This is a genomic window from Brevibacillus sp. AF8 (assembly GCF_021270385.1).
Classification (GTDB): Bacteria; Bacillota; Bacilli; order Brevibacillales; family Brevibacillaceae; genus Brevibacillus.
Window position 1 is genome coordinate 57,672 of the sequence record NZ_JAGQDN010000011.1, and the last position, 57,671, is coordinate 115,342.

A 57,671-nucleotide genomic window follows, 5' to 3' on the forward strand; every position below is an offset into this window, starting at 1 on the left:
ACCCTTGGTCCATATCTGGGAAAAAACCTGCTCCGAGAGAGGGAACTAACATCAATGAGCCAATCAACATGGCAAAAGCAGATCCGATCACCGTTTTCCGATGACCCAATGCCCATTTGAGCAACCTTTGATAACCCTTCTCCACTTTATGGAATCCGATATTAAACCAGATTATTGGATTGAAGCCGCGATAGTTTTCGTGATTCGTATGCTCCGGTACCGTTTTTAACATCCGAGCACTCATCATCGGAACCAGCAAGAAAGTGAAAACAAGTGCTGCGATGTGTGAGAAAACGACCGTCAACGCTAACGGTGCGAAAAGCTCAGCAACAATCCCCTCTGTCAGCGCAATCGGTAAGAATACGCAAATTTGTGCCAATGCGGATGCCATTACCGCGGTTCCTACCTCTTTGGAACCGACCAATGCCGCTTCCATCATGCCCTTACCTTGTTCCCGCTGACGGAAAATGTTCTCCAGCATAACAACCGCGAAGTCCACTAATGATCCCAATCCGAGCGTGAGACCTGCCAAGGAAATCAAGTTGATTGTTTGACCTGTCATATACATCAAGAGGAAGGTTGATATGATCGATACAGGCAGGACAATGACCGCAATGAGCATAGACGACAGACTGCCCAAGAAGAAGAACAGCATGAGTACGCCAATGGCACCACCTGCAAGAGCATGTACTATCGTGTTGTCAACGGAACTCTGGATATAGGTAGAGGTATCGAGAACGATGCTTGTTTCTACATTTGCTGGAAGCGTGCTATTAATCTTCTCCAGCTCAGCCTTTACGTCTTTTGCGATTTTGATCGTATTACCGCCTGTGCCTTTCATCACGGAAATTCCCAAGCTTGGCTTTCCATCAATGTAGCTCAGATTGGTTACTTCTTTGATGGTGTCTGTTACGTTGGCAATATCACTCAATCGGATGAAGCTCCCACCGACAGAGATCGGCGTGAGTGCAATGGTGTCCACATTGGTGAATTCTCCTTGCACGCGAATACTGGTTTTTGCGTCACCTTCCCGAATCGCACCAGCTGATCCGGATACATTGCTGTTTTCAAGTGCTGCCTTTATTTGATCCAATGTCAATCCATAGGCGGCTAGTTTGGCTGGGTCCACGATGATATCGACAATTCGCTCTTGCCCACCGGTGACAGTGACAGAAGCAACACCGTTAATTCGTTCCAAGCGGGCCTTAATTACATCATCCGCGATTTTTTTCAGTTTGTTGACATCTTGATCGCCAGTTACAGCCAGATCAATGATCGGCTGGCTTGTCGGATCAAATTTCAAAACCCTTGGTGAACCAGCTGATTCAGGCAAGCTCCCTCGGACCAAATCTACTTTATCTCGCATATTCAGTGTCGCTTGATCCATGTCGGTTCCCCACTTGAAATGGAGGATGACCGAGGAGGAGCCGTTCACAGAGGTTGATGTGACCTTGTCTAAATTCGGAACCGTGCCTAATGCATTTTCGATCGGTTTGGTAACGAGCTTTTCTACCTCGGCTGGAGCCGCCCCCTCAACAGAGGTAACAACTACGGCGACCGGTGAAGTCAGTGATGGCATCAATTCAATAGCCAAGCGAGGAAAGGTAACCAAACCAAAAATGAAGATGGCTATGGATATCATAATCATCGTGACCGGACGTTTAATGGACAGTTCGGATATATTCAAAATTTTCTCACCTCTTCTTTTGTAGGGAGCTCAGCGTATCAGCTCAGTATTTCTTTCTCCAAAATAAGCTCGCGCAAGGAATGCAGGGAAGCAGGTGTGCAAGCACTTCCTTCTTGACACGTCCAATTCGCTGGTACACGCTCCGTCAATGCTGCCCACACAATTCTCCGATCCGATTTATCACGAAATCTGCGCACCAAGTTCATCTGTTCCAACCGACTGATTAAGCCTGAGGTCGTACTATAGGAAAGATCAATCGCCTTGCTGATTTCTCCCATTGTTTTCGGGCTGATCGCGATTTGCTCCAGAATGAGAACTTGTTGCCAAGTGATATCACTTGAATCCAATGCTTGCATGGAAAGAGTGGAAAATACGGTGCTCGTTTCACGTAGAATCTTCGCTAACTGAAACAGTTCGTTCATAAAAGCCTCCTACCCATTGTCTATTTTTCGGACTATCGTTTGGGGTGTTCCCCTCCACAGATCAAATTGTACTTATACGATTCGTCCCCGAAGTCTATCGGGCAGTCAAATTGTGGAATTTGATTTTATCTATCCAGAGATAGAAGACCGTACACCCGGAGATAGACGACAGCGCATGCTAAAATGAAACTATAATGGGTACGTATTCCAAGAAAGGAGGTTGTCTTCTTGAACGCTTCAACTGCATCTTTACGCTCCCGTTTCCTGCTCATTTGTTTTTTTGTATTGATCTCATTTTTTCTCATTCCAACAGCTTACATCCATGAACCCCCCATTCCATTTATCATCTCTCTGATCATCATCTTCTGCTTCTTGCTGATGTTTCTGAGACCCAAAAAGAATTGGAAACCACTTCAAAAAGACATCGCCATTATCGTTCTTGGTACTGTGTCATTTATAAAAGTTCTATATGTAGGAGAAGAGATCGGTCTATCCTTGCCATTGGTAGCTTTTATTGGTTATCACATTCTTGAACGCCGCGGATTGTACTATGCGATTTTTTTTGGCACATGCTCTTTTTCTTACATGTACTTTTATAAAGGCAATATTTTTGAGGAAGTAATCGGCTATGTCGTGGCCTATATCGGATGGTATATCGGCGCACGAGGATTATCTCTTCAAAATCAAGCAAAGGAATCGAGTCAACAGCATCTAAAACAATTGCAAGAGGCGCATGTTGAACTCCAGGAAGCTCATTCTGAACTTCAAGAGGCCTCTGTGAATACACTTCGTGCCGCTGTCCTCGAAGAGAGGACCAGAATCGCCCGCGATGTTCACGACGCCTTGGGGCACAGTCTCACATCGTTAATCGTTCAATTGAATGCTTTGAAATACATGCTGCAAGGAGGACCGAGTGACGCACAGGAGGCTGTCCGAGACATGCTTACGGTATCCAAGCAAAGCCTCGATGATATACGCTCGTCTGTACATACATTGGCTGCAGACAAATCTTCTCTGGGAATCACACCGCTGCGCATACTCTTATCACGAGCCCAACAGCATACCGACATCAAAATGCAGCTGATCAGTCCCAATCCAGACATTCCTCTCTCTCAGCAGATGACCATTACGCTTTACCGGATTCTCCAAGAAGCGATTACCAATTCCATACGACATTCTGATGCAACAGAAATTTTCATCACGATTGAAAAAAAGCAAAACTATCTATTCCTGGCTATTTGGGACAATGGGAATATGACGAATCATCATCAAATCAAGCTGGGCGCAGGTTTAACAGGTATCGCAGAACAAACCAAGCAACTAAACGGGGACCTTTCCTATTCCATTCGAGAGCCCCACGGCTTTCAAATTGACATCAGCTTTCCGCTTTGAAAAGCAAATAGCGGTATATAAGGAGGAATGCCAGCGTGGAAAATCAAAACAAAAAAGAGACCATTCGTGTGGTCCTGGTCGATGACCAAACGATGATCCGTCAAGGATTGGGATATGTCATCAGTATGCAAAAGGATATGGAAGTAAGCGGGGAGGCTTCCAATGGGGAAGAAGCCGTGAAGATCGTAGGAGAAATCATTCCTGATGTAGTCTTAATGGATGTACAAATGCCGAATATGTCAGGAATCGATGCAACACGAGAAATCACTCGACTCCATCCTTCGATAAAAGTTTTAATCCTCACAACATTTGACACGTACGATTACATCGTAGACGGTATTCGTGCTGGTGCTGTCGGCTATATGCTAAAGGATTCCGATTCACAGGATATGTTGGACCTCATTCGCAGGGCCCATCAGGGAGAGGCACTGTTTTACACGGCTACAGCTGCCAAGGCTCTAGCGGAGGTTCTACAGTTTCAACAAAAGAATCACGAACCTGACTCTGATGCTGACTGTGACTCTGCGCTTCCACCCCTTGTCATGCTTGATCAGTTGACTGATCGAGAGCGGGACGTACTTGAGCAGCTATCCTACGGCAAACGCAACGATCAAATTGCGCAGCACTTACTCATCTCAGGGGGAACCGTCAAGACGCATATCCATCGGATCTTGCAAAAAATGGGCGTAGAAGATCGTACACAAGCAGTTGCCAAGGCGATCCGGTATAAAATCGTGAAATAGAGAAGGAAACAAAAAAAGCCCAAGCATGTAAAGCATGCTTGAGCGTTGATACTGATTGGAATAGACTGCAGCTATTCCATACTCTGTACCTTTCCGATCTCCACTTCCAACAGCGGCAATACTCTTCCTGGGAACACGGTAGACGCGATTTCTCCTACTCGCTTTGCCCCTCTCGACAAGTAAAACGGTTCTGCGTACGGGTCGCTGTGGATGGTGATGACTGGGATACCCAGCTTTTGTGCCACCTCCACCATATGCTGCCACAGAGCCTTTCCATAACCTTTTCCTACTGCCTCCGGTTCCAGGAACAAAAAGCCTAATAGCCAGTGCTCCTGCTCTGCATCCTTTTCCAAACTCATGAAGCCTTTGATGCTGCCCTCATCCTCTAACACATATACTTCCTGTGTCTCGATATAGGCAGATGATAGCGTCAGATCTTCGCGACAGGCCTCCATGAATTCATCACTGTATCCCCAATAAGCTTTGGAGCGATAGGCTAGCTTGCTCAGTTCGCTTGCTTCTTGTCCTTTACCTCTGCGGATGTTCATCTGAATTCAGGCCCTCCTTTGCTACGATCTCTGCTAACCGTTGTTTGATACCCCCTGTACAAACGCCACCATGATAGGCAATCACCGTCTCTATATCAAACTCGAGCAGTTTGCGGATCGATTGCAGTGCCGTCGTTTGATCTGGTGTGAATTCGGGATTGAAAGGCATCAGTACCCCATCTTGTGCTGTGAGGGCGTCTCCAGAAATCAGCGTCTTGCTCGGAATATGATACAAAGAGATGTGATCGGGGGAATGACCGGGCGTATAAATCACCTGTATACCGCCACAGTATGGGAGAACATCGCCATCCTGTACGGCATGATCGACTTCTACCGGAGGAGCCAGTACCCCACTTTTGATCAGGGGTGTTTCTCCAGCCAGATACGGAATCGCTACCTCGTGAGCAATCACCTGTACGCTTCCTTCCGCTGCTGCTACGATTTCTGGCAAGCTGCCGATATGATCCCGGTCTTGATGGGTAATGATGATTTTCGTCAACTTTTCAAAGGGAATCGCTTCTTGCTCCAGTACGTTCTGAATCAGTTGCAATTGTCCGGAGATGCCTGTATCCACAAGAATGGCTTCATTCTCATCCCATAGCACTGCGGTGTGGACGACGAATGGATTGCCTCCTGCGTTCATCTCCAGTTTGATCGTTTTGATTCCTTCTGTTTGGGTCAAATCGGACACCTCCAGTATTTGCTTGAATCTGAATCGTATGAATGATTCCCTAAAAGCAGGGGTGAATCCTCCCCTCCCCGATTGTCAGTCCACAAAAAATGGCCTTCAACTTGGAGAGGCCCTGCAAAAAAACGAGCCTGTAGAATCGCTTCTAAGGCTCGTTTCGCGTTTAAGGAGAGGTATTCCTATCCTCTCTTACTTTGCTTCCTTCTGACGATAAACTTCCTTCCCTTCAACCAAGGTCAGCACGACTTTCGCATCCTTGATTTGAGTGGCTGGAATTTTAAACAAATTTTTATCGAGCACGATGAGATCTGCCTTCTTGCCGACTTCGATCGAGCCTGTGATGTCATCCACGTGGTTGGCGTAAGCACCATCAATCGTGAAGCTGGCGATCATTTCTGCAAGCGTCGCACGCTCGTCTGGGTTGGCAATTTTGCTCGGATCGGTTACACCTTCCTCGACCCGGGTAATGCCTTGTTGAATGCCATGCAGTGGATTGAATTCCGGCGTTACGATGTAGTCAGAAGAAGAAGCTACATGCACCCCTTTTTTCAGGAAGCTCTTCATCGGGTATTCTTTTTCTGCGCGTTCGTGACCCAAGTACGGTACTTCGATCTCATCGTAGTAGCCCTCTTCCTGCATAAACCAGAATGGCTGCACGATTCCGACTGCACCCAGCTTTTTGAAGCGCTCGATGTCTGACTCATTGACCAGTTGCAAGTGAACGAGCGAGTGGCGAGCATCGTGCTTGCCATTTTGTTTTTCAGCGAGCTCCATACCGTCCAGTGCAATGCGGGTAGAAGCATCCCCGATAGAATGGATGTGCAATTGGAAGCCTGCCTTGTCTACTGCGGCAGCGGTTTGATTGTAAACCTCTGGCTTCCAGATTAATTCTCCGTTTGTTTCCTTATGGACATACGGCTTTTCCAAGTAAGCTGTGGCGCCTTCTACGACTCCATCCAAAAAGATTTTGACGGCGTTGACCTGGAATAGCGGATTTTGATTTTGATTACGCTCACGGATTTTTACGAATTCTGCGATCTGCTCAGGTCCTTTTTCCGGATTCGCTGTCAACGCATTGCGGAAGCGGATGGTCAGCTTGTCCTCTTTCGCGAGCTCCTCGTACGCTTCCAATACGTTCGGATAGCGTAGCATATCCGGGTCGCGCACTGTCGTTACACCGCGTTCAACTGCTTTTTCCTGGTAGGCTTCTATCCCGGACTTGTATTGCTGGACGGTGTATCCGCCGATTTTTGACAGCACCAGATTCATTGCGCTTTCACGCAACGTTCCAGATGGTTCACCTGTTTTCGGATCGCGCTCGATAATGCCACCCTCAGGGTTTGGTGTGTCCTTCTTGATTCCGGCCAGCTTCAATGCTGCCGAGTTCACCCACAAAGAATGTCCATCATCGGAGGTCAACGCGATTGGAGTCGTTGGCACGATTTTATCCAAAACTTCCTTGCGCGGACCAATACCAGGCACTACCGGATTGCTCCAGCCGCGTCCTTGCAATGCTGGTTCATTTGGATGCTCTTTGACGAATTTCTCGATGGTCGCAACGTATTCCTCGACAGAGCCTCCGTTAAATAAATCAATGGAGTAAATGAGTCCCGTCGTTTTGCTTGCATGCGTATGACTGTCAATAAAGCCCGGCAATACCATTTGGCCTTTCAGATCGATTACTTTCGTATCCTTGCCAATGTGTGCTTTCGCATATTCATCTGCGCCGACAAAGACAATTTTATCACCGCGAATAGCCACGGCCTCCGCCCAGCTGTTCTTATTGTCCACTGTGTAAACCGCGCCGTTCGTTAACACGACATCTGCTGGCTGTTTTGTCTCTTGGGCGGCAAAAGCCGACATCGGGCTCATCAGCGCTGTGGCGAGCAAGGCGCTGGTTAATTTTTTTCCAAACACGTTAAGATCCCACCTATCTATTTATCTAAGATGAAAAGAATGCCAAAACCGATTGTAGCATCGCAACTCTGAAAATTCCATGAAATCCGGTCGAAAAATAGTATTATTTCCCGATTTATGACGAAATTGATCACATAATGACCACTTGAATTGGTCAAATTGGTAAAAGGTTAATTTGACTCTCCTTCATGAATCGATGTATACTCATAAATGTTTTAGGGGGTAAACATTTAACACCGTATATAATTAAGCAATGAAAACAGGAGAGGGTACGATGCAAAGCCAAGTCAATTTTGAAGAACTTTATATACAACTCCAGCGAAAGGTTTCGGCTGAGTCACACAAGCGTTTGGACCCACTCGTATCAGGATCACAAGCGATGCTTTTGCGAATCCTAGATATGAGCGGCCCGCAGAAGGCATCTTCTATTGCAGAACGAATGAATATTACCCCCGGAGCCGTTACGAGTCTCGCTGATAAATTGATTGCTTGCGGCTATGCCACCCGAAATCGTGACAGTACGGATCGCCGCGTCGTCCAACTGGACATAACCGATGAAGGAAGAGAAATCCTGCGGAAATATAAAATCATCGTGAGAAATACCATTGAACAGTTTTTTGCAGGCGTGTCTGATGAAGACAAACAACACTTAGTCCGCATCTATCACCAGGTTCTGAAGAATATAGATCAACAAAGAGAGGAGAATCAAGATTGCAACAGCTGACAGAGAAAAAGAAAGTGACGATTATGATCGCGATTATTACAGCCATGTTTTTTGCCGCGATCAACCAGACCATTATTGGTGTTGCCATGCCGCGTATTATCTCGAAGCTCGGTGGCATGGATTACTATTCGTGGGCGATTACGATTTATTTGCTGACCTCAACCGTCGCTTCTGTGCTGGTTGGGAAGCTCTCCGATATATACGGAAGAAAACCGTTTATTTTGACGGGTATCGCGTTGTTTAGTATCGGAGCCTTGTTGTCCGGGTTTTCTACCGATATTTTTCAACTGATTACGTATCGTGGCATTCAAGGGGCGGGTGCAGGGATCATCATGTCCACTGCTTTTACCGCCATGGGTGATTTGTACGAACCCCGCGAGCGTGCCAAATGGGGCGGAATCATGAGTGCCGTCTTCGGTGTATCCAGTGTGCTTGGTCCTCTGATGGGCGGCTATATCGTCGACCATCTCGACTGGCACTGGGTGTTCTGGATCTTCTTGCCGATTGGCGTGATTGCCTTTCTGTTGATCATGATTCATTTCCCAAGAGTACCGAAGCAAGAAGGAGAGTCTGTCGACTACTTCGGCTCGCTGTTCTTGACGCTCACCATCGTACCGATGCTGCTCGCCTTCTCATGGGCAGGTAATGGACCGGGCAAACACGCCTGGGGCTCGTGGCAAATTATTGGTTTGTTTGCCGCCACAATCATTGCGTTGATCGTGTTTATTATGATTGAGAGGAAAGTAAAGACTCCTGTTCTTCCGCTGGGCTTGTTCAAAAACAGTATTTTTACTGTCTCCAATCTAGTCGGATTCTTCCTCAACGCGGGGATGATGGGCGCTATCATTTATGTGCCATTCTTTGTCCAAGGGGTCAAAGGCATCTCGCCGACGATGGCTGGTTATGTGGCGATGCCGATGTCGATTGCCATGCTCGCGACCTCTGCAATCGCCGGACAAATCATGACCAAGACGGGAAAATATAAAAAGATGGCGCTGGGTGGACTTCTCGTCATGACCTTGGGCATGGTGCTGATGTATTTCATGTCGCCAACCACACCGATTTACTTGCTCGTGATCTACATGATCATTCTCGGTTTGGGGATCGGGATTGCGATGCCAGTCTTCTCTTTGACGGTGCAAAATGCAGTCGCACCGCAGCAATTGGGTGTCGCCACAGCAACGTCGCAGCTTTTCCGTAACCTCGGTGGGACCATTGGAATTGCTGTCATGGGAACCGTCATGAGTGCCAGCATGTCTGCGAAAATGACGCAACTGTCGGGAGCCATGGGTCAGGTGAACAATCCCGCAGCAGCTGATCCTGCCCTGGCAGAGAAGCTGTCGCTCTTTACGAATCCGCAAAATTTGTTGGATCAGCCGAAAATTGAAGCCACGCTGGCTAGTCTGCCACCGGATTTGCAGCCGCTGTTTACTCACATGCTGGATATGATCCGGGAAGCGATGAGCTATGGAATTACGACTACGTTTTTGACTGGGGCGATTGTAGCAGGAATCGCGGTCATCATCGCGCTGTTCCTGAAGGAAATTCCACTGCGTAGTGGGAAGATGGGACAGAAGCCGGAGGGCGAAGCAGGAAAGGCTTAATAGGAAAAGGAAGAGGGCACTTGTCCTCTTCCTTTTTTTCATGGGGTTAATCTGCAAGAATGTCTGGCTGCTCGACGGTCGACACCCTACAGCTCTGCTCTTCCCGTTCGGATCGCATAGGCGTAGTCTCTGCGTCCGTTTTCCTCTGCTTTTCTGGCTGCCTGCTCGAAATCATACGGAACCAATACATGCTCAACCAACCACGAGCCGCCTTGTTTTTTTACCGTGACGTACTTGGCATGGGGTGTCTTCGATTCCATTGAATGCGGGTACGGCGCTTCCTCAAAATACGCTGGCAGCCCTACGCTCCCCGGATTTACCACGAGCTTGCCATCTGGCAGCCATACGGATTTGGGCACATGTGAGTGTCCGCAAAAAATGACCTGTTGCTGAATGCCAGTAAGCTCGATCATTAAGGAATTTGCGCTTTTGTCTTCGATTCCATATGGAGCGACACTCTCCAATAAGTACACATCATCGGCAAAAGGTGTGCCGTGGCAAAACAAGAGATCATCCAACGTCCACTGCTTTTCGAATGCCCCGATCCAACTAAGCATTTCTTGTGTCAGCAGTGGCTTCACGTATTCGAACGTGATGGACTCCATTTGCTCTTCCAGTAAATATCTGTCACAATTACCCATGATGTGGGTAATAGAAGATCGCTCCATTAAGAGCTTTGCCGTTTTGATCGGATCAAGCGGTCCAAACAACGTATCGCCCAGGTTCACGATGGTTTGAATACCGCGGGAATCAATGTCGTGCAGCACGGCCTCCAATGCATAAGCGTTGCTGTGTATGTCGGAGATCACCGCGATGGAATGGTTGTTTTGGCTCAAGGTCATATACTCCTTTACGAAATTCGAAGCATCTATGCTTATAGTATTACTGCAAAATTATGTACATTTCCTGCTCCATTTAAGTTTTCGCGGCTTACGTGACAGATAAAGAGGATGCCCTTCTATCAAACGAAGAGAGGCATCCTCTTCCTATGCCATTTTGAAAAAATCATGAAAAAAGTTTGAGAGGGGTCCCCTCTCCTCATCGTCTATAGTAGTGAACAGCAAAACGGTTTTGTCCGTTTTGTTTGACAACAATCGAGAAACGTTGAGACGTTTTTCACAAAAAGGAAAGCTGCGCAGCACCTTTTTGCAAGGAGGTAACAAACATGCAGGACGATCGAGAGGTCATTGCGGAGGTTCTTCAAGGAAATAAAGAGGCTTATGCTCTGATCGTCAATAAATACAAGGGAAAAATCGCTTCGATTCTCCAGCGTACGCTCCACCATTCTCATGATGCCGAAGACATGGTGCAGGAGGTTTTTATCAAGGCGTACTACAGTCTGCCAGACTATAAACCCCAGTACTCCTTTTCTGCCTGGCTGTATCGAATCGCAATTAATCGCGGGATTGACGAGCTGCGGAAGCGAAAACGGATGCCTTCCGTAACGGAGATAGATGTCGAGGTCAAAGACGAATGTCCGATCCCGGAGGAAGATTATCTGGAAAAAGAACAGAGTCATTCTTTGCGACAGCAGATGATGACACTGGACAAAAACCACAGGATGCTTCTCGATTTACATTATCTCCAGCACCTAAGCTACCGAGAGATCGGCAACAAACTATCTTTGTCCGTAGATACTGTCAGAATGCGCCTCTCCTATGCCAGGAAAAAGCTGCGAGACCAGCTAAGCAAGCCGGAGAAAAAAGGGGGTACCCCGCTTTGAACTGCCTTACGCAAAGACAGCTGATCGCCTACATGGAAGATCGTTTATCACCAGTGAACAAACAAAATATCGAAAGTCATCTCGATCATTGCACACACTGCCAGCACCGGCTGGAGCAATGGATCGATGAGCTGCACCAAACAGAAGAAACGATATGGGAAGATTCTCTCTCAGCAAATATGGATCAAAAAATTATTCAGATGCTCTCGCCTCATCCCGTGAGAGTATTGAACCCTGCTACCCCTTCACACCAACCACCTGCGTGGAAAAAAAGGAGTATCACGATCATGAAAAGAATGACAATTGCCGCCGCTGCATTAACCATCATCGTAACGGGAGGAATGCTCGTCTCCCCGACCTTTGCCAGTTATGTCCATGCTGCTTTTACGAACAGCCCAATAGGCAAGGCTGATCCTGTAGCACCTGTAAGCAATAGCTTTTTGCAAGAATTAGCGGACAAAGGAATTGCTCAAGCAGCCAAGAATGGATTCGCGCAGTCCGTTGATGTTAGCACGACCGATCAAGGCCTCACTTTTGCCGTGCATGAAGTGATGGCTGACCCGCTGCGGATTAGCATAGCAGCTTCTTTAAAAGACAAGAACGGAAAGGCATTAGACAGCTTTATGTCGGAAATGGTGAGTAGATCTACCAAAGAGCCACTTATCATCATCAAAGACAAACAAGGAAACATCCTTACACCCTCTAAGGAAAAAAATGCTCAATACCCCAATAAACAATGGGATCATTCCATGTTTGTCGATAATGGTGTTATGATCTTGGATCGCGAGCTACGAAGCTATTTTGATGATCTAAACAAGGTGCCTGACGAGCTGATCGTAGAGTTTAACATCAAGCAACTGGACAGCATCAAGGGGAACTGGAAGCTGTCCGTACCAGTCGATATGAAAAAAGCAAAAGCAGCAATGAAGACCCATGAAATTAACAAAGCCTACACGACCCCGCAAGGACTCAAGCTGAACGTCAAACAAATTACGTTTGCGCCAAGCGGAGTGGAGATGGTCATTGATCGAGCCCTTGCTGCTAACGAGAATAACGCATACAGCTATGAGCTTGTGGACGACAAGGGCAAAGCGGTCGCTGCTTGGGATTCGACTGCGGTTATTCATGAAGCCAACAAAAGAAGTAATGTGACCAGGGATGTGAAATGGGAGCATACCCAATCCACCGAAAGTGGAGCAAGAGACTTCCATTACTTCTATCCCATTGACGAAAGCCAAAATCTCACCTTCAAGCTTGGATCTGTTTATACAGAGGAAGCGGCTGCTTTAAACGCGAAATTGGACAACAATCGCCTCGAGAAGAAAGAAGTCATCACAGCGGAAGACCAGGGAGATCAGTTTACTTTCAAAAAAGATCAAAAGGATCCAAACGCGGTTGTTGATTTTGAAGGCTATGACGGCCATTACCGCGTGAACGACGATGGAACTACCACGAAATTGGAAGGCTACCACCTGGCATTCGAGGCAACTCTCGCTCCAGATGCTGCCGCTATGGGTCCTTACCAATACTGGACCATTACAGACGAGACCGGGAAAAAGTACGAAGACATCCAGTACTTAATCGATAAGACTGAGTTTGAAAATGATCGGGCGATTTTTGGAGGTAAGGTTTTCTTAGAAAACCTCACAACCCTGCCAAAGCAATTGATCATTTCATCCGAGAAACGAATGGTTGAACACAAAAATGTAGAGTGGGAAGTACCAATTTACTCCGGAAAATAAGGGCTTTTCATATGCAAAAGGCTGGTGGTACACATCGTACCGCCAGCCTCTTTTTCACGCGATATATTCCTGCTGCAAAATTCCCATGTGGACAATATCATGCCATTTCCCCTCTCGAAACAAAAACTGCCGCGAGATTCCCTCTTGCTTGAATCCGAGCCTCTCATACAGCTTGATCGCCCTTTCGTTAAAAGAAAAAACACGCAGCGATACCCGATGCAGATTCATTTCCAAGAATGCATAATCCAGCAGCAGCTTCAGCGCTTCTCGTCCATACCCTTTTCCCCAATACTCTTTCTCCCCAATATCGATGATGCACTCCGCATTGCGGTTTTTCAGGTCGATCTGGATGAGAGAGGTAATCCCGATCGGTTGATGGGTTTGGCTGTCTACGATCATATAGCTCTTCGAGGAGCTTGCATGCAGAATGACCTGGTTCACAAAACCGTTCGTATCTTCCCACGTGTAGACGTCCATTGACGGATTCGTTGTCCGCATGACTTCTTCGTCATTTCTCCACCTGTGGTAGACGTCCACGTCCTCCCCCGTCATTTTTCTCAAATAAATTCTCTCTGTTTGAAACATCATTCGAACCCCTCCTTATTGAGTCGGTCCCAGCATCGCTCTCAATGAAAACAACAATGCTTCCATCTGCTCGGGCACCTTCGTTTTGGCTGGGCCCAAATGCGCGGTATCCAGCATCAATCCATCGATAACCGAGATGAAATAGCGAGCGATCACCTCAGGTGGTAGCTGTGGCTTAAACTCACCTGTCGCTGTCCCATGCGCGAAGAAAGCTGTCAACACGTCGACCATTTTTTCATAGCGAGTCGTGATATATGGATAGCTCTGTTGCTTCTGCTGATCCTTCAGTGACAGGAAAAACTCTGAGTTGGCTTTGGACAGTGTTTGATCGATTTTCTCGATCTCGCCTTGTTGCTTGTTCACCCATTTGGTGATTTGCTGCCAAGACCTTTCACCAGAAACAGGCGCGAAAAATTGTGCATCCTGTTGATCCTTGAATTGCAGCAGCTCCAAATATAGGTGCTCCAGGTTATCAAAGTAGGCGTACAAGGCTCCTCGTGATACGCCAGCCTCGTCCATGACGTCTTGCATGGTGGCCCGTGTGTAGCCTTTTGTGATGAACACACGTTTTGCCGCTTGCAGCAGTTCGATTTTCTTTTTGGTTTTGTATTCGTCGCTTACTTTTGGGGCCATGGGGTTTGAGGCTGCCTCCTTTGAACAAAATGTACATTGATGTCGTTTTTGTTGGTGAGATCATTATAAACGACATTCATGTCGTTTTTCAATCCCTTACGATTTCCCCACAATTTTCACCCCACCTTTCTACGGAAGTAGCCGCAATGTCCAATCAATGAAAAAAACATGGCATATTCTGTGTTAGATTGTCATGAAAGGATGGGGGCATTCTTGAAAAGAAAAAAATCGAAAAGGCTCAAAAAAGTCTTGGGACGCTTGGTACAATATGGACCTTATCTGGAGCGTCGCAGAGACCTAAGTAATCATCTTAGAGATGAATGTAATGATTTGAATCCGAATAATCCGAGCGGGGCTTTTTGTTGTTACCATTGCAGTAGATGTGCCATATATGGTAATCGGTTTGGTGACTATGACTGTAACTATTGTAATTCCGCAGAATGTAGGGGCGGGTGAATGGCGTTCCTCTGTATAGAAAACGCGAAAAAGCACCCTGCTTCACCATTAACAGTGATGCAGGGTGCAAAATAGCAACTCTCGCTATTGTGTCCGATCCGGTATGACAAAGGAAACCGTTGTTCCTTCTCCCGGATTGCTCGTGATGCGCAAGCCCTTCCCGTACATTTGCGTCAGTCTCCGATTCGTATTGGACACTCCGATTCCGCCTCTTTCCTTCTTAGACAAATCGAGAATTTGCCTTACAGTCTCCTCCTCCATTCCTATACCATCATCCTTCACCTCAAAAAGAGTGGCATTCTTTTGCCGGACGATGCGGATATGGAGAGTTCCCCCTTCTATTCGGGTAAGAAGACCATGGTTGATTGCATTCTCCACCAACGGCTGAATGGTCAGTGGCGGGACCAACAAATCGATATCAGGCTCAACCTCCCACACGACCTGTAACCGCTCGCCAAATCGTTCCTTTTCAATGTAAAGATAGGCTTGGACGAGCTCCAGCTCATGGGAGAGTGCAACTTGTTTTCCTGTATTCAAAAAGTCAAAGCTGATATGCAAGAAGGCGGTAAACGCATCTCCGAGTTTACGCATCTTCTCCGTATCAATGTCACTCAACGCCATAATCGAGCTAAGTGTGTTGAACAAGAAGTGCGGGTGAATCTGCGCCTGCAAGTAGGCAGCCTCCATACGAAGTCGTTCATCGACGGTTTGCTTGAGTGTCGTCAACGACCAGACGCGATATTTCAGCTCCATGCCATCTACTGGTTTGCAAACATAGTCATTCGCACCAGACAAATACCCGGTGTATACATCCTCAGACTGGCTGCGCGCCGTTAAGAGCAAGATCGGAAGCTCTGAAACAGAGAAATGCTCTCTAACCCTTTGCGTCAGCTCATAGCCCGACATATGCGGCATCATGACATCGATGATAAGCAAATCCCACTGCTCTGTAAAAAGCAGATCGAGCGCCTCTCTTGGCGATGTACACGTAGTGATTTGATAATGCGAGGATGAGAGCATTCGATCCAGCACCCTTAAGTTAACCGGGTCGTCATCGATTGCTAATATATTCGCCCTTCTTTCTACAAATGCATGTGCAGCCTTTTGCTGAAAAGCCAAGATATCTGGCGCTTCACTATGCCTCATCTGGTTGATAGCCGTCACTTGATTGCTCTTATCTATCTGCTCCGCATATTGGCTCTCTGTTGCTTTCATCTCATCTGTACTAACCACGGGCAGCCAGAAGCTAAATACCGAACCTTTGCCCGGTTCAGAGTCGACTCTCAGCTCGCTATCATGCAGCTCGACCAGCTGTGTACAAATAGCAAGACCGAGGCCGATTCCTCCACCACCGTTCGTTGCTTGAGCTCCCTGCTCATACGGCAAAAATATACGTGCCTTGGTCTGTTCATCCATCCCGATTCCTGTATCGGATACATAGATCGCCACCTGTCCGTCTACGTTCTCAGCAGAAACGACGACAGATCCTTCTTCCGTGAACTTCAGTGCGTTGTGAACAAGATTGAATAGAATCTGGACTATCCGCTTCTCATCTGCCAAGATTGGCGGGATGGACTCTGGTATGTCCATTTTCAGTTGAACAGGCTTGCCTTCTACCATGTAAGTAAGCATGCCGATGATTCCAGAAACAACTGATTGAATATGCAATGGCTTCTTCTGCAACACGATATGCTTGTCCTGCAAACGCACGACATCTAGCAAATCATCCAGTAAATGCGACATTCTGCGACTGATCGTGATTAAGAGCTCCATATCCTGCGTGCTCCGACCACCCATGACATGCTTTTCATTGTTGACGACAGTCTGGGCGATGTTCATGATACCGTGCAATGGCGTTCTCAGTTCATGCGAGGTATGGGCAAGAAACTGGTCTTTGAGCTTGTCCGCTTCCTTCAATTGCTCCGTTAGCTTTACTTTTTCCTCTGCATTGCGAAAGAATCGCTTGAACCAATAGGCAGAGAAGCTGACAAGAGCAGCAATCAGGTCGAGCGGATAAAACACGTACTTGATATCGATGATTTGATATTCCATGATTGCGGACCATATGACATTGGAAAAAATACTCGTTGCAGCAATGAGCCAGAATACAGCATCATGCTTGTTTTGGATGAGCATGCGGCTGATTCTGAAAATAAACAATAGCAACGGGCCGAAATAAATAATGACTAAAAATGGCGTTCCGGCTAATATATACACCCATTGTGCCGTTCCCAGCACGATGACTGCCGAATAAAGACTGAGCACGGAAAAATACGCCCTAAACGGCCTAGAGTTTTCTTTCTCCCCCTGATCAGATAGACTTCTCACCAATAAAATCATCAGCAAAGGCTGCCATATGTAGGCGAGCACTTCTACCTTGATCGACCATGTATAATCGATCGGGATCCAAAGTAACAGTAGATTGTCATAATCCGACACAACTTTTATCCCCACGCAGGAAAGCAACAGCAAAAACACGAGAAACTCTTTGTAGCGGGCATTCAACACATACAGGATGCCGGCATACAAGCCATGAAGCAACAAGATGAGGAAGGTTGCCATCTGGAAGCCGATAGAATACCAACGTTCGGTGTCAATAGCTGCCTGCGACCCGAAGTAAATCGATCTGATGATGCCCCCTTCGATTGGATTATGGTAGTTGGCCGTTCGGACAAGCACTTCAATGACCTTTGCATCACCTGCATTGTATGTAACCGTGAAGGATGCCTTCTGCGGCGTGTACGCTTCCGCTGTTGTCGCAGGCACTCCAACTCTGGCTAAGATCTCTCCGTTAACGTCTACGGTAGAAGATGCCTCCACTTGCGGAACCCATAAGGTGTATGGCTGATTTAGTGGTTGATCGACCAAGATCCGTAAACGGTATGTTCCATAGCCATACGGTGACGGAGAGTCCCTGGAAAAAGCGCTGCTCCAATCGCCAGGCACTTGAACATATTGCCGCTCGTCATTGGATGATTGTTTGAATTCTTCATGCGTGACGAACGAATTAGGGAAAAACTCCCATTCCCCATCCAGTGAAATGGACGGGGAATTTTCGAAGTCCCACCCGCGCATATCAAGAACCCCTTGAACTACAGGCGGATGCTCTGGAAACGTATGAAACGAAAACCAGAACATCCGAAGCCCTAGTAGAAATGCTAAAAACAAGAGAAGAATCAAAAGATACTTACTTATGAGTGCTTTTGAATGACTCCGATTATGGTTGCTTCGCTTTATCATAGTATGCATCTTTCGACACACTTCGGATTATCCCTTGTCAAATTACAGTTCCACAGTCCTATTTTTACTCACACAAACTGCCTACTATCGTTATTCCGCCCAAACCGATAAATGGCGATCAAGGCAAAAACTATAGCGAATGCGAGCAAAATAGCTATGTGCAAATACAAGCTCCCCAGACTGTACCCTTGTTGCAGCTTATTCACCGTATCGAGCAACCAATGCTGGGGCAAGAATGTTGAAATTTTGCGCACGGTGTCCGGCATGATTTCCATTGGAAAGAAGCAGCCGGCCAGTAGGCATGTCGGTACAATGATCAGGTTGGAAATCGCTCCAGCACCTGCTCTACTCTTCGCGAAGGCAACGGTCATCAGCGAAAGGGCGATTGCTCCCAGCGCAAACACGAACAACGGCAGAATCATTTGACCATACGAGACGCCTGCATCTATGCCGAAGACGTTTTTCATGACGAGCAAGGTGACAATGATTTGCAGCAGCAAAATAAACATGCTGACGATAATATTCGAGAATACATAGGATCTAGCCGACATCGGCGAAGAAAGGAGTCGCAAAAAGGTGCGATTCTCTTTTTCTTTTAAAATGATCTCCGACATGTTCACAGCCGAAAACATCATGAACATAATGAGAAATCCAATCGATTGATTCGTCATGCGCGTCACGTTCGATGTGTCTTGAAGCATTGCCGTATTTAGCTTGTAGCGTTGCTCATGGTATGCCGTATACAGCTTCGTGAACTTTGCCTCATCCGCCTGTGCCGCTTTTCCAATCGCGGCAAGATTGCCGATATAACTGTGCAGCATGGCCTTCACGTAGGCAGTAACCTGTTCACCTTTTACGGATACAATATTCAAGTGTGCCGGCGCCCCTTTCCGAACACTGGCAGCATACCCTGCCTCGAAAACAATTCCGCTATCCAGCTCACCGGAAACGATTTGTTCACGCATCGTTTGTTCGTCAATGACTGTGACTTTGATAGATTCCAATTTCTCGATAAACCGGATCGTGTCCTGCGTGATCACCTGGTCCCCATCCTGATTGATAATTCCTACATGAATCGTGCCGCTGCCTGCATTGCTGTAGAGGGTAAGAGACAGCAGAACCCCAACGATCGGCAAACCTAAATAGGTGAACCAGCTTTTTTTACTGCGAAAAGTCTCCATCAGGGTTTTCCTAATTAGCCATAGCATTTCACTCATACGAAAGCACCCTCCCGTCTGCGCATCGTGATAACAGAAATGATGATGAACGCCGTGGCGATGCTCACGTTCATCGCAATCGCAAACCATGCGCCTCTTGGATTGTCTGTGTAGATGATTTGCAGCAGTCCTGTATTTGCCCAGTGAAGGGGAGAGAATTTGGCCAAGAGGCTGAAGAAACCTGCCGATTGATCAACGGGAAAATAGGCACCGCCTACAAAGGAGGCGACTTGCGTAAAAATATTGTTGATTGCCCTTACTCCTTCCCCTTTGAAAAGAAAGCTGATCCCCAGGCCCAGGCTGACCGCAAGCAGCACCTCTGTCAAAAGCACGAGGATCACCATTCCGTAGTGGTTGCCCCAATCTGCTTGGAACACGAACTTGCTGACTAGGAACACGACGAGTACGAAAAATAAATTGACGAACGTACTGCCGATAATTTTGCCGGTAAAAATGACACCTTTGCTGACAGGCGCTGCCATTAACCGTGTGGACGTTTTGTTCGTCCGCTCCTTGGTGAACAAATAACTCGCAGAATACATCGAGTAGAGCCCAATCATGGTCGTCATCGCAATCGCGTAATAATCGATTGCCCCCGGTTTTTTATTTGGATTCAAGGTCGTTTCATGAATAAAATCATCACGATGTCCGATACCCTTGACTATTGCCGAAGCAGATTCGGGATCTACCTGATAAGCTGCGGATGCGAGCGAGTACCTATCTGCAAAAACGGTTAGCATCCCCGCAAGGATATTGCTTCCTATCGCATTCTTGCTGCTTCCATAAAACTCAATCCCCGTATCACTGACGACTGCGTACCCCGTATAGCGATCCGAACGAACTTCCTCCTGCCCGTTCATGCCTGAACTCTCTTGAGCGACCTCCACTCCTTTATCACCCAATGCTTTGGTAAACGCGTTCCACGCCGTAGACATTTGCGCATTCGTCCCGTTGCTTTTATACAACAAGCGCATGTCTCCTACGGTCCTCGTATCGTCGAAGGCATTGGAAAGGGCGGAACCTAATATCAGCATCAGGATGATGGGAAGCGCTAGCATAAACATAAACGTTCTCTTTTCGCGAAGGCTGGACTTGATTTCTTTTACAGCGATATTCCATATGTTCATGGCAAAGCCCCTCCTCTAGTCTCGCAAGTTTCGACCGGTTAAGGTCAAGAACACAGTCTCCAGATTCGGCGCTTGCTCTTCAACGGAGCGGATTTCTACCTGATCCTTGATGAATTGTTGAATGATCCGGTTCAGGTTGTTGATCTCCGTTTTCGATACGATTTTGATCGTATTCTCTTCTTGAAGCACCGCATTTACACCGGGAATCGCCTTAATACCTTCGAGGTTTAACGGTTCATCCGCTCTGACGCCAATCCAAATTTCCTTTGCGTCAGTAATAATCGATTTTAGCTCCTCCTTCGATCCTTCCGCGATGACTTTTCCATGGTCGACGATGGCAATGCGAGTGCAGATTTCTTCGACTTCCTCCATGTAATGGCTCGTATAAATGATCGTGCAGCCCATGTCGTTTAGCTTGCGTACCGAATTCAAAATATAATTGCGTGAATGAGGGTCAATCCCGACTGTAGGTTCGTCCATGATGATCAGCTTCGGCCGATGAGCAATGGCGCAAGCGATGTTTAACCGACGCTTCATCCCGCCAGAGAAGTTTTTGGGAAAGCTAGTAGCTTTGTCACCGAGACCTACGAATTCAAGCGCCTCTTCCGTCCGTTCGCGTAGCAGTGATCCACGAAGTCCGTACAAGCCAGCAAAAAACCTCACGTTTTCATAGGCAGTCATATCCTCGTAGATGGCGATATCTTGTGGCACGATACCGATGTTCATTTTGGCGAATTTGCTGTGTTTCTCAATGTTTTTTCCCAGCAGAATAATCTCGCCCTTTGTTGCGCGCAACAGGGAGGCGATCATGTTGATGGTCGTGCTCTTTCCCGCTCCGTTGGCCCCCAAAAAACCAAAGATTTCTCCTTCCCGAACATTCAGAGACATATTGTCGACGGCGACGAAATCACCGAATTTTTTCGTTAACTGACGAATTTCCAATACATGACTCACGCAACTCACTCCCTTCGTGGTTATGTCTGCATTGTAATAAAAAAGGATGCCCCTATGTCAGTGCATAAGTTCATCCTCGACACATGAGAATTCTCATGTTGTTTCTTATGATTTTTTTCATTCGTTGCGATAAGGCAGCAGAGTGGTCACGCTAAAGCCTCGCGTACCGTCTACGATCACTGTTCCACCAGCGGAAGCGGCTCTCTCCTCCATCCCGAGAATGCCAAGCCCTTTTACAACCTTTTCTGCACCGGCCCCATTGTCTGTGACCACTGCTTTAATGAATGTATTCAGTACCCGCACCTCTAGGGAAATCACTGTTGCCTTCGCATATTTGAGTGCATTCGTGACCGCTTCCGTTGCGTTTTGCTGGATGATTTTCCACTGAATCGGTGTAATGACGTCGATGTCCCCATCAAAAGTAAGCGTGGCTGTCACTGTCTCTCTCGCAGATAGCTCATCGACAAACAACCGGAGTCGATTGATTCCTAACTCCTCTGGCCGTGGCTTCACATCCTTGAGTGTCACTCTGATTCGCTCCAGCCCTTCCTTCGATATTGCAATCGCATTACGAAGTAGCTCGGATGCCTTGTCCTGATCAGTCGCCATCAGCAGTCGCGACGCTTCCATCTGAATGAGCGCACCTGCCACCGCATGCCCCACATCGTCGTGAATTTGTTGAGAAAGGCGATTGCGTTCCTCCAGTTGAATCGTATAGGTCGACTGGCGGAAGTATTCGCTGCTCTCATTCAAGGAGCGGGTCAAGCTTTGTAAATCCGCTCTCATCTTCTCTCGTTCTGCCTCTAATCTGCGAAGCTTGTCAGTTAGCATGCTGCCACACCTATACAGCAAAAAGCTAAGAAAGGCCGTTAGTAAATACATGGGTATCCATTCAGGCAAAACAATGAACAAAGGCAACAGCATACAGCCAAATACGACCACTCTCTGTTTACTTGCCAAGAATACGAGCTCCAAAATGTGGACAGGCAAGAGCAACACAAATAACGGGTCCAACATAAGAGTACTTGCTACCACGAACACGATAGATAGCCCCATAAATAATTGCTTATGATTCCTCTTTTTCACAATGAGAATAGTGAGATTACTAGCCAAATACAACAAATACACAAGAATTTGCCACGGGTCAATTTCAGAAGTGGGATGAGCCAGAAAAGAAGTCACGATGATAAACCCAAGCACCGCTGCCTTATTCGCCATTGTCCATAACTCCATCGGTATTGACCTCCTTTCAGTCAGACATGTTCGTTTCGCCCGTCAAATAATAGATGGCGATCTGCGTGCGGTGTTCAAGCGCTGTTTTATTCAAGATGGAAGTAATGTAATTCGCAACGGTTCCTTCGGAAATAAACAGCTTCTTGGCGATTTCTTTGTTCGATAGCCCTTTGGCAATCTGCTTCATGACATCGAGCTCCCGTTCCGTAAATAAGCTTTGGTCGATTTTGCTTTCGGTAGGGATGGCTGCTGTCGCTTTGGGAGGAGCGGTAGTGGACATGGTATCCGTCGCGTTTATCCCTGCATTCAGGTTCATTTTGATTTTATCCAGGACGACATCCTGCAGGACATGATGGTTGTTATAGACACTCTTAATGGCATCTCGGATGCGGTTGGGATCATTGTTTTTCAATAAATAACCGCGTGCCCCCGCTTGAATGGCTTCGAGAACAAATTCGTCATCGTCGAACGTCGTCAAAATGAGTGGTCTGACTGTAGTTTCGGTAGTCAGCACACGAGTCGCTTCCACTCCATTCATATTCGGCATCCGAACATCCAAAAGAGCGACGTCTACCTCGTTCTGTTTGCAAAACGTCACCGCCTCGACCCCATCCTCCACACTCCCGACTACTTCAAACTCCGCAAAGCTCGTCAGGATGATTTTCATGCCTTCCCGTATAAACGAATTGTCGTCTGCGATCAACACTTTGATTTTCAAAGCAGCTTGCCTCCCGTCGAACAAACCCTCGACCGCATAAAGAGCGGACGTATATTTTTTTCCCAATATTACCACTGTCCTGCTTTGCTCCACAATTGTAGAATCTCGCCCCAATTGTTCTTACTTTCCGGTCACACATGGAAAAATTAACACTTCGAAAATATATAGACACGAATCATATGTGTCAGTATGATAAATTACCTAAGCCCTCTAACCAACCTATCGGGGCCAATTTTTTGAATGGAATACTCTATGGAGGGGAATTTGTGGAAACAGCACAACTGAATAAAACATCTTGGAACACCGGGGCTTATCAAGCTTGGCTGAAACGCTTTGGAACACCTGCTGAGGCAGCGGTCAAAATTAAAGAAGACCCCCAAAAACGAATCGGCAAGGTATATGAGCACATGGGAGATATTCGCGGCAAAAAGATTATCAATTTACTCGGTTCTAATGGAAACAAAGCCGTTGCGCTCGCCTTGCTAGGTGCCGACGTGACCATCGCCGATTTCTCGTATGAGAATGAACAATACGCCAAAGAACTGGCTGCAGCTGCCGATGTTGACCTGACTTACATCGTATCGGATGTATTGCAGCTCCCTCCAGATGTATTGTCTGGTGAGTATGATCTCGTTTTTATGGAATTCGGTATTCTTCATTACTTTTTGGACTTAACCGAATTATTCCAGGTGGTCAACTCGCTCCTGCGAAAAGGCGGCGCGCTCGTCCTCCAAGATTTCCATCCGGTATCCACAAAACTCATCTCCTCACGTGGAACGACTGCGAATATTCGCAAACATAAAGTAACAGGCGATTATTTCGACACCTCGCTTGAGGAAAAGGAAATTGCTTTCTCCAAATTTCTCTCGAACGGTACAAATGTCGCTGAATCAAAAGTATTGTTACGCAATTGGACCTTAGGCGAAATTGTTACGTCCATTGCAAACAAAGGGCTGTGCCTAAAAATGCTGGAAGAGCTCCCGAATCTCTCCTCGGAAGTTTTTGACAAAGGAATCCCGAAGACCTTCACAATTATCGCCGAGAAATTATAATGAACGTTTGCCATCATCTTATTACATTCCTAATACCGAAAAGGGGAGGATTTCCCTCCTCTTTTTCTTTCATACCCTTATAGACTGACGGTCAGTCATATGGTAATCTGTATCCAACCACTTACTGACAATCGAAGGAGGCGCCGATGAAAAGAATCGTGAAAGACCCCACAACACGGCGAGCAGAGATATTGGAAGCCGCCGGGGAGCTATTTCGAAATCAGGGTTATGTCCATACAACCGTGGATGCGATCATTCAAAAGGTTGGCGTAGCGAAAGGAACCTTTTATTACTACTTTAAATCGAAGGAAGAAATCCTCGAAGCATTTGTCCAGTCCATGGTCGATACGCTTTGCGAAGAATATAAAAAAATCGCAGATGACTCTACCTTGCCTGTCATGGAGAAGGTTCGCCAGATGCTGCGCAGCCAAAGCCACCCCATCGACAAGCAAGCCGAATGGATGGAAAGCTTGCATCGCCCTGAAAACAGAGAGCTTCACGAGCGTCTGAACATCGCCATTATCTTAAAAATTGCTCCTGTCCTTGCGCAAGTCATTGAACAAGGAAATAAAGAAGCTGTCTTTCATGTTGAGAATGCCTTGGAAACCGTTCAGTTTCTCCTCGCTGGCTCGCAATTTTTGTTGGAATCAGGCATTTTTCATTGGGAGCAAGAGGAGCAGACAAAACGTCTACAAGCCATGCAGGTGATTATTGAACGGTCACTAGGAGCTGCGCCGGGGTCCTTCTCGTTTCTGTAATGGATGAAAAGGAGGAAAGACAATGAACGCTCATGATAAAGCCTTTCGCAGATTTCTGATCATTTGGTCAGGGCAGCTGCTTTCCGCCATCGGTAGTGGACTTACCGCTTTTGTCTTGGGTGTCTTTGTTTTTCAACAGACCCAATCTACCATGAGCTATTCGTTCATCATTCTCTTCTCTTTTCTCCCCTCCTTCCTTTTACTCCCCTTTAGCGGGGTGTTTGCAGACAGGTTTGACCGCAAGAAAATGATGGTCATTGGCGATCTCGGTTCCATAGCTGGTATCTTGTTCATCTTGCTTGTCATGCTGTCCGGGCGCATGGAATTATGGCACATCTATTTGGGGGTCTGCATCAGCTCGATCTCTGCCGCTATTCTAAACCCAGCCTATAAAGCAGCCGTCTCCGATCTGGTTTCGGAAGAGATGTACTCACAGGCAAGCGGACTCATCCAACTGGCAAGTTCAGCTCAATATCTTATTTCCCCACTGATTGCAGGATTTCTTCTCAGTGCTTTTGATATCCAGCTCGTCTTACTCATCGATATGATGACCTTCCTTTTAGCCGTCGGCGCCGTGCTGATGATTATGAAACACGATGCCACTCCCCAGACACATGAAAGACAAAGCTTTTTTCGCGAAATGTCTGAAGCCTTCCGCTATCTCCTTTCAAAGAAAGGCGTTTTCTCGTTCGTTCTGTTAATGTCCGTCGTGTGCTTTTACATCGGGTTGCTGCAATCGCTTTTTGGGCCTATGATGCTGACATTCACTGATTCCAAGACATTTGGTATCGCCCTCTCTGTATCTGCATCAGGTATGCTCGTCAGCAGCCTTTTGATCGGACTGTTCAGTATGGGAAAAAGCAAAGTGTTCATGCTGTCCTTCTCTCTCGTACTTGCTGGCTTGTTTTATGCCCTGATGGGTGTGTTTACTTCCGTTTGGCTGATTATGGTTTTTGGCTTCCTCTTTTTCATCACGCTTCCCTTTGTGAACACCAGCCTCGAGGTACTCATTCGAACGAATGTCGAGAATGAACGGCAAGGCAGAGTGTGGTCGATGATCACGGCTATTTCACAAATCGGGTTCGTACTGGCATTTGGATCGGCGGGATTTTTGGCGGATCATGTATTTAAGCTACTAGGAATCGTAATTGGACGCGTAAGAAAGATACGGGATTTGGAAGGAATGACACGGAAAGGTAACTATTCGCACAAATAAAATATTTTCTCAAAATCTATGCAACTTATTCATATATTCCTCCGTCTTGAATGTCGAGTTCATGAAACTTACACCTAGAAGGAGGAAGATTCAAATGAAAAAAGCAATATCTACTTCGTTGGTTGCTATTCTACTCGCAACTAGTGTACCTGCTGCTCTGGCGGCTGACCTGGAAAGCAAAGGAAAAGGTAATGGCAAGCCCGAAGTAAAGGCAGAAGCAAAAGATAAATCGAAAGAAACTTCTGTCAAAGAATCTGATACCGATACTGATAGCGACGATGAGAACTCAACTGAAGCTAGCACAGAATCCAACATCAAAGACGTAAAATTGAAAAAAGAGCTGATCGAGCTTCGCCAAGAGCTCAAGCATGCAGCGGAAATCACGGAAGATCAAAAAGCGAAATACGAGCAGCTGGTATCTGAACTGGAAAAAACCGCTGACAAACATGGAGCTTTGGAAGTACAGCTTGAGCTTCTTCAGCGCACGTACCAAAAAGGAGATCACACACCATTCAAAAAGCTTGGAGAACTCCTTGAGAATACTGGCTCGACAGAAGTGAAAGCATTCGTAGATGGACAACAGGTAAAAGCTGACGTGGCACCGTTTGTAAAAGGTGGAAGAGCGTTGGTGCCTGTACGTGCTATCAGTTCCGCATTGAAAGCGGAAGTGAACTGGAAGCCAGAGACTCGTAGCGTAGAAATTACGCGTGGCGAAAAATCCATCACGCTGTACCTCGATAAAAAAGAAGCAACTGTTGATGGGAAAACCATTTCTCTGGACACTGCACCTGTACTGAAAAATGGACGTGTATTCCTGCCTCTGCGCTTCATCAGTGAACAACTGAACGCGAAAGTAGAATGGCAAGAAGAAGGCAAAATCGTCATCATCGACGACCTTCAAGCCGCTAACGAATCCGAGCAGGATAAAGACTCCACCGATACATCTGCAAAGTAATACAGGCTACAAGCCCTCACATAGCTGAGGGCTTTTTTACCATTAGGTCTACCTTTGCTCGTAAATAAAAAAAATAGCGGATCTCATTCGCTCCTTTCAGCAATGAAATCCGCTATTTTTTATTTTTACCAACACTTTTGCTATGCTCCAAACCGCTGGCGGTACCCGCATCTTCTACATAATTCCTCGACAGCTTCCCTGCGAGAAAATCCTTCTACCAGATTATTGGCCCGCTCGCCATCCACAATATCAGTGAAAGAGTTCTGATTGATATTCCCTAGATTAATGACCCCTTCCCCATCGAGACAACACGGCACAACGGTTCCATTTTCGAGAATCGCCGCTTGCGTGCGCAATCCATGGCAAAAGCCTTTTCCATCATCTTCAGGCGCTGTCAAACTCGGCCACTGGAATTCGTAATCTTGGTTCAAATAAACGCGGTCATCGATTTTTACCCCGCTGCCCGGCACTACTTTCTCTTCGATCCGATAGTCCAGCCCAAATTCTTTCTCAATGATTTCGAGAGTCTGGCGGTTTCTACTCTTTTGAATGTTCGTGGCGTTATCCTGTGTCAAATTCCACAGACGGAAAGAAAAAATTACTTGATGCTCCCGAGCTTCCCGAACAAATGAAAGAATCTCGCGCAAATAACCTTCACGGTTGGTTGAGCCGATATGCCCGTCAAAGCTGTGAAGCGAGAAGTTCATTTGTCGGAGAGCAGGCTTGCCCAGCAATTTATGCCGATTTTTCGCGATCAGCGTTCCATTTGTGGTGATATTGACCTTGAAGCCTTTCTCATGGCTGATATCAAGCAGCTCATCAATTTTGGGGTGGAGAAGCGGTTCTCCTTTGACGTGCAAATAAATGTAATCCGTGTGCGGTTTGATCTCATCCAGCCTTTTCGCAAAGTCTTCTACTTTAATAAAACTTTTACCGCGTTCCGTTGGCGGACAAAAGGTACAGGCGAGATTGCAAACGCTGGTGATTTCTATATAGACTTTCTTAAAGGTTTTCAAGATGTTTTCCCCATTCCCGTTGCCTATGATTGATCATACCCATCATAGTAACATAGGAGGGCTTTTACAGGTAACGGTGTATTCTGGTGGTTTAAACGAAATCTCGCGTCACTCGATCCTTATTACACGCCTTATATAGACATCAAGGTCTGCGTCATAGTATCCGATTTTTTCATCCACTTGCTTCCGTAAGGGGCAAATTCATCCCCTTCCTTTTTCGTAGTCCTCTTTCAGCATTCCGTATATCTCTACGTCCACAATCCCTTTGCCCGACCATAGCGTTGCTTGTCTAAGTGTTCCTTCCTTCATGAAGCCATTCTTCAACAATACTTTTTTGGAGGTCTCATTCGGAGGCATCACTTCCGCCTGTATTCTGTTAACGTTGACATCCACGAACAAAAAATGGAGCAATATGTTTACTGCTTCTGTCGCAATCCCTTTTCCCCAATGCGCTTCGGACAAGAAGTAGCCAATCGTCACCATGCTTACCTTTTGCTGAAAGTCGAAAGCTTCGATAATGCCAAGCAAGTGATCTGGGTTATCATTGGCGAATATCCCCCATTTGATCCTGGATTTTTTCAAATAGTCTCTCTCAAAATGCCCGATCATGTTTTTCACTGTCGCTTTATTATGCTTGGGGATAATGCCGCAGTATGCAAATACATGGTCATTGCTGTAGATTTCAAATACTTCTTCCAAATGCTGCTCTTCGATTTTCTTCAAGGTGAACCGATCTGAACTTAGAATGGGAAATTGGTTAAAAAGTACGTCAACGTTCATGATTTCAGCTCCATCTTTTGATATTCTCTAACTTCTTATTTTTTCCAACATGCCCCTTTTTCCTCCTTATCCACCTAATAGAAACAGGTATGGAAGCTTGCCTCCATACCCGCATCATTCATTTCAAGAATAGTAGATAGACAGCCATAATCCCTGAATCTGCAAGGATATGACTGATGATCGAACCCATCAGTGAGTTGCTCTTGTCTCGCATATATCCCCAAATCATTCCCGCCAAAAAAACCGGAAAAATCATCGCAATATTATACGGCCAGCTAAACAAAGGAATGATGGAGAGGAAATGATACAAGCTGTAAAACAATGACGTCAGCAAAATCATGGTTCGCTTTGTCCGCTTTCCTTCCAGCTTTTTAAATAAATATCCTCTCCAGTAGATTTCCTCAAGAAACGGATTGATCACTAGCAAAACAAGGATGAGCCAAACGACAAGATTGCCTGAGAAATCCCATTGTACCAATAAATTTTGCAGATCATCCTTATCAAACAAAAAGCTGTGAAAGAAATATCCCGCAACAATCATGGTGAGGAAGAAAAGAAGTCCAGTCAAAATGCCGTGATATATATTGGGGCGGTTGATTCCCAATCCCATTTGCCTGAATGTGTCCCGCCATGTATTTCTTTTCAAAACGATCATGTCCACAAACGGAACCGCAAACAGCCATCCGTAAAATAACAGAAACGTTATTGGCACGCTACTCATGACTTGTAAACCCAAAAAGATCATGATTGTTGGCCCTAGAAATAACAGTACATGCTTCATCGTATCCCCACCAAATCATGGCTTGTTTTTACTAACAAGATTGTAGCCGGGAACACAAAAAGCGAGTAGTACCAACTTCGCGTAGTACCCAAAAAAACGAGGGCATGGATCACTCCAGCCCTCGTCTTATTTCTACCCACTCACTCATCTAAATGAGCATCCCGGCAATCGCTGCGCTCAACAGATTCGCCAAGGTTGCCGCAACTACTGCACGCAAGCCCATCTCCGCAAGGTCTGATCTTCTTGACGGAGCAAATCCGCCCAAGCCGCCAATGACCATAGCCAGCGCAGCCAGATTGGCAAAGCCGCAAAGGGCGAAGCTGATGATCACAACACTTTTTTGCGACAAATGCGCAATCTCAGGGGCAAAAGCCGTGTATGCCACAAATTCGTTGAGAATAATTTTTTGCCCGATGAAAGAACCGGCTTTTAGCGCTTCCTCCCATGGAACCCCGATCATAAAAGCAATCGGCGCGAACAGGTAGCCTAAAATGTGCTCGAGCGTCAACGCTTGTATTCCCACTAACCCGCCAAGCCAGCCAATAATCGAGTTCAGCAAGAAAATCAACGAGATAAACGCGAGCAACAGCGCCCCGACACCAGCAGCTACCTTTAGCCCGTCCGAAGCTCCTCGAGCAGCCGCGTCAATGACGTTTCTGGATTCCGTATCCTTCATCACTTCTACGTGTGCTACCTTCTGTTGCTGTTCTGTTTCTGGCATGATAATTTTCGCGAGCAACAGACCACCCGGCGCTCCCATGAATGCTGCCGCCAGCAAATATTCAATCGGCACACCAAGCATCGCATACCCACCGATCACCGAACCCGAAACGCACGCCAGTCCACCTGTCATTACAGCGAACAGTTCGGACTTGGTCATTTTCTCAATATAAGGCTTTACGACAAGTGGCGCCTCAATCGGACCCAAGAAAATATTTGCAGAGGCTGACATGGATTCGGTTTCGCTCGTTTTGAGCACCCGAGACAAAAATCCACCAATAATTTTCGTAGCCCACTGCATAATTCCGAGATAATACAGGACCGAAATCAAGGAAGAGAAAAAGATAATAATCGGCAATACTTGCAGCGCAAACGTAAAGCCTGCGTTCTGTGCACCAAGTATCCCGCCAAACAAAAACTGAATTCCCGCATTCGTCGAATCAATGATGCTTTGAACAATCGACGCCAAGTACTCCAGAAGCTTTTTCCCAAAATCCCATTTCAGTACGACCAAAGCAAAAATAAACTGAATGGCAAACGCGCCAATGACCGTTCTCGGTTGAATCGCTCTGCGATTTTTCGAAAACGCAATGGCTATAATAAAAATTCCCAGGATGCCGAGAACTCCCCAAATATATTGCATGAACATACCCTTTCTGTATCGCCAGCTGTGTCGATTTCTAAGATGACTTGCTTTGTTTTAAATCGCTTTTTTCGCTAATTCTGTCATGTAATCAAAGAATGCATCACGGTCTACGTCGTAAACCACATGTACCGGGCGTCCGTCAGTCGTCTCAACGGTTCGACCTTGGCTAGCACCATCTGTAATGACGATGCTGTTAACCGTTTGCACCTTTACAAGATCACTATTGCCAACAAATGCTGTGGTTAATACATCCCACAGGTAGTAAGTCGAGTTGGTCGAGAAGTGTACAAGCGGCGGCACCATTGCGTAGCATTGACCCAAGAAATCGATACCGATATGCTTGCGATCCTTTGCCCAGCGATCACGAACATCCAGCGTCAGTGGGACTTGGTTCGTGCTCTCCAGTGCGACCAAATCAATCTCGATTCCACTTTCCCATACACGAGCAGCCGCTTCCGGGTCCCAGAATACGTTCCACTCTGCGGTTCCATCGTGCTCAGGCTCGTGCACGTTGCCTTCTTCACGGAATGTTCCGCCCATCCACACCAGGCGTTCTACTTTTTCTTCGATGGTTGGATCGACATCCAATGCACGCGCAAGGTCAGTCAAAGGACCGGTAAACAGCAAGGTCGTTTTTCCTTCCGTTGCACGCAGCGTTTCAATCATGTGAAGATGTGCAGGCTTGTCAGCTACTGGCGTGATCACTTGTCCCGATTCATTGAGCAAGGGCAATGCATCTACATAAAATGCATGCATGCGCCAGTCTTTGGGAAAAGGATTTTTCCCGCGGGAATTGGACTCTGCTACATCCAAACCGCCGTTACCGAAACGATCAATGATTTTCCGGCTGGCAAACATCGCTGGTTCCAAGTAGCAATCCGCTGGAATGACGGATACCCCCGTCAGATTCACATTGTCCATTTGGAGCAGCAAAAATAAAGAAATTAAATCATCAACGCCGCCATCATGGTTAAAGTAAATGTTTTTCTTCATCATTATGATCTCCAATCTCATACATGAACTTGTAAGAAAGTACACTGAAACCACTATTATTTGGAACCCTTCAAAAAATAATACTAAAGTTTCACTAAAAAATATATAATCACATTGAAAAACACAATCACTAGACGAAAAAAGAGGCTATCCCTCAGGACGGCCTCTGCATCTATTATTTGTTTAACAGATGGAAAACTTGCTCAACGTCTTTGTCACCTCGTCCTGAAAGGTTAACAATCAGGATCTGCTCCGGTGAAAGAGTGGGAGCCAACTGCAAAGCATAGGCAATGGCATGAGCGCTTTCCAAGGCGGGAATGATTCCTTCTGTTCTCGATAGTTCTTGAAAAGCCGCCAACACTTCTTCATTCGTCACCGTATAATATTCCGCTCGTCCACTGACTTTTAGCTGGCTATGCTCTGGGCCAATGCCAGGATAATCCAGACCAGCAGCAATCGAATACGTTTTTTGAGGTTCCCCATTTTCATCTAGTAGCACCAAACATTTAAAACCATGAAGGACGGCTGGAACCCCTTTGGTCAAGGTAGGTGCCTGATCAGGCTCCACACCAATCAAACGAACAGATGGTTCCTCTATATAATGGGCAAAAGCTCCAATCGCGTTACTGCCACCGCCAACAGCGGCGATAACCGCATCCGGCAAACGACCTTCTTTTTCCAAAATTTGTCGTTTTGATTCTTCACTGATAATCGATTGGAAATACTTTACCATCGTAGGGAACGGATGCGGACCAACCGCAGACCCCAATAGATAGAACGTGTTCTGATAGTTTTGTACCAAATCATTCAGCGCTTCATCAACTGCATCCTTCAATCTTCCTTGCCCTTTGGACACCGCTACCACTTTTGCCCCTAAAAGCTCCATTCGAAATACATTCAGGGCCTGTCTTTTCGTATCCTCCTCGCCCATATAGATCACGCATTCCATGCCAAACATCGCGCAAACAGTCGCGGTAGCAACTCCATGCTGACCTGCACCCGTCTCGGCAATAATACGCTGTGCACCCATTCGCTTTGCCAGAAGGATTTGACCGATGACATTATTGATCTTGTGCGCCCCAGTATGGTTTAAATCTTCTCGTTTTAGATAAATTTTGGCACCGCCGAGTTTTGCCGTTAAATGACGAGCAAACGTCAGCGGATTCTCACGCCCTATATATTCTTTCAGATAATACTTGTACTCTTCGACGAATTCCTCATCATCTTTATACTTTTCAAATTGCTCAGCTAAATAGTCCAATACTTCCTGCAATTGTGGAGGGACAAAGCTTCCTCCAAACTCACCGAAATATCCCTTTTTTGTCTGTTCTGTCAACGACATGCTCATCTCTCCTCAGCTATAACTAGTCCTCAATCCTTCCTTGCATTTTATAAGATCCAAAGAGCGTGTGTCAATTTAGTTTTACGATTATTCGGAATTCATTATTCCGTTGTTAATTTTTACAAAACCATCATTTTAGCTTCATATTTTCCCAATATAGATCGGGTAGTCTAACACAAGTGGTTCATAACGTCGTTTTTTCATTCGGAGGGATATGATGAAGATTCACTTTCAAAAGAAAAGCTTGCTGATCGCAACAATCACGGCTATCTCCTTGATCGGAACACAAGGAGCAGGTGCAACGCAAAATGTAACGGAAGCACCTGTTGTAGCCGAAATTCACGAATGGAAAAATCCTCCTGCGCTCGCTGAAGGGATTAAAGAAGGTGGTTTCTCCGGTTTGGTGCATCTCCCTAACGATCCTCCTTCTATCTTTTATACATTGGCTGACCGTGGACCAAATGGTCAATATGGCAAGGACGAGCTGCGTACGTTCCCTGACCAAAACTACACACCACGCATGTACAAAATCAAAGTAGAGAACGGAAACATTCATGTTTTGGAAACAATCAAACTGCATTTGCCACAGGGCAAGATCAACGCTTTTTCAAAAACTGCCTATATCAGTGGATTGCCAAACCTCGCTGGCCCTGATGAAGTTCCCTACGATGTAACGGGGACAAAAAAGATTAGTTACGATCCAGACGGTTTGGATTTGGAAGGCATCGCTTACAGCCCGGTCGACGATACTTTTTGGTTATCCGACGAATACCGCCCATCCATCATTCAAGTAAAGCGTGACGGCACAATCCTGGGCCGCTATGTACCAAAGGGCACGAAAGAAGCCTTGGTTGCCGCAGGTGCAAAAATGGAGATTTTTGATACACTGCCAGCCGTCTATTCCAAACGCATTGCAAACCGTGGCTTCGAAGGTATCACCATCTCGCCAGACGGCAAGTTCTTGTATACTTCGATCCAAAGTCCGATGGCACTCCCTGATAAAAAGACAGGCGAAGCTTCCCGTAATCTGCGCATTTTAAAGATGGATCTCGCCACCAAAAAAGTCGTAGGCGAGTACATGTACATTGCAGAGAACGCAAAAGATTTCGTGAAAGTGAAACAAAAAGACGTCGTTATCAGCGACTTGGCAGCACTCAGCCAGGATGTGTTACTGATTGACGAGCGAGACAAAAATGCCGGTGCAGACGCACAGCTTAAGCGAATTTACAGAGCAGATTTTTCGAAAGCAACCAATTTACTCGGTACGCCAACAAGTGAGCATGACTTCGAAAAACTCACCGTTGCCCAAGTGAAAGAAAAAGGAATTGTACCTGTTTCCAAGGAATTGCTGGTTGATGTAGCCAAGCTGAACTATCCTCATGAAAAGCTGGAAGGACTAGCGATTGTGGATAAAAATACGATCGCCATTGTGAATGACAATGACTTCGGCGTTGAGGGCTATGACGAGAAGGGTAAGATTAAAATTAATAGCAATCCTACGCAAATGTATGTGATTAAAGTGGGTAAGGATTTGAAATAAGAAGGAAAAGAAGAAGTCCTGCACTTTCAGAAAGTGGCAGGGCTTCTTCGTTCCAAATAACTATAACGACGCCCAGGTGTTTTCAAGCCACTGATCAAAATCAGCACCTTTTTCTCCCTCGTACGTATCATAGATATCGCTTCTCATTTTTTGCAGTTTCTCTTTGAATTCCTCGAAGGTATGACCTTTTGGCAAGCTTTTCTTAATTCTTACCAAGGCTTTCGTTGCTCCTTTGATCAAGTCGCCTTTTTTCTGAGCAGGTAATCGAACACCTTCCCCAAATGCTTTCAGTTTTTGAAAAGCAGTCTCTTGCACTTTGTACACCGTATCGTTTTCCATGATTCGCGTCAGTAATTTCATTGTTTCTTCATGCTTCCACTGACCCAATTCTTCAACAGCCTCCAAGCGCTCTCTCCAATTCGATGTACGATTGGCAGCCTTCTTTAATTCCTCAAAGTTTAGAGGAAGCTCGTTTTTCATTACAGGTTTATTCAATCAAATCTATCTCCTTCTGACTATCATCCTTCTATTATGGCATTACGTCACATGAATAACACCCCCTGCTTACATATAAATTGCTCGAAAAACTAGATCTGCTCCCGGCTCGATCACCTATGTATTCGCATCTTTGTGGACAGTAGCTTCGTGGGCGTAACCATAGATGGTTCCGTACAGGAGATGATTCAGGTACTTCTACTAGCGTCGGAACAGAGTCCAAAGCCAATGTAAAAGCCGCGAACGGATTGACCCCCACACAAGGACGAGTTAAAAGAGGTGAGAGTGTTGGGGAACAAAGATTTTATAGTAAAAAAGCTTCTTGCCGCTCATGATGAGGAGGCAAGAAGCTTTTCACTTTTAATTCGGCACGGAATACAAAGTCATGATACGTCTTGCAGCTTCTTGGTATCCGCCAGCGTTTCGCAAAGAGTCCCCCACCTGTATCGCACGCTCTTTATAAGTGGATTCATTCAACACTTGCAGCAAGGCATCCTTCAAAGCTGTCGGTGTGAGCTTCCCTCTATCTAACATAATACCCGCTCCCAGCTCCTCCACCCGCTTCGCCACAATCGGCTGATCGGAGCTTAATGGAATCATGACGAGGGGCACATGAAAATAGAGAGCCTCACTCGTACTGTTCATGCCAGCATGTGTAATAAAGGCGTCGGCTTGCTGGAGCACTTCCAGTTGAGGAACGTACGGTTCAACAATAAAGTTGGATGGAATATGGTCTCCGAGCGACTCCCGTTCCGTTTCTCTTCCGCAAGAAAGTACGAATTGTGCCGGAACATCTTGAAAGGCTGCAAAGCACAGTTTGTAAAATTCCACATCTTTGGTCAAAATACTGCCCATGGAAATGTATACAACCTGATCGTATGGAGCACGAAGCTTTTCAAACGGAAAAGAAGGGGCATCCGGACGCGATGTAATCGACGGCCCTGTAAAAAGGTAGCTATCGTCCAGCTTGTCAGCATCCGGTTGGAATTCACGGCTGGTAAAGACAATTTTCATGTCCCCATACTGACGGGTAATATCTTCAAGCGCAGGAACGGTAACGTTGCATATACGAGCAATGCTCTGTGCAGTCTGCGTCACTCGTTCGTTTAGTGCATCTACATCTACATCACTTGCATCAAACACTTCGACAATCTGGCTGAGCGGTTCAGCAAAGGCCAGGTTGGTTACGGAGCAGATCGTCGGAATTCCTAATTTCTCACCTAAAATCGCCCCTCCCCATCCAAACAAAGAGTCAAAAATCAGGTAATCAAATGATTCGTTTTCTATCTGCCTGAGAATCTCGGGAATGTGGGGTTCAATAATGCCACGCAGCATAAAATCGGTGAAATGAAGAGGGTGTTTGAATTCTGTCGGGTTAAAGCCTAAATCACGAGATACTAGTTCATCCATTTGATAAGCTCGGAATTGCGCTCCAGTCTGAGCAAGCCTATCCCGATATTCTTCTGAACACATATAGACGACTTCTTCTCCGTTGTCGACTAGCTGCTTCACTAATCCCAATGTAGGATTCACGTGACCATCTGCTGGAATCGTAACATACAATACGCGTGCCACTCACTCCACCTCCAAAAGAATACCTGACTAGAAAATGTTTCCATTTCATTATAGGCTAGATCCGTGGTGAAAATGGTTAAATTCCAAATATTTCATAATTTGTTCAATATTTTATATGAAGATGTTTAGTATTGTGCATAAACCCTTATATTTCAAAAAAGTTCCAACACAAAAATCCCTCCAGCCAACATTTCTCCATGTGAAGGGATTTCTAACCATATTATTTAATTAGGAAAGCCTTAAAGCTCGATGCCTACAAGGAGTTTAGCTTCTTTACCTTTTTGAGATATTTAAAATATTCCTCTCGAAGCGGGTGCTTTTTACTCAACCACGGTTTGCTATCTTCCCCTGTGTAGTGAATAATGGCCGGGTCTATTCGCAGGTTGCTTTTATAAAGATGTTTGGACTGGTAATTCCACTTTGTGTCAAGTTGAAGCCAATTATCATGAAGAATCGCATTCATCGGATCTTGACTGGGATAACGAATAATACCTTGGTTCTTTTTCATGTAATCCATAATCTTGCTTGTGATGTTATGCTCTCTCCATTTTTTTAAATTCATGACTAATACTCCCGCATTAAAGTAATCACAGTCATCCGGAATAGCAAGGTCGGCATGTCTTAACTTGTTTAAACCTTGCCAAGAATCCATCACCGCTGCAAGGTAATATTGATCAACTTTTGTGTTCCATAATGGAGTGATGTCTTTTTTAATAACGATATCACTGTCCAAATAAATCACTTTTTCTACTTCTTTGTCCAGCAGGTCTGGAATCGAAATTCGATGATAGGTTTCCTGCGTAAGATGATCACGGACGAGGAATCCATCATATAGGGTCGGATCAATAGTGACGTATTTAATTTGAGCATGGAATCGTTTCACAGTTTTCGTTAAGATGGATTTATTTTTCCCAGAGACTTGACTGTCGATAACGTGAACGATGACTGGGTTTTTCGAAACCTTATTTTCAAAAAGGGAATATAACATAACTGCGAGATGTATAGCAAAACCATCATTAACGGCTGTTACAATATGAATCGTGCCCACTATTCTCCCACCCCATATCCTAATTGAGCTATATATACACACTATTCATGGACAACGTTGGTTTGTGTGATGGAAATACCTAATTATTTCTAGATGGGAGCACAATTCACAGCTGCAAACCTCCGCTGATGCCGCTTTTTTCTGTGATCGATCAGAAAACCGTTATACGACTAGAGCATGTTCCATCCATCCCCATAAAATATATAAGCTGTGAGAACGACTCGAATTCGGCACTGACCTTATCCCATAAGTTGCGGTATGGGGGTAATTTGTCCAAGCTCCAGACAGGGCACAAGAAAGTACCTATTTAAAAGGGTGATGAAATATGATCTCCTTTGTGGTTGGCAGAGGTATGGGCCATCTCGGTAGATGCATTAGCATAACGGAAAAATTGCAGCAACACCATCTTCCTATTCACGTGTTTGCCTTTCGGGAAACACATGCCTATTTATCGAAAAACCTGCACAATGACGTCCAATTAAAAGCCTTTAAATCCAAAAAATTCGAGGATGGTAAACAAACCACACTATTAATAAATGATTGGCGCTCTGATGTGCCTCGCTTTCGCAGTGAGGGGAAAGTCGGTGGAAACACAAAGCTCGTGACCCTCTACCACAGTGACTTTATCATCGGTCATAATGATTCAGCTCCAATGCAGGAATACAAAAATCGCATTGTAGAAATCGCCAATCAATCCGATATCTTTCTCCACATGAATCTTATACCGCCTAAAGAGACCCCTCCGCAAATGAACTGCATCTATATCCCTATTCCTTTAATCACCAGGGAAATCAGCCAGTCCCCGAAAGAAGTGCGACGCATACTCGGCCTTCAGCAGAACGAGTCGTTTATTCTGGTTCACATGGGCGGCGGACTCGCTAACCGTTATGAACAGATCGTGAAGTGGTATGATGAAATAAACTCACTTGCCGGCCGCTATCGATTTGTTGTGGCAGGTCAATTAGCAGATGAAGATTACCCATTCGATGAAAGAATCATCAAAGCCCCTCTCATCCCGAATGGCAAAAATCTTGTTCAGGCGGCCAGTCTGGTCATTAGCAAACCGGGCATGGGTATTTTAGGAGATTGCATCTCGACAGGAACACCATTGCTTTTCCTCCCGCCGGATGATGCGGAACGCGAGCAAAAATTAGATATGCTAAGAGAAATAGCTAATAGTGATAAGGTATCGATCCAGGAGCCGGATGAGATTGTACCAAAGATAGAGCATGCGTTAGCCAATAAAGAGGGCATTCAAAAAAGATTTAGCCTTATCCCAACTAACGGGGCTGAGGTCGCAAGCAAAATTATCGAAATGGCATACCGGATCCCGTTATCGAAATTGGCAAAAAAACAGGAAGATCTACTGCGCTTGACGCCGTATAGCTCATTTGGAAATAAGGACGGATGACTTTGAAGCAAATAAGGAGGACTGTCTTAGGTAGAAGATCAATTTCTACTTAAGACAGTCCTCTTACTTTCACGTTACGGTATAGGTACGATCTGCTATCGGCAGATTGTCAAATGCAATGCCTTCCACATGTGTTGGGTCGACTGTGAAAACAACAAAGAAAATGTCCACGGATTGGTTTTTGCTCTTCAGAGCGATTTGAAGCGTAACATATCTGCTCCATCTACAATATGATGTGCCTAGAACAATCTAAAGAGGTGAGCCGATGGCAGTCGTAAAAGCCAGGAACAGTGACATTGACATGTTGGCAAGGTTGCTTCGAGCCGAAGCTGTAGGTGAAGGCGAAATGGGTATGCTCCTTGTGGGAAACGTCGGAATCAACCGAATAAGAGCAAACTGCTCCGATTTTAAGGGAATACGGACAATTCCTCAAATGATCAACCAGCCGCATGCGTTTGAAGCTCTGCAACATGGTATGTACTACCAAAGGGCTAGAGATAAAGAACGCCGTCTGGCACGACGGGCTGTGAATGGGGAGCGGCATTGGCCGGGCAAATTCTCCCTCTGGTATTTTCGTCCGGGAACAGCACAAAATCCCCTGCCTTGTCCGCCGACCTGGTATAATCAGCCAAATGTAGGACGATACAAGCTTCATTGTTTTTATGAGCCGACCGCAAAAGAATGTGAAAATGTCTATAATACCTTCTAATTTTGCAGACGAAACGGCCCAGACATTACTATACGGGTGAGTTACGACAAGGGGCTTAAACGTTAGCCCCTTGTATTCTATTCCAATTTCATTCAATTAATCTCTCTTTTCGAAATCTCCAACGTTCTCCAGTGACTTATTCTCTAGCAAGATGATATCTTCTCCTTGCTGTTGTCTTCTTTTAATATTTTCTTTCCCCCAGGAACACATAACATCAACGATCTTATTCGCTGTAACTCCATATTCCGTTAGGCTATATTCGACTTTTGGCGGCATTTGCTGGTACACCAGCGCTGGAAAGAAGAGCTATTGCAATATCCAAACGATATTACCATTCATGAGATTTACAAAGAGTATCCTGACTGGAACATTGATGTTCCCAGAGAGCAACAGCTATTAGAGGCATATGACCATGTCATCTTTCAATTCCCGTTGTATTGGTACAGTTATCCGCCTTTATTGAAAAAGTGGTTTGACGATGTTTTTGCTTACGGATGGGCTTATGGATCAAATGGGGACAAAGCTTCATTTCAAGCTAGCGATGAGGAAATCAATCATAGTGAAAAGAATATATCGATTATATCTTTACGTATCGGAGTAACTGATATCTTCCATGCTCGCTGTCCCATCCTATTTTCTTAGGATAGGACAGCCCCTTATCGTTTTCATATTACTGGAATACTTCCTCAGATTTTTCTGTTAAATACCCAAAAATTACCATGACGTGATACAAGCACTGTCACTTAACTTCCCAACTCCATAACTTAATAGCAGGGAGGACAAAACAAAATATCTCCCTGCTTTATGGAGAAAGGAAGAGGATAAATGGTAACATTAGTTGTCTGCATATTTGAATCTGAAGGAAGTTTCTTCTCTGTTGTTAAGCTCAATGGGATAGAAGTTACTGTCCCTATTTCGAGCGAGGTTTATAACCTGCTTAAGCTGATCGGTGTTCCTCAATGTCCACAAGTCACTCTATAAGCTGGAAGAATTAAGTTCTGCTAAATCTTTGCTTAGAGGCTGATGCTACATCAGCCTCTTTTCCACAGTTTCACTCTAAGACTGGTCCACCATTCATACGCCTACTCTACCTATTCACTCACATATTCTTCTGTAGCTTGTGACAAGGAAAATATTTACATCTATTGTAATAAATTGTAAAATACATATGATTTCAACTACTTTTTAGGAGGTCAAACTAATGAAGTTAAAGAAACTGATGTCAGCTCTTGGACTTACAGCTTGCCTACTTTCCATGTCAGCTTCTGCATTCGCTATGGGCGATGCCAGAGAACCCGATAGTCGGGACACACCAAATTATTTTCAAGGGATCGTCGATAGTTTTGAGGGTACCATTGCAAAACAGGAATATGGAATGGATCAAGACTACTTTAGATGGACGAACAACACTGGGCAAGGAAAATCATTTTACATTAATTTCGACACCTATCAAAATCGTAGCCTAGACTATCAGATTTTTGAAATAGACCATAACGGTCAAGCCTATCAAGTATTTAAAGATACCGGACGGGAAACCTGGTTTGTCTATTTGCCTGCTAACGGTGATCTTAGAATAAAAGTTGGTGCTCAAGATGCAATAAGAGTTGACCCAAACGTGAAATACATCATTTCCTTGAGTGAGCGTCCTTGGTGGAACTAGATTTGTTATAAGATTTAGAGAGCTGCTTAGAAACGTGGTACAAGCAGCTTCTCTAAATCTTTTGCTTTCTACATGTAAAATTCTCATCTGATCTGTCGTGAAACGTTATCACTCGTAATGATTCTTGTATCCCATTTCCCTCACCAATTCCACAGGCCTTGCTGGGGCTGTCCTTTCGCTGGAATCACAAATTCATTGTTTTAACACTCCATTTTTACTTAGCTAACATCTATCGTTAGCTCAAAATGTTTGCCCACAAGAGCCGAGCGAAACCCAGGTGTCCATTCCTGAATTTCCTCGGATTTTTCAATATATCTAATGCGGACGTAGGATATGCCCCACCCAATACTTCCTGGTTCAGTCTAAAGATTCTTTCGGAAACTACCGATATAGTTAGTATTCCAAAAAATATATTTAATGGGAGTATAATAATTGACGTTATGCTCACATCTCAAAGGGGTATATCTTATGAGGATTCGAAATCATACTAGAATTTTAAAAGTAATCGCCAGTTTATCTGTTATTTTCGCGACTGTTAATTATCCAGTTATCTCCTTTGCCGAAACAGTTGATTCTAGTGAAGTCAGTGAAACAAGCAATGCAGATGACATTAATACCGGTATAGCAGACTTGGACTATGATAATGACGAAATTTTAGCAGTAAGTGGTGATGAGATAGATAGTTTTGTTCCAAAAGAAGCACTCAATCCACATGGTAAGTTTATCGTCGTCGAACGTAAAAAGAAGTCACTTTCCACTTCTCCAGTAGATATTTCCATTATTGATTCTATGGCTAATCGCACTTACCCAGGAGCACTACAACTTGCAAATCGAGCTTTTGCAGAAAATAAACCGAGTTTATTACTGGTACCAAGAAAACCTTTAACGATTAGTATTGATTTACCAGGATTGAAAAAGGAAAATTCCATTACTGTGGATAATCCAACATACGGGAATGTTTCTGGAGCAGTAGATGAGCTTGTATCAAAATGGAGCGATAATTATTCGTCAACACATACTTTACCTGCCCGATTGCAGTATGCAGAATCAATGGTTTATAGCAAATCTCAAATTGGTAGCGCTCTGAATGTTAACGCGAAATATCTTGATTCTACCTTAGGAATTGACTTTCATGCGATTGCTAGTGGAGAGAAAAAAGTGATGGTTGCGGCATATAAACAAATATTTTATACGGTAAGTGCAGAACTGCCTAACGATCCATCCGATCTTTTTGATGATAGTGTTACTTTTAAAGATTTAAAACGTAAAGGGGTCAGTGACGAATCCCCGCCTGTTATGGTATCCAATGTAGCTTATGGTAGAACCATTTATGTAAAATTAGAAACAACCTCTAAGAGCAAAGATGTAAAAGCAGCCTTTAAAGCCTTGCTTCAGAATACGGCCAATGTAGAAACGAATGCCGAGTACAAGGATATTTTTGAAGACAGTTCCTTTACAGCTGTAGTATTAGGCGGAGATTCACAAGAGCATAACAAGGTCGTTACAAAAGACTTTAGTGAAATCCGGAATATCATCAAGGATAATGCGGAATTTAGCCTGAAGAACCCAGCATATCCAATCTCCTATACAAGTGTTTTCTTAAAAGATAATGCCATTGCTGCCGTTCATAACAATACAGATTATATTGAGACTACCGCTACAGAATATTCAAAAGGTAAAATATCGCTTGGTCATTATGGCTGGTATGTCGCTCAATTTGATGTATCCTGGGATGAAGTTTCCTATGATAAAAATGGGGAAGAAGTACTCACACATAAAACGTGGGAAGGAAGCAACCAAGACAGAACCGCTCCTTTCACGACAGTCATTCCTCTGCCACCTAATGCAAAGAACATAAGGATTTTTGCGAAAGAATGTACCGGCCTTGCTTGGGAGTGGTGGAGAACCGTTATTGATGAGTACAACATTCCATTATCGAATGAAATTAAAGTTGAAATTGGCGGAACGACATTAAACCCAACAGGTGGTATTACATTTAAATAGTTATGAAAAGAAACGGCTGAAATCCTTTTTATTAGGACTTCAGTCGTTTTTCTTTTTCTTATTCCTATGCAGGAGGAAAAGGTACAACGCAAAATGGGGCTAAAAACAGGGTAATTGGAAAACTTTGTCGAAATTAGTCATAGTTCTTTATTCCTGCATGCATTTGCAGTCAGAAAGGAGTTCGTAGAATGCAACAACGTACCTCTAGGACAACACTTAATCAACCCAACAAGTCAGCCACCAACCAAGCGAATAGGACGGTAGGTGGTCAAACAAGGCCGGCTGTCTCACAGGTAAATAGGGCAACAAACCAAGGAGGGGCAGGGAGTCAAAACAACGGAACAAACAGTCCTAACACCGTTTTGTGCCGCAAATGTAAGTCACCGCAAATTGTAGCCAACAAGAAAGGCTACAGCTTCGTTAACCTGTTTAAAACTCTTGGATGGATGGTATTGCTCCCTACCTTATTGCTTGTAATAGTAGGATTAATAGGATGGGTATTACTCATGAATCAATCACCATATGATTTGACTGAAATTATTCTCGCTATTATTGTAATAATTTGTCAAATTTCAATCGGTTTATCTATACCTGTCAGCATCCTAGTTGGCTTTGTCGGTAGAAATGAAATCGTAAACGGCTGTATGAATTGCGGCTTCAAATGGTCACCCGCCAAGAAGAAGTAAAATTTGAGAGGGGGAAAAGGCCAATATGCGCTACTGCCCTTTTCCCCCTCTTTTTGGTTATATGAATTCGCTTCGATTATTTGCGTTATAAAAAACAGAGAGGGTTTCACCTCTCTGTTAAGCCAATACCTCTCCATTATTAGTTTTCCTGACCAACAGTGAGCAACACTCCACATGTGTCGAGTATCCAGTGAGAATAAATATGATGTATTTCCCACCCAATCTATAAGTAAGTCACATATCATCTCACAAAATATTTCATTATTTCGAAACGAACAGGGAGGGTAACAGTTGCATCATTTCATTCACATGCGGTGATTCTCCAAACATGAGATGCTTGTTCCAATCTTCCGTGCCAAGTTCCCTATCACCCATTTTGATAAAACACAAGCCTCTCCGATAGTAAATATCTTGTTCGTCTGCATCAGAAAACGCTAAGGCCTCTGTATAATCGGAAATGGATAATTGCCACTCCTTCTGTGCTTCATACACCCATGCACGGTTGTAAAGGACGGTTGCATTTTTCTCTAGTGCAATAGCTTCAGTTAGATCAGCTATGGCCCTGTCATACTCCCCCATCTCATAGTACAGGACAGCCCTATTTGTCCAAGCGGCCATCATTTCCCTATCCTTGTTTAGGGCAGCGGTAAACGTTTTTAGTGCTTGATCATTATTGCCATCCGACATTTCAATTAAACCTAGTGTACACAGGAGCCGCGCATGATCAGGCTCTATTTCTAAACCGAATTCAGCATCTTTTCGGGCCATTTCGAATTTCTCCACTTGATACAATAATGTAGCTCTGTTAAGTAATCCATCAAGATTTTCGGGGTCTATATCAAGCAAGTAGTCATAGTCCGCCATTGCTTTCTCCACATCTCCAAGACGATTGAAGGCAGTAGCTCGATTGAAATAAACCTCTGGAAACGGAGGACTAAGCTTTATCGCTTGGTTATAATCTTCAATGGCTTCATCCATTCGCCCCATTCGGCTATAAAGGTTTCCACGATCAAAGTAATATTCTGGATAATTGGAATCAATCTGTATCACTTGGCTAAATGTTTCAGCTGCTTCTTCAAACCTTTTTAAAGCTACGTAAATCAGCCCTTTATTATGAAGCAACACCGAGCGATGCAACATATGTTCATCAGGAGCTAGAACTTGATTTAACCTTTGCCATCCTTCCGTAACCAATCGAAGCGCTTCTTCAGGATTATCCATATGCAACTCTACTAAAGCCAATCCATTTTGGTTAAATACTTGTTGAAATGCACGTTCTTTTTCATCTTCAATCCATTCTGCCAAATCAATGGCTTTTTGTATCCATTCTTTCGCCTTCTCGTGTTCTCGTTCTCGGTGATGCCTCGTATAGTACATCGAAAATCCATATGAAATTTGCATATGAACTCTAAAATCATCAGTGTTTGCGTACACTTCTCCTAAAAGCGTCGGTATATCATCAGTTTCACCCAATGCAGCCAGAGACGTAGCCATTTTCATTGTAAAATACCGGCTATTATCAAATTCGCTGCTCCAATTCGTCAGTTTCCGGCCACGTAGGCTCATATCGATAGTCGCATCGTAAAAACCCATGTTAATGCTATAACTAACTGCTTTAAACAACGCTTCGCTTGCCAATTTCTCAGAAGTACCGCGCTCCAGATGAAACGGAATGGCGCCTAAGTGCAGTGACCACTGCTCTTCTTTTATAAGGGATTCTGCACGCTCTTCGTGAAGGCTCTGACGAATTTCAATAGGAGTTGCTTCATAGGCGAGCAATTCCTGCTCACAATCTGATGTGCAGTCAGAAAATATGTATCGTTTCGTTAGATCAAGTCGCTGTTCGTCAGATAGATTTACTATCCCCATCTCTTGTTCGATGTCAGAAAGAATAATAGTAGGCTCCGTATACGTTTGTAACGCCTTTTTCAGGGCTTCCTTTTCCGCTATTTCACTGGAACTTACGATCACCTGAATCAGGTCAGACTTCGCACGACGCAGAAGTGTACTTATAAATTCTGCATCAAGTTGATCACAGGCCTGCACATTTTCAAAAACCAGGGTCAATTTTCCCATTCGTTCCCGATTCGCTAATGCCAATAAAAGATCGATCAAACCATTCGACATGCGAAGTGTACGCAATTTCGAATAATAACGTGTTCTCTCTTTCGGAATAGCAAGAGAGGTAAGTGTTTCTACACTAACAGGAATGACTGCTTTCAGTTCTGGTGCTATGGATAAGATCTCAATACAGTGTGATAAAATCAGGTCTGGCCATTTCGAATAAGCTTCCGGAATAATCTGGCGCAGAAGGTCACCAGTACCTGTATAGGGTCCTCTAAGATTGCAATGACAATTGCTGACATAACATGTGGAGTATTGCTCTTCGAAGTACTTCTTTTCTCGGTCGCTGCGTCGAGATCCAATCAGCCATTGGTGTGTAATCGATTGTTTCATTTCGACTCATCCCCTCTGTTCCATTGATAAATTCCGAATTTCCCTTTTGTTTCTACGCTCTTTTAGGTATAGATAAAATACAATTCCATACTGGATTCCCGTTATAGACAAGAAAACAACGGAATCCCAGAATTTCATATCTTCTCCTGTAAATATGGAGAGAAAAATATTCGTTAAAAGTTGAATAGCGACCGGAATCATATAGAGTATCATTCCTGTCATCATCATCCAGCCAGTTGCGTAAAAAAAGCTGTACCATCTTGCTACCTGATGATCCCGTTCCGTATACTTGGACATATCGACCATCTTGTTCTTTTTTCCAATTAGTCCATACCATATATTTTTCAAATAGGAACGTGTAGCCTCCTGAAGATTTACACACCCCAACATCGTAATCATTAAATAATAGATATCTGTTTGAAGATGAAAATAAAATTGCCAGAAGAAACGCAACAGTGTTGTAAATGCTAGTCCCATACAATATGCAGCTATGATTGTCTTCTCACCTGTATTTATCCAAATTGCACCAGCAACGATCACCAATAAGGAATACCACAAAATATCACCGAACATTCCAATTAAAAAGGGAAGAATACGCTTTCGTTTTGGGAATCCCCAAATACCAGGCATGGAAGAAGTGAAGACCAAAAAGTACATTCTTCTGCCTATACTTAGTTCTGACGGGATACCCAGTCTTCGTCCGGCAAGCATGTGCATCATTTCATGAAACAAGATCCCTGGAATCTGACCGATCGTCATGCCAAGAAAAATCGCCATGGCGTATTCGGAAAATAAGATGCTTTGTCGACCCGGGCGAATCTGTGGATATTGGTATAACAACCACAAGGCACAGGTTATAATGGCACCATAAATCAGCCAACCAACTGGAGAAAAAGCTAGCTTACCCAACCATTGCCCCGATACTTTCTGCGCTTTCGTTTCCTTTTCCTCAACATCACAAATAAATGTCAGGTCACGTAATGTCTGCAAAAAATCATCCATGTCCACTTCATCGTGATAGGTATCTTGATACCAGGAATGCGCTTCGGCAACCCCCATGCCCTCTTGCAGTTTTCGTACAAGTGCTGCTCCATCCTCAGGAAAAACAGCAAACGTATCCGTTCCAAACCGCCCAATCAGGACTCCTTGCTTATCCTCCAGAAATGTTAACGGGTGTAATTGGATCATGCGATTTTCGTTCATGACTTTCCTCCCGGATGTTGTCATGCTATCTTCATAATTGAAAAAGAGGGGCAAATGCCCCACTTTTCCAGGTTACTAAAAAATCTTTATGCTTCCATACAAGTGCAGTCGTACATTGTGTTAGCTACTGAAGTCAATTTTACAGGCTCGGTTTTTTGCACAGTAATTTTTTTCATAATAATGCCTCCGATAAATTGCTATTTATACCATATTCGCGAATGTATGGTATATACTGGTAATGATAGCTTGTATTTTTCGGACTGTCAATAATCTTTTGATTTTTTTGAAAATAAAATATTTTCAGGAAAAATATAAGGAAACGAAGGTAGGTAAATGAGGATTAAAAATTATGCTAACTAGGGATGTTTAACCTTTGTTACGAGGCGAGCGTAGGGGAATGCTTTTCCAATCTCCCACATTACTCCACCCTTTATATCTTAAGAGTCTTATCGCTTCCATGATGAATCAAATTTATTACGAAATAACCCTTCCACATTTAGGAAGGGTCTAGAAATCAATGCTTCTTGCTTTCATTTTTCCGTACTAACAGTGTACAGCACTCCACATGTGACGAGTAGACAGTAGGGGTGGTAGCCCCGCAGCGCGAATACAGTGTTATGCGCCGTTACTGTCTTCGAAGCATCACCTAAAAACCTTTGATCAAGATTCCAACTCCTATTTTTTACTTTGGTATAAAAACTCAACTTTACCATCTAGCAAATATCGATATTCAAATAATTGCATTGTTCTTTCCCTAATTCTCTCCCTTATAACCCTGCCTAGGCTTACCGATCCTTGTGATCCAAGGTAACCATTATTAATAAATGTCTTCTCTACAAATTTTGTTTCCCTTAAGTGATACTGTAACCATTCTTTCTGCGATTCAATTAGTGCTTCTCTTGGTTCTTTATTCAACTTAGAAAGAAGCTTTTTATATATTTGATTCAACTCTTTATCCCAAATCTCTGTATACTTGCTTTCCAAAGCCCCCCATCCCAATGTTGTAATAATCTCTTTGGAATTTTGAAATTCATTAAATTCCACTTCATAATCATGATCTATAGGATTTCGAAGCATTTCATCATAAAATTTTCCAGTTAAATCATAGTTCCCAATGTTCATGGATAACACTTCATTGTTAGAAGGATCTGATCGACCTTCAGTTATTTCTTTCGATTCTGTTCCATTACCTGTACTCACTACATCAGGAGGCTGTTCAGAATTCATTATTGATTTAGTTTCGCTGTTCAAAGTAGTCGATTGACTACTATTTTGACAAGATGAACATATTATCGTAATAAAAAGTAATAAGAGTATCTTACCTTTCATAAATTATCTCCTTAACTATTATCTTTACTATTTACCGGTAATGGCGCATATCCTAGGTTAGCTCTCGACAGATGCATCCTTTTCGTCTCAGTAGGTATTGTTGATATTTGTGCCGAGAAGATGAATAAAAGCACCTTGGCAATAGTTGTCAAAGTGCTTTTGTTACACAAGAACAAAGCATCTTATTTTACCACCCTGGGTCAGTGCCATAGGAAACTACTTGAGAATGGTTTGGAATGTTTTGTACCTCATTTGCTTGAATAGTTAGAAGCATAGCAATTAAGAACACCGTCATAAATATATGTAGGAGAAGCCTGTTCATCACTTTCCCCTTTGGATTTCGTTTATTAATGTCCGGGATTATCCGAATATAACTTTATAGTTTTTATTGGAGAAACGTTAGTTCCATGTTCAATTTCATTCCTAACATTAGGAGTAGTTACTGTCAAGACAGAAAACGAGATTATAACAGAACACGTTACAATGTTCATTAACAACTTTTTCATCATTCATCCCTCGCTTCGCTTTCCTTATATACCTCATTATATACTTCTTTCAGATTTCCTATAAGTTCCAATTTCATCATTTTTTCATGTGTGTAATGATGAGAATGTATCTCATTGTAACATTGCAAAATACTTTTATAATCACTTATCTTAGCGTAATGTAATATACTATTTAGATAAGCCTCCATTCCTTCATCAAAACAACCCTTCTTAACCCAAAATCTTCCTTTGTATTTGTAGTACCTTCCTAGTTCGGAATATTGATATGGATCTGTGTACTGAAGTAATATTTTACTCTCTTCTGACCCCAGAATACTGCTGATTGAATCAAGATCATTGACTTTAAATAAAGCTTCCAAAAGCATATTTACTCGATGTAAACGATTACTATCAGTTACTTCTTCTACACACTGATACAACATAGGAATAGCAACGCTATATTTCCCTGTCCGAGATAGAATAATGGCGCGGTAAAACTTCAACCGTTTAATAATCTGCGTGTACTTCAATTCTTCATAAATATTCAGGTGTTCTTCCAAGTTACTATATTTTCCTAAGAATAGGTATGAGTTGCATATAGCCAAAGCAACCTGTTCTTTTAACGTATTACTTGTCTTATCTTCGAGATGACCTGTTTTCCCCAGTTCAATACATTTGTTATAGTCCTCAATGTTATGAGCATGAAGCGCCATTCTATAATAAAATGTAATCTTTTCATCATGGGATAGGAAGTCAACATAGTGTAAAATTTCCTCCCCATTGCAGAAGGTTTCCTTTAGTTTTTTGAGATCATTTCGTTCAATTAGATATTTCTTAAATAAAGCTTTTGCAATGTATTTCGGCTCTCCGCACTGTCGTGCATAATTTGCGATGACCTTATAGAGAGCTAAGCGTATTTCGTTATTTATTACTATTACAGCAGTCGAATCAGAAAAGTTATACAGTCGCTCCAATGCCTTCTCAATCTTTTCATTCGGCGATTGGAGAATTTTCAATGATACGCTTTCCACTAATGAAGAATATTCACACTGAATGACCTCTTGAAGAATTTCAAATAACGTCTCAATCCTATTCTCATCCTCAATGTATCCTTCAATAATTTCTTCATACGGGTAAGGAAATAGAGTGGCTATCGACTTCACTGTTTTAAATTCAGGACGTTTTGTCTCTCCGCTCTCAATCTTTTGTAGTACGCCCCTACTTACACCAGTTCTATCTTCTAACTCAGCAAAAGACAAGCCGTTATTTCTTCGGCTCTCAGACAACATGTCCCCAATTGTTTTCTTTTGCACTATATCCCCCCACAACACAAATTTCCTTTTTCTTACAACATAATCGAGTAGGATTATAGCAAGTTGATGTTTGTTAATTCAACAAAAACAAACAGACATATTTCGACTGAAATTTACGAAAATTATCGAATAATGTCAAATGTATCAAGGTAAATTTTCCCATGGTTTTTTTGATATAGGTGCTATAGTGAAAAAAGAGGGGGTGAGACTATGGGGGACTGATAACGATGGTTGAATGGCAAGAAGTAAGCAACGAAGATCTAACACAAATCATCAAGAATCTACAATATCAGCTTAAAGAAGTCTTCAAACAACAGGGCAAACTGACAAACTCCGATGTGTTGAAGATAAGTCAAGAACTGGATGAGTACATCTTAGAGTGCCAACGAAGAAATCTTACTAATCAGAAAGGAGGTAAATTTTAAAAGTGAATGGACTTGTTTTGAGAAGGCAAATCAACAAGATAGGACGTTCCCCCTTTGCTTCCCGGCAACAGGAACGCCCTATAGGAGCACTTGAAACTCCTATGATTAACTCTATCATGAGATATTCAGATTAGAAAGCAGGAGATTTTTACGAAATAGACCTAAAAAACATAGCGGAGCATTTGCTCGTTCTGGTAATTAAATCAAAAATGATGAAGAAAGCATGTGAGCAAGTGTAGTAAGGGAAAAATCTAGCGTCATCCCCTTAGAACAGGTAGATTCATAGAAAAAACATCTAAAAGAACGCACCAAATTAAATGTTAGGAGGATTATTAAGTGAAGAAATACTTTCTAACTTTACTTGCTTTCGCTGTGCTTTTAATAAGTCCATCTGGTTCGTATGCGGAAAATTCTAAGGACAACATCCAAGAAAGAATAGAAAGAGGTGAACTAAAAAAACTTCCTTCAACGGAAATTGAACTTACTATTGATTCTGGTACAGGTGAACTTTTAAACACAGAGGAACTTTCTTCAATTCATCTAGCGGCAATTGAAGACCTTGAAGATGAAACCGGAGAAAAACTAGACAAGAATTTCGAAATATCAGAGTATGAAGTTCAGGAGTTACATCTGGAAGAAAATACAGGTGAGGAAGTCTCCCTTCGTTCAAAAACAGGAGGTTCAGGTGTTAAACTTGTAGCGGGTCTGATAATAGATGAACGAAACAAAGAAATCGTTTCGTATGTAGAAATTGAGGATATCAATGTTGCCAGGGTGGCAATGATTACCGGGAAAGTAACATTGGAGTCTTCAACTAATCGGAAACGATCATACCGTGATGAAGATGTTTTTCACTACACCTTTACAGCTCCCGAAATAAAAGAAACAGCAATGAAAGTAAGCGATCCAGTCAGCATTGTAGATACAAATTTTTGGCGGACTGTAAGCACGTCATTAGCAACATGGCCCAATGGGAAAACCGATGCAGACCATAAGGTAGGAAAAGAATTTTTGCTTAACAAAAAGGGTATCGAATATCCTAAGTATAGAGACTCGCATAGCAGAATAAAAATGTTTGAGCCTGATGAAGCCGATCTCGCTTGGGTTCCTAATAATCAAAGAGAGCCTAGAGAATCTGGCATGAGAGGCTTATATATTGATTGGTATGAGAATAAATATGGCACCCCCGATTTCAGTTGGGATGACGTAGATATTCATCACATTATTCCCCTTGCATATGGTGGGGATAACAGCTATGATAATTTAATTCCGTTACCAAAAGACTTCCACCGAACAGAGGTTACTCCTTGGTGGGCTAGTTATGGCAAGTATGTACCCTCTGGTGATGACTATTAAAGAATAGTAGGTGATTCTCCTTGAAGAACAATTTATCTGAATTGGTATTGGAAGGGTTTAAAAAAAGACTCGATAATAGTAATCGATTATTAGTGCAAAATAGGAATGGAAAAGTTGATACAGCCCAGTTTACATTTAACCCTCCTGCTAATGCGGAAGAAATTGAGGAGTTTTTAAGGAGCACTCACTGGCACTTACCAACTGACTATAAGAATTTTCTCCTAATCCATAATGGAGCATGGCTGTTCAAGAGTGTAAGATATGGTGGAGGATATGAGTTACTGAGTCTAGATGAAATTAAGGATAATCATCTCGACTATATGCCTGTGAATTGGTACCCTATCTCGATTAACAATGGTGATTACATCTTTATTGATTCTAACCGAGTCAAGGATGGTCAAAACAACTATTTAGTTTGTTTTAATCATGATGATGTTTCAGTCTCAGAAGGTTATTACTTAAATATGAATTTTGAAACTTGGTTGGAAAGATTAATCATTGCTCAAGGAACAGAGTTTTGGACTTGGTAAGTAGAAATAAAGAAGGGGCTGTTTCAAAAGTCGATTTTTCCGACTGAGAGACACCCCATTTTTTAATATCGAAACTCTTGATACATCAAGGTTTCAGAGGGACTTCTCTAGTTGTAAGGAAGATGTGGAAGCATTCATTTAAGCTTACTCTAAACAGATTGAATCTGCCCCCTACTTTCACATAGAGTACAATGCCAACGGGAAAGCAAATTTTATAGGAAGTTACCTCGTTTAAAGGGTTGGATGTTTTTAATATCAAGGTAGAAAAATTTGTCGAAGAGATTGATAAAATATCTCCATATGACCGAGAGCATTGGGAGCTAGGAGGACTTTATATATTTGATGTCACTGATTGGTGGAGAAGTTATCGAAGAAACTAGTATAAAATTGGACTGTCATTGAAGGATGTGATCCTGTGAGTAATCCTTTTGAAGCCCTCATTAGTAAGATCAGGGGTAGTAAGACAAGTGTAGACGGGAACGTGCATATCAAAAACGAGGAATATCAATTTACATTCTACATCTCGAACGAGTCTATCACAGATATAAAGGAGAAATTAAAATCGTTTGAGTTACCAGAGGATTACGTCAGTTTTTTAAGCCACTACGAAAGTGCAAAACTATTCAAGGGCGCCAAGCATAACTCTGGGGGTTATGATGTGCTAAGTACCGAGCTCGTCATTGGGTACTGGAAAGCCTACAGCATCGACCATCCTTACTATCCTATCGTTTGGAGCGATAATTCAAATAGCTGTATATGTGTGGATCAAGACAGAATACATAGTGGCAAAGGTTACCTCACATGGGTTGGATCGATACTACCAGACGATACTATCGACATAGACCTGACGTTCACAGGATTGCTGGAACGACTTATTGAGCATGACGGAATTGAGTTTTGGGATCGACCCATTGAGGAGGAAGAGTAAGAAAAAAGGACGCCTTTTATAGTGCTTCTTCAGGATGAATCGGACGACTAATGCATGACTGCCAAAAAGCTGGGACTAAGCTCTCGGCTTTTTGGCAGTAAGTTGGGCCGCTTTTGGCTCTAGTGCGGAAATATTTAAAATTTCTTAATAGCAATGTTAATAGTAGTTTAAATGAAAAATGCATTCGATTAGAGAGACAGATCAACGTTCTGTTAGCCTCCGACTGTCTGGTAGAACAGCGACACATTAGGGTACGATTTTTTCCGTTCGTTAGGCGACTTCAGAATTTCAAATAAATAACATCTTTAAACAACTAAGCAAAAAGTTGGCCATCCAGTGATAATGCTTTCAATTTCATTTAATTTGTCATGGATTGTTGAAGGATACTTCATATTTACTTGCCTCACTTATTCAAGTTATCTAGTTATTAAATTTCTCCGCCATTACTTAATTATTGTAACAAATCCATATCTACCTTTATTTTTATTCTTCGTGAACTCAACATAATTAATTTTCCGAATCACTGTTTCAGGTGGAGTTTTATTCTCGAAAATAATCACTTGTTTATGGCTGGTTTCCTCGGATATAAATTCAAAGAATCTAGTCTGTAGCTCTTCAGAGGTTTTATCTTCATCGCCATCTTCCTCTTTGTATGAGGTTACTGGAGAATCTAGCACCACTAAACCGGGATGAGGGAGACTCTTTAAATAACAATATCTCATGACGCCTAACACAAAAGCACTGTAAGAAATTGAACGATACCCTTTACCAAATAATCTTCTTGGTTTACCCGAAATTAATATATCCTTATGTTTATCATCAAATTTAATGGTTTCATAACCTGGATATTTCCAACCTGATAAATAATATTTAATACTCTCACAAAGTTCATCATAATATTTATTGTAATCGATTGACTGCAATGGACTTGAGTTTGTATCTGACTCACTTTGTAAAAGACCTAGTAATCTGTTCTTCTCACCTTGTAATTTCATCAAAGTATTTTTCTTTTGTTCTATCTCATTGATAATTTTTTGAGTCATTAAAACACTTCGGAGTTCTTCTTCTACAATGTAATTCTGGGGTTCTAATTGCTCATCTAATATTTTGCTCAAACTATTATACTCGGTTTCTTTTAGATGCAATTCTTTGCTCAGAAGTGCTACTTCTTCACTCATTGTTCCTATTGTGTTCTTTAAATCCTCAAGATGGAGTAATATTTTTTGTAGTTCAATTTTATAAGATTCTTTCTTCTGCTCTATTTCGATATGGGAACAAGTAAGTTCGCCATTTTTAATTTGTTGATTACAGCGCGGACACTTTTCATAACTTAGTAAAGAGAAGTAGTGCTCTCCTTCTAACAAAAAAGAGATTCTCTCCATATCAGTTTCATACTGGTCCTTTAACAAATGAAACCTTTTTAATAGCTCACTCGTTGACAGTATCTTTGAATTGTATTGTTGAATCTCCCTCCACAAAATTTTCCTTGCGATTGATAATTTTTCAATTTCCGAACTAATTCCGCTTCTTTTGGAGGTTAAGTTTTTTATAGTATCTTCTAAATTTTCTTCTAATTCCAGTGGAGCTAGCGATATATTCAATTCCAAATCATTAATTAATTTATCTATTAGTCCTATTTGTACCGTAAACGTAGACTCGGAACTATTCGGCCTTTTATTTTCTGTTAAATAACTGTCATCTTTACCCGTTAGTATTAGTCGAAATGCCGCTTCCTCAGCAGTCTTAGTTTTATTGTTATCTGAATGTACAGGAGATTCCTTAGAAATTATTTTCACTTCATCTATTAAGATAAAATCATTGTAGTTTCTATATGTAAATCTTTTTAGTTTATTTGTTTTATTAGTTTTAATATATAAATTGGTGTTGTGATACCCAGATAAAGACATAAGAAACTTGGACATGCTTTCCTTCTTCACACTGTGTTTCTGGGATAAGTTTTCAAATTTCGTTTCATGCTGCAATTCATTTATAGAACAATTGTACTTTTTAATATTTCCTCCAGAAAATTCTCTTTCAAATGTATACTTTAGACCGTCGTAAGTTTCTAATTCTAATAGAATAGTGTCATACTCATTATTAACAACCTCTTCAATTTGTTCAGGGGCGTCTTTACCACCCAACATAAAATTAATACACTCAAATATAAATGATTTTCCTGTGTTCGTTGGCCCGACAATAACATTAAGACCTTTTTTAAACTCAATTTCTGAATATAATCCGTCTTTACCAAGTAAACGCAATCTATTAAGAAAGAAACCTCTCGTGGTCATTCAATACCACTCCTAACATATGCTTCATACATGAATTCTCCGCCCCATTTTTCGATATTACTTTCAATAAAAACCTTCAACTCTTCTTCCGAGTATTTTGAGAAATATTTGGTAACCCATAAGGCATTGATTCGAAGTCTGTTGCTATAAGGCGACACAAATAAATTAAGAAAGGGTTCTGTCAGTTCAGACGACGAATAAGTAATGCCGTTTTCATTAAATACAATGTCTATAAGACTCTTGCTATACATTTAGTTCTAAACCTAGTTGCATAGCTTTTCTTCTTACAATAAGGCCACCTGACCTATTTGGAATATCTGGATGCAATGAAGGTGGGCAATTTTCCACGCCAACATCTTTTGAATGTAAAATTAAATAATCGTAGTATATAAGTCTTTGTAGATCTAGACTAATTGGTGAATTGACGGCTAAAATTATGAGTGTCCTCAATCCAACTTCAAACGGAGAATTAAACCCTCCACATTCACTTTTTTCCTTATTAGCCATAATTTTCAATCCACCCAACTTATCTTATCTTCATTAGCTAAATGGTGACATAAACCATTTAAATCGTTTCCTTTAATTGAGGTATACAATGGGTAGCTTGGCATATT

52 protein-coding genes and 1 pseudogene (2 of these 53 cut by a window edge) are annotated in these 57,671 nt (G+C 43.4%); 21 read left to right on the forward strand and 32 right to left on the reverse strand.

From position 1 onward, the window contains the following. Positions 1 to 1,687, reverse strand: partial view of an efflux RND transporter permease subunit gene (locus KB186_RS15750; protein WP_232773948.1) — the 5' portion only. Its footprint begins 1,445 nt before the window's first position; the window shows 1,687 of its 3,132 coding nt (coding positions 1-1,687); the start codon lies at positions 1,685 to 1,687; the stop codon falls past the left edge of the window. 38 nt (positions 1,688 to 1,725) lie between these two features. After that, entirely contained in the window at positions 1,726 to 2,109 is a 384-nt protein-coding gene (locus KB186_RS15755) for a MarR family winged helix-turn-helix transcriptional regulator (protein ID WP_173610552.1), read from the reverse strand. Between the two features lie 228 nt (positions 2,110 to 2,337). On the opposite strand from KB186_RS15755, the gene KB186_RS15760 reads away from it, so the two are divergent. Then, the gene (locus KB186_RS15760) at positions 2,338 to 3,501 is read left to right on the forward strand and encodes a sensor histidine kinase (protein WP_232773949.1); all 1,164 of its coding nucleotides are present in this window, start codon (positions 2,338 to 2,340) and stop codon (positions 3,499 to 3,501) included. A 35-nt stretch (positions 3,502 to 3,536) separates the two neighbouring features. Continuing rightward, positions 3,537 to 4,244, forward strand: coding sequence for a response regulator transcription factor (locus tag KB186_RS15765; RefSeq protein WP_232773950.1), 708 nt, complete (start codon positions 3,537 to 3,539; stop codon positions 4,242 to 4,244). A 71-nt stretch (positions 4,245 to 4,315) separates the two neighbouring features. On the opposite strand, the gene KB186_RS15770 is transcribed toward KB186_RS15765, so the two are convergent. From KB186_RS15770 to KB186_RS15780, 3 genes are all read right to left on the reverse strand, one after another. Beyond that, a complete protein-coding gene (locus tag KB186_RS15770; RefSeq protein ID WP_232773951.1) occupies positions 4,316 to 4,792 on the reverse strand; it encodes a GNAT family N-acetyltransferase in 477 nt (158 codons plus the stop codon). Further along, positions 4,773 to 5,474 carry an MBL fold metallo-hydrolase gene (locus KB186_RS15775; RefSeq protein ID WP_232773952.1) on the reverse strand — a complete coding sequence of 234 codons (702 nt, stop codon included), beginning with the start codon at positions 5,472 to 5,474 and terminating at the stop codon, positions 4,773 to 4,775. The genes KB186_RS15770 and KB186_RS15775 overlap by 20 nt, the downstream gene beginning before the upstream one ends. 195 nt (positions 5,475 to 5,669) lie before the next feature. Beyond that, on the reverse strand, positions 5,670 to 7,397 hold the full coding sequence (locus KB186_RS15780; RefSeq protein ID WP_173610557.1) for an amidohydrolase: 1,728 nt from the start codon (positions 7,395 to 7,397) through the stop codon (positions 5,670 to 5,672). A gap of 274 nt (positions 7,398 to 7,671) precedes the next feature. Between KB186_RS15780 and KB186_RS15785 the strand changes: the two genes are divergently transcribed. Further along, positions 7,672 to 8,121: a MarR family winged helix-turn-helix transcriptional regulator gene (locus KB186_RS15785; protein WP_229087946.1), complete on the forward strand. Its 450-nt coding sequence runs from the start codon at positions 7,672 to 7,674 to the stop codon at positions 8,119 to 8,121. Next, positions 8,109 to 9,725 carry a DHA2 family efflux MFS transporter permease subunit gene (locus KB186_RS15790; protein ID WP_221866860.1) on the forward strand — a complete coding sequence of 539 codons (1,617 nt, stop codon included), beginning with the start codon at positions 8,109 to 8,111 and terminating at the stop codon, positions 9,723 to 9,725. The genes KB186_RS15785 and KB186_RS15790 overlap by 13 nt, the downstream gene beginning before the upstream one ends. An 86-nt stretch (positions 9,726 to 9,811) precedes the next feature. Here the strand turns inward: KB186_RS15790 and KB186_RS15795 are convergent, their stop codons facing one another. Further along, positions 9,812 to 10,567, reverse strand: a complete 756-nt coding sequence (locus tag KB186_RS15795; RefSeq protein WP_232773953.1) for a metallophosphoesterase family protein — start codon at positions 10,565 to 10,567, stop codon at positions 9,812 to 9,814. A gap of 323 nt (positions 10,568 to 10,890) precedes the next feature. Between KB186_RS15795 and KB186_RS15800 the strand changes: the two genes are divergently transcribed. Next, positions 10,891 to 11,448, forward strand: a complete 558-nt coding sequence (locus KB186_RS15800; RefSeq protein WP_173610561.1) for an RNA polymerase sigma factor — start codon at positions 10,891 to 10,893, stop codon at positions 11,446 to 11,448. Then, complete coding sequence (locus KB186_RS15805; protein ID WP_232773954.1) at positions 11,445 to 13,190, forward strand: DUF4179 domain-containing protein; 1,746 nt, start codon at positions 11,445 to 11,447, stop codon at positions 13,188 to 13,190. The genes KB186_RS15800 and KB186_RS15805 overlap by 4 nt, the downstream gene beginning before the upstream one ends. 54 nt (positions 13,191 to 13,244) lie before the next feature. Here KB186_RS15805 and KB186_RS15810 read toward each other — a convergent pair whose 3' ends face one another. From KB186_RS15810 to KB186_RS15845, 8 genes are all read right to left on the reverse strand, one after another. Then, positions 13,245 to 13,778, reverse strand: a complete 534-nt coding sequence (locus KB186_RS15810; protein WP_173610563.1) for a GNAT family N-acetyltransferase — start codon at positions 13,776 to 13,778, stop codon at positions 13,245 to 13,247. 12 nt (positions 13,779 to 13,790) lie between these two features. After that, complete coding sequence (locus KB186_RS15815; RefSeq protein WP_173610564.1) at positions 13,791 to 14,408, reverse strand: TetR/AcrR family transcriptional regulator; 618 nt, start codon at positions 14,406 to 14,408, stop codon at positions 13,791 to 13,793. A gap of 540 nt (positions 14,409 to 14,948) precedes the next feature. Further along, positions 14,949 to 18,113 (reverse strand): hybrid sensor histidine kinase/response regulator, encoded by a 3,165-nt coding sequence (locus KB186_RS15820; RefSeq protein ID WP_232773955.1) that lies wholly within the window; start codon positions 18,111 to 18,113, stop codon positions 14,949 to 14,951. 59 nt (positions 18,114 to 18,172) lie between these two features. Then, positions 18,173 to 19,321: an ABC transporter permease gene (locus tag KB186_RS15825; protein ID WP_221866855.1), complete on the reverse strand. Its 1,149-nt coding sequence runs from the start codon at positions 19,319 to 19,321 to the stop codon at positions 18,173 to 18,175. Then, entirely contained in the window at positions 19,318 to 20,448 is a 1,131-nt protein-coding gene (locus KB186_RS15830) for an ABC transporter permease (RefSeq protein ID WP_173610567.1), read from the reverse strand. The genes KB186_RS15825 and KB186_RS15830 overlap by 4 nt, the downstream gene beginning before the upstream one ends. A gap of 15 nt (positions 20,449 to 20,463) precedes the next feature. Further along, positions 20,464 to 21,402, reverse strand: coding sequence for an ABC transporter ATP-binding protein (locus KB186_RS15835; RefSeq protein WP_173610568.1), 939 nt, complete (start codon positions 21,400 to 21,402; stop codon positions 20,464 to 20,466). Positions 21,403 to 21,519: 117 nt separating this feature from the next. After that, positions 21,520 to 22,635: a sensor histidine kinase gene (locus KB186_RS15840; protein ID WP_232773956.1), complete on the reverse strand. Its 1,116-nt coding sequence runs from the start codon at positions 22,633 to 22,635 to the stop codon at positions 21,520 to 21,522. 16 nt (positions 22,636 to 22,651) lie between these two features. Continuing rightward, entirely contained in the window at positions 22,652 to 23,353 is a 702-nt protein-coding gene (locus tag KB186_RS15845; protein WP_232773957.1) for a response regulator transcription factor, read from the reverse strand. A gap of 266 nt (positions 23,354 to 23,619) precedes the next feature. Here KB186_RS15845 and KB186_RS15850 point away from each other — a divergent pair, with 266 nt between their 5' ends. The 4 genes from KB186_RS15850 to KB186_RS15865 all read left to right on the forward strand — a co-directional run bounded on the left by KB186_RS15850 (position 23,620) and on the right by KB186_RS15865 (position 27,334). Continuing rightward, positions 23,620 to 24,405 (forward strand): class I SAM-dependent methyltransferase, encoded by a 786-nt coding sequence (locus tag KB186_RS15850; protein ID WP_173610571.1) that lies wholly within the window; start codon positions 23,620 to 23,622, stop codon positions 24,403 to 24,405. A gap of 146 nt (positions 24,406 to 24,551) precedes the next feature. Next, positions 24,552 to 25,163: a TetR/AcrR family transcriptional regulator gene (locus tag KB186_RS15855; RefSeq protein ID WP_221866850.1), complete on the forward strand. Its 612-nt coding sequence runs from the start codon at positions 24,552 to 24,554 to the stop codon at positions 25,161 to 25,163. Between the two features lie 22 nt (positions 25,164 to 25,185). Next, the gene (locus KB186_RS15860) at positions 25,186 to 26,379 is read left to right on the forward strand and encodes an MFS transporter (protein ID WP_173610573.1); all 1,194 of its coding nucleotides are present in this window, start codon (positions 25,186 to 25,188) and stop codon (positions 26,377 to 26,379) included. Between the two features lie 94 nt (positions 26,380 to 26,473). Further along, positions 26,474 to 27,334, forward strand: a complete 861-nt coding sequence (locus KB186_RS15865; protein ID WP_173610574.1) for a copper amine oxidase N-terminal domain-containing protein — start codon at positions 26,474 to 26,476, stop codon at positions 27,332 to 27,334. A 140-nt stretch (positions 27,335 to 27,474) separates the two neighbouring features. On the opposite strand, the gene KB186_RS15870 is transcribed toward KB186_RS15865, so the two are convergent. From KB186_RS15870 to trpB, 6 genes are all read right to left on the reverse strand, one after another. Next, positions 27,475 to 28,350: a radical SAM/SPASM domain-containing protein gene (locus KB186_RS15870; protein ID WP_173610575.1), complete on the reverse strand. Its 876-nt coding sequence runs from the start codon at positions 28,348 to 28,350 to the stop codon at positions 27,475 to 27,477. A gap of 201 nt (positions 28,351 to 28,551) precedes the next feature. Then, entirely contained in the window at positions 28,552 to 29,130 is a 579-nt protein-coding gene (locus KB186_RS15875; protein ID WP_232773958.1) for a GNAT family N-acetyltransferase, read from the reverse strand. A 118-nt stretch (positions 29,131 to 29,248) separates the two neighbouring features. Then, complete coding sequence (locus tag KB186_RS15880; RefSeq protein WP_232773959.1) at positions 29,249 to 29,911, reverse strand: CPBP family intramembrane glutamic endopeptidase; 663 nt, start codon at positions 29,909 to 29,911, stop codon at positions 29,249 to 29,251. Between the two features lie 148 nt (positions 29,912 to 30,059). Continuing rightward, entirely contained in the window at positions 30,060 to 31,274 is a 1,215-nt protein-coding gene (locus tag KB186_RS15885; protein ID WP_173610578.1) for a NupC/NupG family nucleoside CNT transporter, read from the reverse strand. A 57-nt stretch (positions 31,275 to 31,331) separates the two neighbouring features. After that, entirely contained in the window at positions 31,332 to 32,270 is a 939-nt protein-coding gene (locus KB186_RS15890) for a nucleoside hydrolase (protein ID WP_232773992.1), read from the reverse strand. A gap of 175 nt (positions 32,271 to 32,445) precedes the next feature. Continuing rightward, positions 32,446 to 33,612, reverse strand: a complete 1,167-nt coding sequence (gene trpB / locus KB186_RS15895) for a tryptophan synthase subunit beta (RefSeq protein ID WP_232773960.1) — start codon at positions 33,610 to 33,612, stop codon at positions 32,446 to 32,448. A 214-nt stretch (positions 33,613 to 33,826) separates the two neighbouring features. Here trpB and KB186_RS15900 point away from each other — a divergent pair, with 214 nt between their 5' ends. After that, positions 33,827 to 35,152 carry an esterase-like activity of phytase family protein gene (locus KB186_RS15900; protein WP_229087944.1) on the forward strand — a complete coding sequence of 442 codons (1,326 nt, stop codon included), beginning with the start codon at positions 33,827 to 33,829 and terminating at the stop codon, positions 35,150 to 35,152. A gap of 60 nt (positions 35,153 to 35,212) precedes the next feature. On the opposite strand, the gene KB186_RS15905 is transcribed toward KB186_RS15900, so the two are convergent. From KB186_RS15905 to KB186_RS15915, 3 genes are all read right to left on the reverse strand, one after another. Continuing rightward, positions 35,213 to 35,632, reverse strand: coding sequence for a HEAT repeat domain-containing protein (locus tag KB186_RS15905; RefSeq protein ID WP_370646690.1), 420 nt, complete (start codon positions 35,630 to 35,632; stop codon positions 35,213 to 35,215). A gap of 375 nt (positions 35,633 to 36,007) precedes the next feature. Continuing rightward, positions 36,008 to 37,222, reverse strand: coding sequence for a macrolide family glycosyltransferase (locus KB186_RS15910; protein ID WP_173610581.1), 1,215 nt, complete (start codon positions 37,220 to 37,222; stop codon positions 36,008 to 36,010). 253 nt (positions 37,223 to 37,475) lie between these two features. Beyond that, positions 37,476 to 38,270: a glycosyltransferase family 8 protein gene (locus tag KB186_RS15915; protein WP_173610582.1), complete on the reverse strand. Its 795-nt coding sequence runs from the start codon at positions 38,268 to 38,270 to the stop codon at positions 37,476 to 37,478. A gap of 325 nt (positions 38,271 to 38,595) precedes the next feature. Between KB186_RS15915 and KB186_RS15920 the strand changes: the two genes are divergently transcribed. Together KB186_RS15920 and KB186_RS15925 are read left to right on the forward strand one after the other, a co-directional pair. Further along, complete coding sequence (locus KB186_RS15920) at positions 38,596 to 39,681, forward strand: glycosyltransferase family 28 protein (protein ID WP_173610583.1); 1,086 nt, start codon at positions 38,596 to 38,598, stop codon at positions 39,679 to 39,681. Positions 39,682 to 39,946: 265 nt separating this feature from the next. Then, on the forward strand, positions 39,947 to 40,390 hold the full coding sequence (locus tag KB186_RS15925; RefSeq protein ID WP_173610584.1) for a cell wall hydrolase: 444 nt from the start codon (positions 39,947 to 39,949) through the stop codon (positions 40,388 to 40,390). Positions 40,391 to 40,486: 96 nt separating this feature from the next. Here the strand turns inward: KB186_RS15925 and KB186_RS15930 are convergent, their stop codons facing one another. Then, entirely contained in the window at positions 40,487 to 40,666 is a 180-nt protein-coding gene (locus tag KB186_RS15930; protein WP_221866844.1) for a winged helix-turn-helix transcriptional regulator, read from the reverse strand. On the opposite strand from KB186_RS15930, the pseudogene KB186_RS28460 reads away from it, so the two are divergent. From KB186_RS28460 to KB186_RS15950, 4 genes and pseudogenes are all read left to right on the forward strand, one after another. Then, a pseudogene (locus KB186_RS28460) lies at positions 40,646 to 40,912 on the forward strand (NAD(P)H-dependent oxidoreductase); the annotation flags it as partial. The gene KB186_RS15930 and the pseudogene KB186_RS28460 sit on opposite strands and share 21 nt — an antisense overlap. A 679-nt stretch (positions 40,913 to 41,591) precedes the next feature. Next, positions 41,592 to 42,050 carry a hypothetical protein gene (locus KB186_RS15940; RefSeq protein WP_173610585.1) on the forward strand — a complete coding sequence of 153 codons (459 nt, stop codon included), beginning with the start codon at positions 41,592 to 41,594 and terminating at the stop codon, positions 42,048 to 42,050. A 468-nt stretch (positions 42,051 to 42,518) separates the two neighbouring features. Then, the gene (locus KB186_RS15945) at positions 42,519 to 44,054 is read left to right on the forward strand and encodes a thiol-activated cytolysin family protein (RefSeq protein ID WP_173610586.1); all 1,536 of its coding nucleotides are present in this window, start codon (positions 42,519 to 42,521) and stop codon (positions 44,052 to 44,054) included. 188 nt (positions 44,055 to 44,242) lie between these two features. After that, positions 44,243 to 44,740, forward strand: coding sequence for a hypothetical protein (locus KB186_RS15950; RefSeq protein WP_229087942.1), 498 nt, complete (start codon positions 44,243 to 44,245; stop codon positions 44,738 to 44,740). 261 nt (positions 44,741 to 45,001) lie between these two features. Here KB186_RS15950 and KB186_RS15955 read toward each other — a convergent pair whose 3' ends face one another. From KB186_RS15955 to KB186_RS15970, 4 genes are all read right to left on the reverse strand, one after another. Next, positions 45,002 to 47,197 (reverse strand): tetratricopeptide repeat protein, encoded by a 2,196-nt coding sequence (locus KB186_RS15955; protein ID WP_232773962.1) that lies wholly within the window; start codon positions 47,195 to 47,197, stop codon positions 45,002 to 45,004. Between the two features lie 6 nt (positions 47,198 to 47,203). Continuing rightward, positions 47,204 to 48,256 (reverse strand): hypothetical protein, encoded by a 1,053-nt coding sequence (locus KB186_RS15960; protein ID WP_232773963.1) that lies wholly within the window; start codon positions 48,254 to 48,256, stop codon positions 47,204 to 47,206. Between the two features lie 819 nt (positions 48,257 to 49,075). Next, the gene (locus KB186_RS15965; protein WP_232773964.1) at positions 49,076 to 49,729 is read right to left on the reverse strand and encodes a lysozyme inhibitor LprI family protein; all 654 of its coding nucleotides are present in this window, start codon (positions 49,727 to 49,729) and stop codon (positions 49,076 to 49,078) included. Positions 49,730 to 50,234: 505 nt separating this feature from the next. Continuing rightward, a complete protein-coding gene (locus KB186_RS15970) occupies positions 50,235 to 51,527 on the reverse strand; it encodes a helix-turn-helix domain-containing protein (protein WP_232773965.1) in 1,293 nt (430 codons plus the stop codon). Positions 51,528 to 51,754: 227 nt separating this feature from the next. Here KB186_RS15970 and KB186_RS15975 point away from each other — a divergent pair, with 227 nt between their 5' ends. The 4 genes from KB186_RS15975 to KB186_RS15990 all read left to right on the forward strand — a co-directional run bounded on the left by KB186_RS15975 (position 51,755) and on the right by KB186_RS15990 (position 54,766). Then, positions 51,755 to 51,952: an aspartyl-phosphate phosphatase Spo0E family protein gene (locus KB186_RS15975; RefSeq protein WP_232773966.1), complete on the forward strand. Its 198-nt coding sequence runs from the start codon at positions 51,755 to 51,757 to the stop codon at positions 51,950 to 51,952. Between the two features lie 336 nt (positions 51,953 to 52,288). Next, positions 52,289 to 53,308 (forward strand): HNH endonuclease signature motif containing protein, encoded by a 1,020-nt coding sequence (locus KB186_RS15980; protein WP_232773967.1) that lies wholly within the window; start codon positions 52,289 to 52,291, stop codon positions 53,306 to 53,308. A gap of 20 nt (positions 53,309 to 53,328) precedes the next feature. Further along, positions 53,329 to 53,838, forward strand: a complete 510-nt coding sequence (locus tag KB186_RS15985) for an SMI1/KNR4 family protein (protein ID WP_232773968.1) — start codon at positions 53,329 to 53,331, stop codon at positions 53,836 to 53,838. Positions 53,839 to 54,253: 415 nt separating this feature from the next. Next, entirely contained in the window at positions 54,254 to 54,766 is a 513-nt protein-coding gene (locus tag KB186_RS15990; RefSeq protein ID WP_221866838.1) for an SMI1/KNR4 family protein, read from the forward strand. A gap of 443 nt (positions 54,767 to 55,209) precedes the next feature. Here KB186_RS15990 and KB186_RS15995 read toward each other — a convergent pair whose 3' ends face one another. The 4 genes in view from KB186_RS15995 to KB186_RS16005 are tightly spaced (at most 5 nt apart) and all read right to left on the reverse strand, a layout consistent with a single transcriptional unit that may run on beyond the window. Beyond that, complete coding sequence (locus tag KB186_RS15995; RefSeq protein WP_221866837.1) at positions 55,210 to 57,057, reverse strand: hypothetical protein; 1,848 nt, start codon at positions 57,055 to 57,057, stop codon at positions 55,210 to 55,212. Further along, positions 57,054 to 57,308 (reverse strand): ABC-three component system middle component 2, encoded by a 255-nt coding sequence (locus tag KB186_RS28465; RefSeq protein ID WP_370646688.1) that lies wholly within the window; start codon positions 57,306 to 57,308, stop codon positions 57,054 to 57,056. The genes KB186_RS15995 and KB186_RS28465 overlap by 4 nt, the downstream gene beginning before the upstream one ends. Continuing rightward, positions 57,301 to 57,564 carry an ABC-three component system middle component 2 gene (locus tag KB186_RS16000; protein WP_232773969.1) on the reverse strand — a complete coding sequence of 88 codons (264 nt, stop codon included), beginning with the start codon at positions 57,562 to 57,564 and terminating at the stop codon, positions 57,301 to 57,303. Before KB186_RS16000 ends, KB186_RS28465 begins: the two co-directional genes overlap by 8 nt. Positions 57,565 to 57,569: 5 nt before the next feature. Further along, a protein-coding gene (locus KB186_RS16005) for an ABC-three component system protein (protein WP_232773970.1) crosses the window boundary here: on the reverse strand, positions 57,570 to 57,671 show its final stretch. It continues 1,002 nt past the right edge of the window; only the last 102 of its 1,104 coding nucleotides appear in the window; its start codon lies beyond the right edge, outside the window; the stop codon is at positions 57,570 to 57,572.

Bases quoted from the DNA above. Each gene is read 5' to 3' on its own strand.
- trpB (WP_232773960.1), bottom strand. From the start codon at position 33,612: ATGTCGTTGACAGAACAGACAAAAAAGGGATATTTCGGTGAGTTTGGA.
- KB186_RS15880 (WP_232773959.1), bottom strand. From the start codon at position 29,911: ATGAAGCATGTACTGTTATTTCTAGGGCCAACAATCATGATCTTTTTG.
- KB186_RS15785 (WP_229087946.1), top strand. From the start codon at position 7,672: ATGCAAAGCCAAGTCAATTTTGAAGAACTTTATATACAACTCCAGCGA.
- KB186_RS15860 (WP_173610573.1), top strand. From the start codon at position 25,186: ATGAACGCTCATGATAAAGCCTTTCGCAGATTTCTGATCATTTGGTCA.
- KB186_RS15960 (WP_232773963.1), bottom strand. From the start codon at position 48,256: ATGGGGGTTGCCGAAGCGCATTCCTGGTATCAAGATACCTATCACGAT.
- KB186_RS15825 (WP_221866855.1), bottom strand. From the start codon at position 19,321: ATGAGTGAAATGCTATGGCTAATTAGGAAAACCCTGATGGAGACTTTT.
- KB186_RS15810 (WP_173610563.1), bottom strand. From the start codon at position 13,778: ATGATGTTTCAAACAGAGAGAATTTATTTGAGAAAAATGACGGGGGAG.
- KB186_RS15945 (WP_173610586.1), top strand. From the start codon at position 42,519: ATGAGGATTCGAAATCATACTAGAATTTTAAAAGTAATCGCCAGTTTA.
- KB186_RS15875 (WP_232773958.1), bottom strand. From the start codon at position 29,130: ATGAACGTTGACGTACTTTTTAACCAATTTCCCATTCTAAGTTCAGAT.
- KB186_RS15905 (WP_370646690.1), bottom strand. From the start codon at position 35,632: ATGAAAAACGAGCTTCCTCTAAACTTTGAGGAATTAAAGAAGGCTGCC.
- KB186_RS15975 (WP_232773966.1), top strand. From the start codon at position 51,755: ATGGTTGAATGGCAAGAAGTAAGCAACGAAGATCTAACACAAATCATC.
- KB186_RS15930 (WP_221866844.1), bottom strand. From the start codon at position 40,666: ATGCCGCCAAAAGTCGAATATAGCCTAACGGAATATGGAGTTACAGCG.
- KB186_RS15855 (WP_221866850.1), top strand. From the start codon at position 24,552: ATGAAAAGAATCGTGAAAGACCCCACAACACGGCGAGCAGAGATATTG.
- KB186_RS16000 (WP_232773969.1), bottom strand. From the start codon at position 57,564: ATGGCTAATAAGGAAAAAAGTGAATGTGGAGGGTTTAATTCTCCGTTT.
- KB186_RS15925 (WP_173610584.1), top strand. From the start codon at position 39,947: ATGGCAGTCGTAAAAGCCAGGAACAGTGACATTGACATGTTGGCAAGG.
- KB186_RS15755 (WP_173610552.1), bottom strand. From the start codon at position 2,109: ATGAACGAACTGTTTCAGTTAGCGAAGATTCTACGTGAAACGAGCACC.
- KB186_RS15965 (WP_232773964.1), bottom strand. From the start codon at position 49,729: ATGAAAGGTAAGATACTCTTATTACTTTTTATTACGATAATATGTTCA.
- KB186_RS15815 (WP_173610564.1), bottom strand. From the start codon at position 14,408: ATGGCCCCAAAAGTAAGCGACGAATACAAAACCAAAAAGAAAATCGAA.
- KB186_RS15900 (WP_229087944.1), top strand. From the start codon at position 33,827: ATGATGAAGATTCACTTTCAAAAGAAAAGCTTGCTGATCGCAACAATC.
- KB186_RS15830 (WP_173610567.1), bottom strand. From the start codon at position 20,448: ATGAACATATGGAATATCGCTGTAAAAGAAATCAAGTCCAGCCTTCGC.
- KB186_RS28465 (WP_370646688.1), bottom strand. From the start codon at position 57,308: ATGTATAGCAAGAGTCTTATAGACATTGTATTTAATGAAAACGGCATT.
- KB186_RS15795 (WP_232773953.1), bottom strand. From the start codon at position 10,567: ATGACCTTGAGCCAAAACAACCATTCCATCGCGGTGATCTCCGACATA.
- KB186_RS15920 (WP_173610583.1), top strand. From the start codon at position 38,596: ATGATCTCCTTTGTGGTTGGCAGAGGTATGGGCCATCTCGGTAGATGC.
- KB186_RS15885 (WP_173610578.1), bottom strand. From the start codon at position 31,274: ATGCAATATATTTGGGGAGTTCTCGGCATCCTGGGAATTTTTATTATA.
- KB186_RS15995 (WP_221866837.1), bottom strand. From the start codon at position 57,057: ATGACCACGAGAGGTTTCTTTCTTAATAGATTGCGTTTACTTGGTAAA.
- KB186_RS15840 (WP_232773956.1), bottom strand. From the start codon at position 22,635: ATGGAGTTATGGACAATGGCGAATAAGGCAGCGGTGCTTGGGTTTATC.
- KB186_RS15865 (WP_173610574.1), top strand. From the start codon at position 26,474: ATGAAAAAAGCAATATCTACTTCGTTGGTTGCTATTCTACTCGCAACT.
- KB186_RS15820 (WP_232773955.1), bottom strand. From the start codon at position 18,113: ATGCATACTATGATAAAGCGAAGCAACCATAATCGGAGTCATTCAAAA.
- KB186_RS15955 (WP_232773962.1), bottom strand. From the start codon at position 47,197: ATGAAACAATCGATTACACACCAATGGCTGATTGGATCTCGACGCAGC.
- KB186_RS15950 (WP_229087942.1), top strand. From the start codon at position 44,243: ATGCAACAACGTACCTCTAGGACAACACTTAATCAACCCAACAAGTCA.
- KB186_RS15940 (WP_173610585.1), top strand. From the start codon at position 41,592: ATGAAGTTAAAGAAACTGATGTCAGCTCTTGGACTTACAGCTTGCCTA.
- KB186_RS15890 (WP_232773992.1), bottom strand. From the start codon at position 32,270: ATGAAGAAAAACATTTACTTTAACCATGATGGCGGCGTTGATGATTTA.
- KB186_RS15800 (WP_173610561.1), top strand. From the start codon at position 10,891: ATGCAGGACGATCGAGAGGTCATTGCGGAGGTTCTTCAAGGAAATAAA.
- KB186_RS15770 (WP_232773951.1), bottom strand. From the start codon at position 4,792: ATGAACATCCGCAGAGGTAAAGGACAAGAAGCAAGCGAACTGAGCAAG.